Below are 57,671 nucleotides of genomic sequence, written 5' to 3'. Positions count from 1 at the left end.
CCAGGAGGATGCGCGGTCGCGGCGCCCCGAAGAGGAGCCGTCGCAGCAGCCGCAGGCTCTGGCCGGCCAGGCGAAGGAGTCCATCCCACCAGATCCGCCGGCCGCGGCCGGGATCGATGGCGCGCGGCGCCGGCAGGGAATGGACGGTCACGCGAGGGTTTTCTTGCAGCCTTTGCGGCAAGGCGCTCTGCCGGTAGCCGATGAGGTCGACGGCCGCGCCTTCGGCGGCGAGGGAGAGCGCCTGGTACCGCATGCGGGGGCTGCGTCCGAGATCACCCAGGACCACCACGCTGATCCGTACCCCTTCGAGGTTCATCGCGAGGCTTCCGGTGAACCCACCACGGCGCGGAAGGCGGCGCACTGGCGCAGCAGCTCGTCGAAGGTCCCGTCGCCGGCGATGCGGCCACCATCGAGGAAGATCAGGCGTTCACAGCCGCGCATGGTGCGAACCCGATGGGCGACGATCAAGGTGGTCTTTTCCCGCGGCAGTTCTCGCAGCACGGCGTTCAATTCTTGCTCGGCTCGGCCGTCGAGGGCCGAGGTGGCTTCGTCGAAGATCAGCAGTTCCGGGTCCGGGTAGAGGGCCCGGGCGATGGCGACCCGCTGGCGCTGGCCGCCGGACAAGCGCACCCCACCCTCGCCGAGCCGCGTGGCGAGACCTTCCGGCAACTCCTCGACGAGCCGATCGAGGCCGGCGAGGCGGAGGGCCTGGCGGAGTCTCTCCGGGTCGATCGCCTCGTCCTGCACGGCGAAGGCGATGTTGCGCCGCAAGGAGTCGTCGAGCAGGAAGATCTTCTGCGGGACGTAGCCGATCCTGCGGCGCCAGGAGGCGAGGCCGCGTCGGATGTTCACGCCGTCCGCCAGGATGCGACCGCTGGAGGGCTCATGGAGGCCGAGGAGGAGGTCGACCAAGGTGCTCTTGCCGCCGCCCGTCGAACCGACAATTCCCACGGTGCCGCCATGCTCCAAGGTGAGATTCAGCCGGTCGAGGATCGGTCCCCGATCGTAGGCATAGCTGACCTCCTCGAGCACGAGGTGGTGGCGGAAGGGGATCTCCTCGCCTTCGGATTCTGGCGCCGCCGGGAAAGGAGTTGGCAGCAAATCCTGCGCCAGATCGTCCACCGATGAGGTGCCGTACCAGAAGTTGTTGGCGTGCATGATCATCCGGTTGAAAGACGGGATGATGCGGAAGCCGGCATAGGCGTAGAGTCCGAGGAGGGGCACCATCTCGCCAACTCGTTCTCCGCCGCCCGCCACTACCATCACGGCGACGAGGGTGGCGCCGATGAACAGCGACTCGATCGCCAGACGGGGCAGTTGCTCGAGGAACCGGAGGCGCGTGACCGTTTGGGCGATCGAGTGCTGGTCGCGCGAGAAAAGCTCGAAGAAGTGCCCCTCGCGGCCGAAGATGCGGATCTCCTTGAGTCCCTCCAGGGTGTCTTGCACGGTGCCGAGGGCCTCTTTGCGTAGGGCGATCTCACGGCGGCCCAGGGTGGTGAAGCGACGCCGCAGGAGGAGCAACAGGAGCGCCATGACGCTTCCCAGGGCGGCCAGGGTGATGAGCGTAGCCCAAGGCGAGGTAGCGATCAGCACCGCCAGAATACCGAGCACCACCAGCGCCTCGGTGACGCCGGCGACGGTGGCTCCGAGCACCAGATTCACCACCCGATGGCAGCCCTCCGTCACCCGGTGGATCAACTCCGCCGAACTGCGCCTCAGGTGAAAACTGTAGGGGGCCGACAGGTAGCGGGTGAGAAGGGAACGCGCCAGGTCTGCGGCGGTGTGCTGGAAGAGGCGGTTCTGCAGGTAGATCACCAGCCCCAGGAAGGCATTCTTGGCCAGGTAGAAGCCCGCCAGGAGAGCGGCTCCCCAGGCGATGGGAGCCGCCGTACCGCTCGGCAGAAGGGCCGAGAGGGCCGGCCAGCGTTCCTCCCACCGGGCGGCCTGCGCCGGCTCGCTCAGCAAGGCGATCAACAGGAAGACCGCCGCCGCCCCCGCCGCCTCGGCGCCCGCCGCGGCGACCGAAAAAGGCACCAGGCCGGCCCACTGCCAGCGTCTGCGCTCGGGCAAGAGGAGGAGGCTCTTGCGCAGGAGTCTCAGCGCCAGCGGATAGCGGCGGGGTGGTTCCGTTGTCGTGACGGCGGCTGCCCCGGCGGTGGGCTCCTCTCCTTCCCAGGGCTCGTCCGGGAGCGTCACGGGCGCTTCGCCGGGAGCACTTTCGAGCAGGGCCAGGGCGAGAAGGATGACCAGCGTCTGGAAAGTGACGAGAATGGCCTGCCAGGCCTCCAGGCGGATCAGCAGCAGTCCGCCGAGGCCCGTCGCCACGGTGCAGGCACTGATCACCACCAGCACCTTGCCGACCCTCATGCCGCGCCGCTGGAGCCGGTGGGAGAAGTGGCGGGTATCGGCACGGGTGGGGTTGCGGAACGCTCGCAGACGCAGAACGACCACCGTGACCAGGTCGTAGAGCGGAATGGCCAGGATCGCCAACGGGGTGAACACGGCGTACCAGGGCGCCTCTTCGATGTTTCCGGTGGGGCCTGCGGCGGAGTAGGTGATGTCGATCGAGCAGTAGGCCAGCAGGTAGCCGACCACCAGGGAACCGCTGTCCCCCATGTAGATCGAAGCCGGCGGCAGGTTGAACACCAGGAAGCCGAGCAGGGCGCCGGCCAGCAGGCCGAGGAGGACAGCGGTCGAGGTTTGGCCGGCGGCGACAGCGGTGAGACCCAAGAGCAGAGCGCAGATGGTGCCGACGCTGCCGAGGAGTCCGTCCAGTCCGTCCAGAAAATTGAAGGCATTGGTGATCGCCAGAAACCACAGCAAAGAGAAGGCGATGCTGGCCCAGGACGGGAGCCACAGCGGCAGCAGGCGCACCTCGAAGACCCAGACCATCGGCAGGGCGGCCACCGCCTGAGGGAGGAGTTTGTGCCACGGACGCAAACTCACCCGGTCGTCCACCAGCCCGACCAGGTGGAGCAAGAACGCACCGGCGAACAGGGTCGAAAGCTCAGGGCCGAAGGCCGGGCGCAGGAAGTTCGGGACGCTTCCCGGGAGCAGGCGGCTCGCGGCCTCGAGGGCGAGAAGTAGAAGCGCGACGGTCCAGAACACTGCCGAACCGCCGGCGACCGGAATCGGCCGCCGATGGCGCTTATGCCCGCCTGGGTGGTCGAGCTGACCGAACCGCCGGGCGAGGCTGCGGGCGGCGGCGGTGAGCGGTGCTCCGAGCACCGCGCCCAAGCCAATCGCCAACGCCCACAAGGTCATCATCGAGAGCGAAACCTCTCAGTGGGTGCATCCGGCCCGGCGGCGCCTGTCGGCCGCCGAGCTGCGAGACGCGGCTTCCGGGAGGTCGGGCGTTGACCGTTTCGACATCGGCGCCGCCCTGACCGAATAGCAAGACCGAACCAAACCGGAACACCATGAACCGCAAGAAATCTTTCAGAACCGATTTGTCATCTAATCACGCTCGGTGGATGGGGATCAAGGAAGGGTTTCGTTCCTTGCGATGCCGGGCAAAGCTCGACCGTTAGTATCGAGTCGATGGAAGACGCCGCCAAGACCGCCGACACGGTGGTCACCCCGCTGACCCCCGACAGTTCCTCCGAATGTCGAGCGACCGGAGACGTCAACGACGATACCTGGGTGTACTTTCGAGCTGGCAAGACGATCTATTGGACGGTGCTCCTGTCGTCGGCGAATACCCAGGTGGTCAACTCCAAGGACCGGGGCAACGAGGTTGTGACCTTCAAGAAGGGCCTGACGACGGACTTTCTCTCGCAGGCTGGAGGCGCCTATTCGATCACTGCGACGGGCGAGATTGTAGACGACTACACGAGCTACCAAATCACGGGCAAGCAGCTAGGAAGTTTTGGATCGTCGGTTCTCTCGGTGGCCCTGCTCGATCGGTGGCATCCGGCGGAGCGCCCGTCCGACGACTCCGTAGGCCCGACGGAAGGCGTTTCTACACCCTTGACCCCATGCTGTCGGGCGGTCACCCATCGAGTGGAGGGCGAGACCCCTCGCATAGACGTATCGATCGAATGCGACGGCTCGAGTTGTCTGGAGGCTTCGGTCTCGGCCTCGAACCGCTCCGCTCTTCTGGGCGAAGACCTCTCCTGCGGCAGTGAAGCGACGGTCCTTCGCGGCCTCGCCATCGAATGGCGCAGTCTCGGCGAAGGACTTTGCGAGGTCACCCTGTCCGGGCGAATCCTCTCCCAGGGAGACGAGTACACCATCGAGGCGAAGCGCTTGGCGATCTACTCCGAGTGAGGCGCGGCTCGCTTTGGGGTCGACAGTGGACGAGTGTAGGTATTCTCTAACGGCGGTGGTTCTCGGTACATGAAACCTTTTGTTTAGATTTTGACACTTCATGGATTTTGTGCAAATCTGAACTCCTTGCTTTGTAGATGTCATCGCTTGGTGGATTGAAGGTGTATTTCACCTGGTTCAATAGTGTTTCCCCTAGGGAGGGAGGATGCTGCTTGGACTGGTTTCCGAAGTTTCGCTAGTTCCCTTCGCCGAAGAGCAATTCTCGAGTCGCGCTAGGCCTCCGCCTGCGCTGCCTACGACAGGTCTCCCTCGCCTCTGACTTCAGGTGTCTGAGATCTGTTGTTGCGGTCCTTTTTGACTTATTTGCGGCAATGAAAAAACCTTTTCAAACGGGAGAGGGTGCATTTTTCTTGTATGCAGTCAACATCAAAACGTAGGTTTAGGAGGGAGATAGCCTCATGAGGGAAACGATAGAAAACACCGTAAGGGAAGTGATCGCTGGCTTGAGTGATGAGGGGCGAGTCGTAGAGGATTTCAAGGGCGGTCAGACGGTCAGGACGATTCTGACCCCCAACTCCGATTCTGTGGCAACGGCTTCCGGCGATGTCAACGACACGACTCAATTACAGTTCCAATACAACAACTCCATTACCTACTGGGCTCCTTCGGTGACGTCGTCGTCGGGACCGGCGGAACTGGGCGCGGACGTCGGCAACAGCGTTGTGACCTTCATGAAGGGTCTCACCGTGACCTACAACGCACTCTCCGGCGGAATGTACAACGTGCTGTGCAGCGGCAAGATCAAGGACGGCAACACCATCTACAACCTCACCGGAAAGTCTCTGGGAACATTTCCGCAGGGTTCCGCCGGTCAATAGAGGCAGTGCTCGGCAGGAGGTTGAATCCTCCTGCCGAGTGTCGACACTCTGGTTTCCTTGCGCTCGAAGAGGTGCGCTGTCTGGCAGTACCTCGCATCCATCAGCGAAGGAGCCCTCAGTAGGAGCGAAGTATGAGATCTCCGCTTGAATTCAAGCAGGTCGCTGCGGACATACCGCTGTATGAGATCCAAGTTCCCGATTCGTTGGGATGGGCCGGGTACGTCCTGCCGAACTCTAGCGACCTCCCATCGGAGATCGAGGTCGGAGCGTCCCTGGAGAGATTTCCAGGCTCCTACTTTTTCGCCGTGTACCGCCCCTCCATCGTCGAACATGCCCCGGACGAGTTTGCAGAGCTGGCCAACGACTATGTCAGAAGGGTGACCCGGTTCAATCGGCTGGTGGCTTGGCTCGAGAACATTGAACCCGAAGACGGTGAAGGGTACTTCGGAGACATCGACAACTTCGGATTCCAGTTCGGTGAGGACATCAACGGGTACAAGGTGCGATCGAACCTCAATGCCGCCCTTGGAACGAACCTGAATTTCTTCGTGACCTTGGACCTCGACTTTGCGGTGGATGTGGCGGAGGGAGCGTTGGTCGTGACGACCCAGACCGGACCGAATCCGCTGATCGGCTATCAGAAAGGTGGCGACGACCTGGGGATCTCCGTGGGCGATGCCCGGCGGCAGAGCGCTCGCATCCCCCTCAGTGGCGCCAACGCCGCTTCGTTCGTGCTCTCCGCCGAGATCAAGCCGTCCATCACCTTCTCTCCGGAGCAGGGACTCGAGGCGGGCTTCGAGTACGTCGTCAACAACCAGAGCGTGAGCCTGGAAGAGCCGGTTCACTATCCGGCCTTCAATGTGGCCTCGCTGCCCGCCGTAGTGAATTCCTTGGCCACGGTGGATCCGAGCGATCCGGTGAATTCACGGATTTCGACGGCCGACCTCGAGTTGGGATTCCTGCGCACGGGGTTTGCCTTGACCGGGGCGCCCGCGCTGTCGAGTTGGTTCTCCTCGGTAGAGGGCAAGGCCGTTTCTCTGGTGCCTCTCGGCACCAAGGAGGGCGCTGCGGAACCTGCCCGGTCGGCGGGATCTCTATCCGTGGCGTCCTCGTCGCCGACCGCGACGGCGCCCGGCAAGGGGGTGGCCTACTTTGGACTCGCGGGACGTTTTGCGATGAGCGTAGCAGGGGAGAAAGCGGGTGTTGGGCAGGCGCTTCTCTGCGGCATCTTCGGATCCGAGCGGTTGACCTTTGTGACCTACGATCCGGAGGGCGAGGAAGGGGAACAGGTCACGCTGTACTTCCTGCCCTCGCAACCGGCCTACGCACCGGTATTTCCGTTCGATACGGTGTCGATCAACGAACCGGCCAGCGGAGCGGTGGTTCCTCGCTTGACCGGTGAGTACGCGGCCTCCTGGGCGACCGTTCAAGGCGCCGGTTCGGCGGTGGCCTACAGCGCCGAACCGGCCGGTAGCCCGCTCTATGGAATGCCCGAGACCGGCCAGGGTGAGACTGCCGTTCTGAAGTCGACGCCGCCGTCCCTGCCGCTGCCGCAGGGGAACGATCACAGCTTCCCGATGGTGCCCTATGCCGGCGCCACCGACCCAGGGGTGGAGGGCACCACCCTCACCCAGTTCGAGAGCGAGATTCTCGCCGCCACCCGCAAGACGACGATTTCCGAAGCAGCGGTGGAGACTTGGCAGGCGCGCGCCGATGCGCTGCGGTTCCGCGCCCAGATCTCCTCTGTCGACGCCACCACGCCGCAAGGGCTGCTGGCCGAGGTGGACCCTGCCTCCGGGGCGTATTTGGATGTCACCCTCGCTCAATCGACAGATCGGGCGGGGGAAATGGTGCCCTTCGCTTTCCACCAGCCGACGCGGACGGTGCAGGATGCCCTGCAGACCAACCAGCTCTTTCTGGTGGCGGTCAACAACCAGCCCTTCGACGACTCCGCCACCGGCGCGGTGTTCGAGAACGTCGTCAACATCGTGGACTGGACGATGACCGCTCGAGTGGGCCAGGGCGCCACGGCGACCAGCTACCGCAACGTGATGATCCTGAAGTTCTGCGACGGCAGCCTGATGGACCGGGTGACCAACCCAAACCGCTGGACGAGTCCCAAAGACTTCTCGCTGGTCGCCGATGCGGGCGAGATCGAGGCGTTGGCATATACCGGCCTCTCGCAGTGGCTTCAGGCGTACCTTGCCGAAGGTGTAGCGCGTGCCGACGGGCGGTCGGCCATCTTCTACGAGAACTTCGCCGAGATCGCCATGGATCCCGAGTGGAACGGCGTCATTGTCCTGAAGTCGGACCTCGGGGCAGAGGATCTTCCGCCGGAGATTCAAGGGTTGGCGGCGGGAATCGACTTCTCGAACTTCACGGCCCATCACTTCGGCTTCACGGTCAGCCGGGTGCAGGTCGATCCCTCCAGCGGGGCGATTGCCCTGGACGGGGTTTCGAGCCTCTTCGGGCTGGTGGACTACGAAGATCCGGCCTACGGTGCGAATCTCGCTGCGGGAGTGGATCCCAACACCCCCATCCCCGTCGCCACGTCCAATGACTTCGAGTTCACGGTGCTGCGGCTCCAGTCGCTGTTTGAGAATGCCAGGCTGGTGAAGTTCCAGAGCAACGTTCAGCTCACGGTGGATCGGCTGTTCGGATCCACCGTGCCAAAGGCATTCAACAACAGTATGCCGCAGCCGGCGACGGGGGTGGTGCTCGACGGCAGCTACATCGACCAGAACGGCGAGGGTTCCTACGTCTTCCAGCAAACCCAGACGACGGTGTTCTCGTTGGCCGGCAACGTGTTGCCGGCGATGGCTTTCCGCCGGGTCCAGTTCAACACCCTCGGGCCGCGCGATGGTGGCGCCAGCGTCGCCAGCCGATTCTTGATCTGGGGGGCGTTCGATTTCGTCGAACTGACGGAGAGCGATGGCGGAATGTTCGACGTCCTCTCCTTCGGTAGCCCGCCGGATACGCCGCCGGAGCAGCTCGGCAGCGGCCTGGCGGTGTCGAACCTGCTGCTGGAGATGGTTTTCCCCTTGGCCACGCCCAACGCCAAGCGCTTCGCCCTCGACACCGACAACATGGCCTACGACGTCAACTCCAGCAGTGCCCGGGACGAAAGCCTGTTCCGCGGCTTCGGGTTGGAGCTCAAAAGCTTCATCAACGCCTCCGGCGACAAGACCCCCGCCGACTACGGATTCCTGCCGGTGACCTCGAAGCTGAATTTGAAGCAGCTCGAGGGCGAGTGGTTCGGCGTGGTGTACGAGGTCACCCTGGGTGGGCCCGGAGCTCTCGCCTCGGCGGCTGGATTCACTTCCAACCTACTCCTCGCCTGGGCGCCCTCGACCGCTGCTGGGGACTCCCAGCGGGCGGTGTTCCTGGGCCTCAGCCTGCCCGGTGCGGCGCCGGGCGCCAAGCTGTTCAGCATCGAGGGGGTGTTCAAGGTGGCGATCGGGTCGATCTCGCTATTGCGCCAGCCGGTGCCCCAAACGGCCGGCAGTCCGCCGACCGACGACTCCTTCTATTGCCTGCGCCTCGACGACATCGGGATCAAGATCTTCGGCATCGTCAAGCTGCCGCCGGACGCCAACATTCAGTTCTTCCTGTTCGGCGATCCCAGCAATACCGGCAGTCTCGGCTGGTACGCCGCCTACGTGGCGACGGACAACCCGGGGTGCAATCAACAGCTCGCCTTCGCGCGAGTCGACTCACCGGAAGCGGAAAGAGCCGCCCTGAAGAAGCTGCCGCAGGAGGCTGGACGATGACGAGGATCCTGGTCTGGAACGTGTCCACCTTCGGTATTTTGAAGATCGAAGATCCTTCCACCAAGAGAGCTCGCGGCACGAGCATCACCCACCAGGAGGCCTCCGAGGATCGTTTTGAACTGATCCAGAGAGTCTTCGGGGCGGCGATGCCGGACATCATTGTCATCGTGGAGGTGGCGTCCGGAGACAGCTTTCCCAACGCCCTTGCGACCCCCACCGATGGCATCTTGGGAGCGAACCGGCTCTTGACCTTCCTGCGTGGCGATCCAGCATTCCGGGGGGGTGATTGGCGCCTCGTACCGCCCCTCAGGATCGGGCGGAGCAACGGCAGCAAACCCGAAACCGTCGCCGTTCTCTACCGGGGGGTGTCGGATGGCGGCGTAACCCGCTATTTCACCGGCCCCAATGTCTGGACCGGCGGCTACGCCGGTGCCTCCATCGAGCCCCTTGCGCCGGCCACGGCGGCGGCCCAGGCGCAGCCCTATCCCGGCGCGGGAGCCGGCTATCCGGATCTCAACGCCATGCTCGTACCGCCGGGATCTCAGGTTCGAGAGATCCCGCGGGGCGCTCTCTACAACGGTCGGCTGGACGAGAACACGGTCGCCGCGCGCACTGACTTTCGTGAAGACGACCGTGGGGTTCCGAGTGACAACTATCTGAATTTTGGGCCGTATCGCCCGCCCTACATGGTGACCTTCACCGAGGTCGCCGGCGGCAATGTGAGCGACCTGACCCTCTTCGGTGTTCACTCACCGGCAGTGGCGGGGGACCCGGAGGTATTTCTCTCGTACCTGGCGAGTGTCTACGACGTCGTCTCCCCGCTGAACCTGGCCGAGACCCGGGTGGTCTGCGGCGACTTCAACGTTCGGCTCCTCGATGTGAACGGGAACTACACCGGTGCCTACGATGCGTTGACGGCGCACGACTATGAGTACCTCTTGCGTCCACCGGCCGGAGGACCACCGAATCCTCTCGACGGCTACACCACCTACTTCGGGACCCACCTGCGTCAAGGCCAGGTGACCAAAGCGTCGCGCTTTCTTTGGTCCGACGACGCCAATCTCTCCTATTACCCCGGCTACCGGTATTTCGGCAGCCAGCGCGGGGCGAATCTTTCATCTCTCGACAACATCTTGGTACGGCCCTACGACGCCGCCAACCCTGCCGCTTTCCAGATGTCCGTCATCAATCCGGTCGTCGGCTCGCCCCTCAACAGGATCAATCCTCCTACCGGCAACGCCCCGGAGGGCACGATCGGCCTGGCGAGCCAGTTTCGAAATCCGGTGGGCTTTCCTCCTGCCCCTCCCGTCGCGGCTCCCAATTACGTTCACTACAACATTGCCTACAACTTGACCAACTGGGACAACTACGAACACATCTACTCGACGAGCGACCACCTCGCTCTCTTCGCCGTCATTCCGTAGGCCGGAGCCAAGCCATGAGCACGAATGCGATCGAGAATCTTCAGCAAGCGGTAAAAACCGCAGCAGGCGCCGGATCCTTCGCGCTCGATACGGCGTTCTTGCGGGCCGGCCTGGACGATGAATCCGTCGCCGTACCGGAAAACTACGACACCATTCTCGCCGCCGCCTTCCAGGTGCCAAGCGCGGCTGATTTCTTGGTCACGGCGGCAGCGAGCAACGTGGGGCCAGTGGAGGGCGACCGCTTCACCGTACAGAACGCGAGCTTTCCTTTCCTCGGAAGCGCGCTGCAATCGGAGGGCACCCTCGTCTTCGCCCTGCGAACGGTGGATGACCAGCAGCAGTTGGTGGTCCAGATCGAAAGTGCGCCGGAGGGCTGGACCTGGACGGACTCGTTTGCCTTCATGGCCGGCTGGCCATTCACCTATCTCGACGTCCTGAACGCCACCTTTGTGTTCTCCACGGCGACGGGAACCTACCCCTGGGGAGACTCTTCGGGTCATGCGGTCGAAGGGGGAGCCAAGCAGAACTTCTCAGCCGGCATGCCGTTGCCCGATGTCGTCGCGCCCTTGCTCAGCCTGTTCGACGGCCTTCAGCCTCCGGCCGGGAATCTGGCCCTGTTCGGCGCCCTCGACCTTTCTGAATACAACGGCGACACGGTGCTCTTCCCCAGCGGCACCCTCAACGCGGCCATCCAGGGCGGTAGCTTCCAGCTCCTCTATTTGCAGGTCACGGACCCTCGGGTGCAGTTGACTCTTCCGCCTCCGGTCGACGATTCCGAAGAAGATTCTGGACAGACACCGAAGCTCACCGTGGCATCGGGAGTCGGGATCGGCACCGACGACTCGTCGTATCTCCTTCAGGTGGGTGTCTCTGCGCCGGCCGATCCGGCATCTGGCGAGGGCGAGGGGGATCAGAGCAACTTCACCATCGGACTCACCGCCACCGGCGAGGGCACACCGCTTTCGCCCAACACGATCATCGATCTGGTGGGTGGAGAAGGGAGCTACTTCGGCTCCACGCCGCCGGTTCTCCAGCAATTTCTGGCCTTGATCAGTCTGCAAGGGCTTAGTTTGGCCGGACAACTGGGGTCGGTGCCAACCCTCAACTCCGTCACGGTCCAGATCGGAAGTTCCAAGAACACATCCTTCACGCCGATTCCGAATGCGCCGGAGACGTTGAATTTCACCATCACCAGCTTCTCCTTGGACTGGGCCATCCAGAATCCGTTCGACAACACGGCTCGGCAGCAGACCTTCCTCTTCGCCACCGAGTTCACTCTTGCACCGGCGATATTCAAGGGGCCGAACGGCGAGGGCGACGGCATTTTCAGGGTGCAGTTCAGCTCGGGCCTCCAGTTCTTCGCCGCCTTCGACGGCACCGCGTCCCTCAGCGATTTCCTCTCCACCCTCACCAGCGGTGCCGTCTCGCTGCCGTCGAGCATCGAGGCGGAGCTATCGAACATCGAGCTCGGTGTCGACTACAACGCCAAGAGCTTCAACTTCTCGAGCGGGTTTGCGCTGTCGTTGGCTTTCCTCGAGGTGGACGGCAAGCCGATTCTCTCCATCTCCGACGGAAACGTGGGCGTGGGGGCGAAGACCCAGACGCAGGAGAACTCGGCCGGAGCCGTCCTGGTGCCGGCGGTCGAGGCCGCCACCCAAACCGTCTGGCAGAGCGAGATCAGCGGCCTGCTGGCGGTCGGGCCGTTGGGGGCCAACACCAGCATCGCCTATGACGGATTCCAGTCGCCGGCGCGCTGGAATCTGTCGGCCTCGTTGGCTCAGGAGATCGAGGTCCAGCAGTTGATCCGGCAGTTCTTCGATCCCGATGGCACCTACGACTTCCCCGATTTCCTGCCGGGGGACTTGACGATCAAGACCTTCGCCATCGAGGCCGTGATCCCGTCCGGCAAAGGTGGGCTAGCCACCACCTACGGGATCGACACCACCTTCTCGTGGTTGTTCGAGTTCGGGGAGCAGCAGGTCGGAATCGATCCCGCCAAGATCGCCCTGGCCTATGACGGAGCCAAGCCGGCGGGGCAGCAATTCTCTGGATTGGCCGAGGGCACCTGGGTGTACCCGGCGATCAATCTCGAACTGCTGATGGGGTACCAGTTCGAGACCACCGCCCAGGGGACCAGCAACCACATTCTGTTTGTCGAGTGGGAAGGCTTCCGCGCCGAATACGAGAGCGGCAAGGAGCAGGTCACCTTCACCCTCAAGGGCTGGAGCGTCGGCACCATCATCCAGGCTTTGGTGCGAACCCTGGGGAATCCGTACTTCACGCTGCCTTCGCCGTGGGACCTCTTGAACCAGGTCTCCCTGGACGGTTTGAGCGTCATCGTGTCCCTCAAGTCGGGGCAGTCCTTCTCCCAGCGTCTGTCGGCGAGCTACACCCTGTCGAGCCCTCTCGAACTGGGCTTCATCACCATCAACGGTTTGATCTTCCGGCGCGACACCACCGGCAAGGTCACCCTCGCCATCGACGGCACGATTCCCGGACCGCTGCTCGATTCGGCTCCGCCCGAAGACAAGCAAAAGCTCCAGAATCTCACCGACCCGGAGAAGGGCCAGGACAGCCAGAACCTGCCCAACATTCCGGGACGCGGCCAGTCCTACTTCAAGTTGTTCCTGTTGGTTCTCGGGCAACGCATCGGCATCACCGGCCACGCCAGCTTCAACAACACCAAAGAGGTGATCTGCGCCCTTGCGGACGTGCCCAACACCAGCGGCATGACCAACCCGGTGAACCCGAATGCTGATCAAGGCTCGCCGCCCGCTGGAGTGCCCTACTACGATCAGGGCAACAACTGGCTGATCGCCGGCCATCTCGGGTTGCTGAAGATCGCCGACGCCTGGACCATCGATCTGATGGTGGTGTTCAACGATCCGGACCTCTACGGATTGCGCCTGGCGCTGGCGGGTCCCAAAGCGGGGGGGCTCGCAGGCCTGGCGATCGATGTGCTCTACAAGAAGATCACCGACGACGTCGGAGTCTTCCAGATCGAGTTCACCTTCCCGGACTCGATCCGGAACCTCAATTTCGGGACGGTGTCCGTCGTGCTGCCGAACATCGGCGTCGAGATCTACACCAACGGCGACTTCTTCATCGACATCGGTTTTCCCTACAACCTGGATTTCCGCCGGTCGTTCTCGATTTCCGCCATCGTCTACGGCGTGCCGGTCTTGGGGTCCGGCGGCCTGTACTTCGGCAAGCTCTCGAACGCCACCGCGACCCAGGTACCGGTCACGAACAAGGGCACCTTCGACCCGGTGATCGTCTTCGGTCTCGGCCTACAGCTCGGCCTCGGCTACAACTTCATCAAGGGTCCCCTGAGCGCCGGCTTCGCCCTGACGGTCTTCGGCATCGTCGAGGGGGTCTACGCCCCTTGGCATCCGTACGCCCTGACCGACGGCGGTTCAAACGATGAAGCGTTGGAGAGCGACTACTACTTCAAGATCAGCGGCCAGGTGGGGATCATCGGCTTGCTGTACGGCACTGTCGACTTCAAGATCATCCAGGCCACCCTCAACGTCAAGATCACCCTTTCCCTCCAGATCACCTATGAGTCGTTCCGCGCCATCCCGCTGGTGGCGCGGGCCACCGTCGACGTATCCCTCAAGGTCAAGATCGATCTGGGCCTGTTCTCGATCACGGTGTCGCTTTCCTTCTCGGCCAACGTCTCGGCGGAATTCATCCTCGGCAGCGACCAGGTGGCGCCCTGGGACGACCAGCCGTCGTCGTTCATGCTGCGGCGCTCCTCGCTTCTCACCGAAGGGCCGGACGCGATCCTCGCTCGCTCGCGGGCTCTCCGGCCGCGGCCCAAGCGGGTGGTGCATCGAAGCGCGGCCGCGACCCCTACCCTGAAGATGGTGGCCTCGCCGCAGTTCACCGTCACGGCGCCGGAGGGAGCGACGGAGTACAGCCAGCAGCAGGGGGCCTTCGCGTTCCTCTTCTCGATGGACGCGCCGGACGCCACCGACCCCGACGGCAATTCCGGGGATACCTCCTTCGATCGGCTGTCCGAGGCGTTCTTCCCGTGGGTGATCGATGCCCTCGGCAACGGTGAAGGAGATGAGGTCGATCTCGCCGAGGCGGCCGAGACCACGGTGACTCGACCGGAGCTCGAGGCCTACGTCCAGCGCCTGGCGGATCTCGAGAATCCGCCCCTGGACATCGCCGACCTGCTCGAATTCATGGCTTCGGCGTTCGTGCTCGATGTTCTGACCAGTGCGCCGACGGACGTACCGTCGTGGACCCTGTTCCCGACCTTCGACGGCCTGTCCCTCACCGTACCGGATCCGGACGGGGGAGATCCCAAGACGGTGACCTTCGAAACCTACGCCACCGCGACTTCGGCCTACAGCAAGACGGTGAGCGAGATCTTCGCCGAGGTGCAGGCGGTGATCGAAGAGCAAAACGAGGATTCCGCCGGCCGCCTCGCCCTGGAGGACGACCCGCAGTCGATGGCGTCCATCACCTTCGTCGACACCTTCTCGATGATCGGCCGCCAACTATTGCAGGCCGCCCTCGATGCCCTCTCCAGCTATGCCTACGGGCTGTCGCCGACGGACTCCATCGCCAGCATTCTCAGCTGGGTGAACGAAGCCGGCAACGCCCTCGAGCCAGGCGATGTCGCGCTGCCCAATCAAGACCACGGCCTATCCCCTTCCCTCGGGTTGACCATCGCCGGCCTGACCTACACCATCCAGGGGAAGGACACCCTTCAGGCCATCGCCACGAGCTACTCGGACAGCGCCTCGCCGGCCCGCTGGACCACGACTCCGGCGCAGCTCATCGAGGCCAACGGCAAGGCTCGCATCCTGCAGCCGGACGTCCAGTTCACGGTGCAGGGAGACGAGGGTCCGGTCACCATCATCACCGGCCCCGGCGACAGCTTCGGAGCGATCGCCGAGTCCGTCGGGATCACCCTGGCGGAACTCGCCGGCCAAAGCGACCTGTACGACATCGAAGGCCTGTTGACTCCGGCGGCGACCATGGCCCTTCCGTCCATCGCCTACACCACCGCGCCGGCCGCGGCGGCGGAACCGTCGCCGGACACTTTGGCGAGCGTCGCCGGTCAGTTCGCCACCACGGTGCCGTTGCTGGCGGACGCCAACGTCGACGTCCAAGGTCTGTTCTCGACGGACGCCGAGGGCGGCTTGATCACCCTCGCACAGTTGACGGCCCTGCCGGTGGCCGACCTGTGGTCCGCCATCGCGGCCACCGATCAGGTCGCCCAAACGGCGGGCATGGTGGCGCGTTTCCTGATCTTCGGATTGCGCTTGCCGAAGCTTGACGGCCTCGCTCTGTCCAGTGAGTTCCTCTACCCGGCGGACCAGACGGCGTACAGCCTGTTCCAGCTCACCGGCCAGCAGTTCCCGACGCCGGCATCGCTGGGCAATGGCGCGACCTACGATGTGACGGTTTCCCGGGCCGGCAGCGCCCACGGCGTGGACCTGTCCTTCATCGAGTTCGACGGCGCCGCCGGCACCTCGGCCAAGGTCCCGCTGACGGAGGCCTTCGACCGATTGACCGTCGTGCTCGATTGGGCCAAGACCGGAGCCTTCCAGCCCGCTCCGTCCTACCAGGCGCTGCCGCTGTCGTCGCCGACGCCCAAGGCCTTGGCGACCAACACCTTCGCTTTCTGGTCGACCTCGGACATGGCGACCCTGGAGCGGCTGACGGACCGCGGCCAAGGCGCCGCGGCGGAGTCCAACGGACAGCGCCAGCCCATTCTCTGGCCCTTGCCGGCCAGTCTCCGGAGCCTGCTGGAGGCACGGCAGGCGAGCCTCGAACCGCTGTTCCCCAAGCTGGAAAACGTCTTGCCGCTGATGCCCCACTTCCAGCCGCAGGTTGGAAGCACCTCGCCGGCCAGCCAGCAGACCGCATTCCGCGACATCGACGACTGGGCCTGGGCCACCCGGGTGGACTTCCAGGTCAAGCGATTGCCGGCGAACGAGGTGACCGCCTTCGCCGGCACCGGCGCCGGATCCACGCCCTCGGGCCCCGCTTCGGCCCCCTCGCTGCCCAACATCTACGAGCTGGTGTCGCCTTCGAGCGAGGACGCCCTGCGCCTCGAACGGCTGTTGAGCGCGATGGATGAACTCGGCGAGGACATCGCGTCCGGGATCTTCCTGCTCTACGGCCAGGCCGGTCCCTCGGCGCCGGAACTGGTCACCCTCGGCGAGGAAGAGTTTCTGTCGTTCATCACTCAGACCAACCTGTCCACGGAGACCAATCCGCCGCGGTCCCTGCTGCTGGCGCGCGCCCAGGACGACGGCACCCCGCCGCGCGGCATCGCCAATTCGCCGGGCGAGTTCGTCAAGCTCCTATGGGAACTCAGCGTGGTGCGCAGCGGCGGCTATTACCTCTTCTACCAGGTGGTGGACGGTGGCGATGGCCTGCCGGCCTCGGTGTTCGATTCGAGCGGCTCCGCCACCTTGAGCATGGTGGTCACCTTCGCGGCCCAAGGCGCCGGCTCCTTTGGCGAGGCACCCCTTGACTTCGTCAATGCCTTCGTCTCGACGGACCCGATCGACACCGGCCAGGACATCGTCCAGCTCCTGTCGCAATCGGCTACCGCCAGGAGCGCGGAGACCACCGGCGCCGACGACGAAACGCTGCGCTCCCTGTCGGCCGTGTACGGGGCGGGTCCCGGGCGGATCGCCCAGGCCAATCGGGCGGTGCCGCTGCAAGCCGGCAAGGTCATTTCGGTGGCTGACGTGGTGCGTCAGCTCCGGCCTGCGGACGTGCAGGACCCCAGCAAAACCCTGGACGATCTCGCCGCCTACTACTCGGTGGGAGCTCAGCAGCCGATCACCGGGCAGGAGATCGCGGACTACAACCCGGGGGTTGCGGTCGAAGTCGCCGCGGTCTTCTACATTCCCACCATCGACTACGTGGTGGCGCCGGGCGCCGCGCCGGGAGACACTTTCGACTCCCTGGCGAACTACTACGGCCTGTCCATCGAGGCGGTGGCGACGGATGCGCTCACCGTCGGCGGGCTGTTCCCTCGAGGCACCGTTCTCGACATCGACAGCCAGCTCTTCGACCTGCGCTCCACCCTCGGGCCGCGCAACGTCGGAATTCGGCTCGAGCGTGAGAACCTGGGCGACCCTCCGGAGCTACCGCCGGATCCGACGCGAGCCGAGAAGGACGCCTACGCCAAGGCCTACATGTACTCGCTCTACAACACCCTGTCCGCCGGTTTCGACGCCAACCCCTTCTTCGACGCGAGCCCGCTCGGCCTGCCTTTCGGGCCCCAGGACCAAAGCGCTGAGGGCGAGGCGGTGGACGCCGCCTTCGCGAGTCAGGCTTCGGTGTGCGCCCGGCGGAGCGCCCGGCTGCAGTCGGCCGCCGAGGTGGACTTCGACTACCGCCAGTCTCTCGGCTACAGCAGCAAGTTCGCTCTGGTCAATGCGGCGCCGGAGCCGACCAGTCCCTACCTGCCCCCGAAGGAGTACAACCCCTACCTCGGCGTCGGCAGCACCGCCGAGGTCGCCCTGCAGTGGCAGGATCTCTTCGGTAACACCACCCTGACGCCCTTCGAGAAGCCTTCGGCCACCTATGACGGAGCGCTCAACGGTTCGGCGGCGCGGGTGCTGTACGGCGATCGCCTGCTCAGCGTCGCCGCCTGGCCCAATGCCAAGGCCACCTACACCTATGTGGGGGAGGACGGCGCGCCGCGGCTGCAGGCCGACTTCGCCCTCGATCCCTCGACCTATGCGGAGGACAAGGAACAGGCGAAACGGGACCTGGCGCTCTATCAGAAGGTTTATTTCCAGCTCCATCAGGACTACACCGGCCTGGGGGTGCCGGGCGTCTCCGGCAACGCCGTTTCGATGGTCTTGAGCAATTCCCTGCTGGCCGCGCCGGACACCGAGCTGTCGGCCGCCGAGAGCGACGTGATCCGCGGGTTCGTGCGCGATTGCGTCGAGTATCTGGTGAAGATCCTCACCGACGAGGCGGCGACCGAGCCAACGGCGCGACTCACCCTGCCGATCTCGCTGGACGGTGTGGTCGAAGGCAACACCATCGAGCTGGATTTGACCTTGACCTTCGCCCGTCAGCCGTTGCTCACGGAGCCGCCGGTGGCCGCCCTCAACGACGGGTTGTCGGTCACCGGTCCGGTCCTGCCGCAGGCGGACGGCGGTGAGACCGTCGCATACACGGAGTTCGCCACTGCTTTCGAAGGTCGGTTCCAGAACAACGATTGGTACATGAAGGTCGGCGAAGGGCTCAAGGAAACCGACGAAGGAGAAAACGAGAGCAGCCAACAACTTTGGGCCGTTCGCTTCGGCCGCGAGAAGGGAGAGGGAATCTTCTTCGAGATCGGCGATGCGCCGAGCTATTACGCCCCGAAACCGGTAGCCAAGGCGCTCACCAACCAGAGCGCGAACATCGTCAACTACCGGACCGGCGAACCGGAGACCTCGAACTTCACCGGCGTCGACCAGAACCTCTGGTTCCAGACGGTGCTCGATGCGATCGATGCCTTCCTCTCCGCACCGTACTCCTCCCCGGCTTTCATCTTGGACAAGATCCTGGGCACCGATGACCCCCTCGAGGACGGCTATCTGGGCAAGGTGCTGGCCGCCAAGCAGAGTCTCGCCGACAGCATCAGCTCCACCGTTCGGCCGGTGCTGACCACCAGCGCGACGGACGACTCCACCTGGTTTGCGGCGAACGAGAAACTTCGTCAGCAGCTTCTCAACCAGCTCGGACCCGCCTACGCTGCGGGAGCGGTGGTGATTTTCGATCTGAGCGATGTTTCGGGAGCGCCACCGAGCACGCTGAACGGTCCGCCGAGTCTCTACGGCCAGCCGGCCGGCGTGGTCGAGGCCGGAACTCCCAACCAGAACTACTCGCTGACCAACGGCAGAATCCCCTTGGGTCCGATGTCGGAGGGGGAGACCTACGAGCCGCGGCTGGCCTTCGTGCTCACCTCCAAGAACATTCTGGAAACGGCCTACGTGCCGCTCCATCTGTCCCTGCAGGTCAGTCACCTCGAATTCGACCGCACGGCGGTGCCGGGGATCGAGGGCTATGTGCAGAGTCGCTGGCTGCAGTTCGTCAACGGGCCGTTCGACTACAATCTCGGTTCCGAAATCTCGAACGTTCCGATCGTCAACCGGGCGCTGCCGACGCCTCCGACGGTCCAGAGGCAGGCCGCTGAGCGCCACGTCGACAACCCCACCACGCCGGCGGAGCTGGCCCAGTGGGACTACGGCTTCGAGTACCTCTATCAGCAGGCTGCCGGCGATGCCGTTCAGGTGACGGTGGAACTCAACTACCAGCTCGAAGGCGGCAACCTCGCCGCCCGCGCCGCGCAGCCGTCGCTGTTCGAAGCTCTGGCGCAGTTCGTTGCCTCCTATCCGGCGATCCTCGCGGACTTCAACGAGTATCTGCGGAAGATCGACGCCGAAGACCCGGATCAGGCCACCGTTGACAACGCCGAGAAGGCCGTTTCGACCTTCCAGGCCTTTGTCACCGCCGTGGCCTCCGCCTATGCGGCGTCCCTACAGCCGCGCGCCACGGCAGCCGTCGCGGACGCACCGGAACTGGTGCGCATTGCCTTCGAGACCACCCTCGATCAGACCGCCGAGGGCAATGCCCGGACGGACATCTTGAACCTGACCATCGACGATCTGCCGGCCACCTGGAATGCCGACACCAACACCATTTCCAACGGCACCGTCACCTTGCCGGCGCCGGTGATTTGGATCGATCCCGAGAACTACCAGGCGGAGGCCCTGAAACCTCCGCCGGAGCCCGTAGAGATCGCCTACGTCTACCGCAAGTGGGGCACCGCCGATCCCCCGGAGTACCTGTCGTATGCCGATGCCCTGGCGAATCCCTTGCGCATCACGGTGTTCTTGGGTCTCGACGTCTTGGCCTATCAGAACGCCTGGTCGGAGATTCTTGTGCAGCGCAACAAGTTCCTGTTCCCGATCGAGGATGCCGACGACGTCGCCACCACCCAGGACTTCCTGTTCCAGACGCCGGTGGTTCGCTTTGCGGATCCGATCGTTCCGCGGCTCGTCTATCCGTTCTTTCCGCTGCAGCGCGAAGAAGAAGGCCTCGAAGCCTCCCTCAATACCTTCTTTGCCGGTCTGTTCTCCGGCGGCAACGGATCGACCTCCGTCGAGGTGGCGATGGACAGCGCCTATTCCTACCTGCTCTTGCCGGAACTCGCCAAAGTGCCGCGCACGGATTTGCCGATCAGCCTCTTGCCACCCACCGAAGCCTCCGTCGTCGCTTCGCCGCCACCGGCCTTCATCGCACCCTACGCGGACGTGATCGACGCCTGGATCGAGAGCCGAAAACCCACTCGGTCCGGCACGCCTCGAATCGACTCGGGCCTGAAAGTTTTCGGCGTCGCCAGCGCCAAGCAGCCCTTGATCAGCGTTGGGGAGTTGGCCTATTCCGTCGAGGATGACGGGGAGTAGGGAATAGCGGTCGGGCGTAGACGGCCTACCAGACGCCGAACTTCGACTCCGTTGCGACCTGCGCCGCAGGCGCCGGTGGCCGGGGGCACACTTCCCCTCGCTGTCGCAACATCGTCGTGGGACCGCCCGGTGGTGAGGTGCTTCTGGGTTCCACCGGGCGGCAAGAAACTCAGCCGGCCTTCGCACCGAAGATGGTGGGGGCGCCCTTCAGCAAGCGCGCGGCCACGATGCCGGGCTGGTCGACGTCCTCCAGGTCGATCGGCTGCACCAGGCGATAACTCGTCCCGTCGGCGGGCGGGAACGCAGTGACGTTGTCGCTCACCATATGAATCGGCTGGATCGACCGGTAGACGATCCCGGGCCGAGCCTCGAGTTCGACGAGAATGTGGAAACGCATGTGCTGGGAGGCGGGAAACTCCGTGCCGACAGCCCTTTCCTGAATCTGGCTGCCCTTGACCGGGCGGCTGCGATCGAGCGTCACCGTCACCTCACCGATGCCGTCGATGTAGTCGCGGCTCGCCGTTCCGAGAATGTCGATGGGAATCGTTTTCAGCCCGCCGTCGAAGTAGGCTTCGCCGGTGCGTGCAACGACCGAGCCCCCCAGTACGACCTCGAAGGTACCGAGGCCTTCAACCAGGAAGGTCGCCTCGTCGTCGTGCGGGCACTCCTGAACGTTGTCAGGCCCCGGTAGCTCCGGCTTGGAGGTTCCCTTGCCGGCCATGGCGGCGCCGGCGGTCACCAGGGCGATCACTGCCGCGGCGACGATCGAGTAGCCGAGGAGCGTCCGATGCTGGTTGACGAACTTGGACATCACGTCACTCCTTTCTGATCCCCTGTGGGATCGGTCCTGCCCCGGTGTGAGTACCGGGGCCAAGGGTCAAGTTTTTATCTAATCATATAGATCATATTAAATATATTTTAATTCGGATTTGTAGTTGTGTCAACGCTGGAGGGGTTGCACTGGCGAATCTGAGGGCCAGGCTCTAGCTGATACTCTGCGGCCGATTCAGTCGACCGGGACGCTCATGGACAGGGCTCTTCGATCGCTCGAGATCGGTGGGCAGGGGGAGCAGTAATGCGCAAGATCCTGATATTTGGTGGCCTGGGCTGTGCCGGCCTTATCGGTATGGTGGTGGTGGGGTTCTTCGTCTTGGCATCGCTCGGGCCGGATACCTCCATCTACACCGGCCGGCAGGTTCCGAAGCGGTTCGTCAGCACCATCGACTCGCTGGGGTTGCTCGAAGACGACGAGCGGATCCGGTACTTCTATTCCGATGCTCTCTTCGACATCAAGGACGGTTTCTACTTCGTAACCGATTCGAAACTCGTCGTCTACTCCGATGCCTGGGCGGAGCCCGAGACGATCATCCCGTTCGAGGAGATCGAATCCCTCGAAGCGGAGTACAACGATTCCTTCTTGACCGACAGCATGGTGTTCGTCACCACCTTGACGGATCTCGAGGTTTCGTTCCCGGTTTCCAGCGAGGGCGGGCTCGACAAGAAGTTCGTCCAGCTCATCCAAGAAGGGCGGGGTCTGCGGACGCCGGTGGAAGCGCCGGCCGGTTACTGAAGCCGACGTTCAGTCGCTCTTAGTCTTCGTCGGACTATTCCAAACTTGCCGGCGTTGCAGGCGGCGCCGCCGGCGAAGGTGTGGCGGCCGGCGATGAAGGCGATGATGAAGATCCAGCCGTCGCCGGCCAGGTCTTCGACCACCGCCCGGCCAATGCCGCGGCTGCCGCCGGTGACCAGGGCAAACGGTGGCAGACGATCGGCCATGGGATCCACTGCGCCTTCCGATCTCGATAGACTCATGCTTCGAACCCCGCGTTCGGTCTCAAAGCGGTACTTCCGGAATACCGGAGGCCGGGGTGGCGGTTTCTCATCTCAGAAGGAGGAAGGAACTCATGTACTTTTTCGACTCAACCTATTTGCTGCTGACGCTGCCGGCCCTTGCCCTCTCCCTGTGGGCGAGCTGGCGGACCAAGTCGGCGTTCAAGAAATACTCGAAGGTGCGCGCCATGAGCGGAATGACCGGTGCCCAGGCGGCGCAGCGGTTGCTCGATCAGGCCGGTATCAGCGACGTCAAGATCGTTCCCACCCGGGGAGTACTGTCCGACCACTACAACCCCGTGAACAAGACTCTGGCCCTGTCGGAGCCGGTATACGGTTCGCCGTCCGTCGCCGCCGTCGGAGTGGCCTGCCACGAGGCCGGTCACGCCATCCAGCACGCCAAGAAGTATGCCCCCATGTGGCTTCGTTCGGCCCTGGTGCCGACGGCCAACATTGGCTCGAAGCTGGGCTATTTCGTGATGCTCGGCGGTTTGATCCTGTTGTCCATGGGTGTCGTCCTCGGCAAGAACATCATCTTGGTCGGTGCCGTTCTCTTCGCGATGGTCCTGCTGTTCCAGATCGTCACCCTGCCGGTGGAATTCGATGCCACCGCCCGCGCCAAACGCTTGGCGGTGTCCAACGGGATCATCCTAGAGCAGGAGCGTACCGGCATGAACAAGGTTCTCAATGCCGCGGCCCTCACCTACGTGGCGGCGGCCGTCAGCACTCTGATGACGTTGCTCTACTTCCTGATCCGAGCGGGTTTCCTAGGCGGTCGCGACTGAGTCGACCGACTGACTTGGAGTACCACCCGACGAGGCGGCCATCAGGCCGCCTCGTTTTGCTTTGATCCCAATCGGAGTCACCCGACGCGTATCGGGACATTGAAGCGATTGTCGTTGGACAGCCACCGTGCGCTGCCTGGCCGCGGCGTCCATGGTGAGCTTGTCGGCGGCAGTCTGGCCAGTGACCTCTCTGAAAGGAGATTCAATGTCTCGATGGAGCAAGCTTTTGACTTTGGTCGCGGTAGCCTTCGCCGCCGCGACGTTCTCGTCGGTGGCGCTAGGCGCCACCTGCGATGCCACCTGCAATGATGGCTTCGAGTTCGAAATCACCGTCCAGTCGAACATGGAGTGCATGCAGGCGCTCTCCACCTACTGCTACTACCGCGGGGGAGGCTGGGCCGTGTACACGGAGGACGGGCCTTCGCCGGAACTGCCGGGCAACGTAGGGGACCTCAATCTCGAAGACCTGCTCGACGGGACTCAACCGGTACCGGGGTTCTGTGACGACTTGAGGGTGGCGAGTCAGTACGGTGGTCCCGTTCCACCGCTCCAGGACGACGCGGCCCACATGGAAGCGACCCCGACCCGACAAGGCTGAGCCGATTCTCCGGCGGGCTCCTATTGGGCTCGCCGTTCGGCGATCTGTTGGGCGTTGGCCTGGGCGCGCGGGTTGTCGGGGGCCAGTTCGAGCGCCCGCCGGGTGAGCTGGTCGGCCTGGTCGACTTCTCCTTGCTGAAGCAGGAGGGAGGCCAGGCCGTTCATCGCCGGCAGGTGATTCGGGGCGACCTCCAGCACCTGCCGCAGATCGGCTTCCCCTTGGGTCGGATTTCCGGCGGCGAGGCGGCTCATGCCGCGCAGATAGATCGCCCAAGGGTGTTCACCGACCACCTGGACCATCGCCTCGGCCCGCGGTAGCGCCTGAGCGGGTCGGTTCAGACTCAGTAGAAGCTGCACCTGGAGCATCCGCGGGCGAGGGTCGCGCGGCTCCAGCCGAACGCCCTCGGTCACCGCCTCGAGCGCTCCTTCCAGGTCGCCAGCGGTGCGGCGTTCGGCGGCGAGGCGCATCAAGCCGTCGAGATCGAGGCCCGCATAGGGCGAGTTCTCGCGCTCGGCGAGCTGTTCCTTTCGCTGCTGCTCTTGCAACCGCTGAGCCTCGGCCAGCGCCTCGCGGGCTTCGTCGAAGCGTTCCGCCTCGAGCAGCGATTCGCCGAGCAGTCTCCAGCCCTCTTGGTCCTCGGGCCGCAACCGGGTTCGGCGCTGGAGGGAGGGAATCGCCTCGCCGAAGGCGCCGGTCGCGAGGGAAGCCTTGGCGAATCCGAGGGCCACCTTGGCGGCCAGGTCCGGATCGAGCCGCTCGATCTCCGAAGCGGCGGGTTCGGTGACCAGCGGCGCCAAGACCTCGGCCGCCTCGCGGTGCCGCTCCTGCCGGGTCCGCAGATCCCACAACATCAGCGCTGCCCGTGAGATCGGGGCGCGGGCGATGGCCTTTCTCAAGAAGGCCTCGGCCTGGTCATCTTCGCCGAGGGCGAGGGCGGCCCCGGCGGCGTTGGCGAGCACCACCGGATCCGGATCGGCGATGGCCGTTCGCGGCTTCAAGACTTCCAGGGCGTCCGCCGGCCGGCCCGCTTTCAGATACAGCGAGCCGAGGGCATCGAGTACCGCCGCGGGAGCGTCCGGGGACCGGCGCGCCGCCTCCAGTTCTTCGATGGCGCCGGTCAGGTCTCCTGCTTCGCCGCGGGCGAGGGCCTGTCGCGCAAGATCGGCGCCGGCAGGCGTTTGGGCCAAGACCGAGGTCGCGCCCGAGATCAACGCGAGAAGCACTAGAATGAGGCGAATCGGGGTCATGCTCGAATCGTATCGCTTCCAACGGAGACCCAAGGGATGATCAACACCAAAAGCTTCAGGAAACCCGCGTCCGTTAGAAGAGGGTCCGGGGCGCTTGCCGCCGTTCTCCTGGCGGCCGCGATGAGTCCCTCTTCTCTTGCCCAAGCGGCAGAGGGCGTGACCGAGGTGCGGGTGCCGGCGGACATGAAGCTCGAGTCCCTCGCCCCCCGAGCCGCCGAACAGCGGGCCGCGGCGCGAAGCTGGCAGGTGGAGCACGGCTTCGGTTTCGAAGACCGGCTCGCGCAGAGCGGTATTACCTTTCGCCATCAGATCGTCGACGACGCCGGCCTCCACTACCTGGCCGTTCACTACGATCACGGCAACGGTATCTCCGCCGCCGACATCGACGGCGACGATCGCATCGACATCTACTTCACGACGCAGATCGGCAGCAACGAACTGTGGCGCAATCTCGGTGACGGCCGCTTCGAGAACATCACGGCGCGCGCCGGGGTGGCGTTGGCCGACCGCATCAGCGTCACCTCCTCGTTCGCCGATGTGGACAACGACGGCGACCCAGACCTCTTCGTGACGACCGTGCGGGGTGGCAACGCGCTTTTCCTGAACGATGGCCGAGGGGTATTCCGGGACGCCACGGCGGAAGCCGGACTGGCCTACTCCGGGCATTCCTCCGGAGCGACTTTCTTCGACTACGACAACGACGGCTGGCTGGACCTTTTCTTGAGTAACGTCGGTGTCTACACCATCGAGGAGAAAGGCCGCGGAGGGGCGTACCGGGGCATCGACGATGCCTTCAAGGGCAACATCTACCCGGAACGGTCCGAGGACAGCTTTCTGTACCGCAATCTAGGTAACGGTCGCTTCGAGAACGTCTCCAAAGCGGCGCTGTTGGTCGATCGCTCGTGGACCGGCGATGCGACTCCCGCCGACTTCGACGGCGATGGTTTCCAGGATCTCTACGTGGCCGACATGCAGGGTCCGGATCGCTTCTACCAGAACGTCGGCGGCCGGTTCTTCGCGGACCGCACGGCAAAGTTCTTTCCCCGGACGCCGGGCGGCACCATGGGGATCAAGGTGTTCGACTGGAATCGCGACGGTCACCTCGACCTCCTCCTCACGGACATGCATTCGGACATGATGTACGAGCTGAATCCCGAGGAGGAAAAGCAGAAGATGACGCCCCTGCCGGGCTCTCCGGCCGCCGAGGAAGACGGGCCGATTCTCGGCAACGCGCTCTTCCAGGGGACCGCCGACGGTACCTTTCGTGAGGTTTCGGACGAGGTGGGGGCCGAGAACTACTGGCCCTGGGGACTGAGCGTGGCGGATCTCAACGCCGATGGCTGGCAGGACGTGTTCATCACCTCCAGCATGAACTATCCGTTCCGCTACGGCATCAACTCGGTGTTGCTCAACGCGGGCGGTCAGCGCTTCGTCGATGCCGAGTTCGTGCTCGGCGTGGAGCCTCGTGCGGAACTTCTGCAGCCCTGGTTCGAGATCGAATGCCCAGATCCGCCGGTGGCTGAGGACTCCGCCACCGGGGGGGAGCCGGCGGCGGAAGACGAGCAGGCGGAGGCGGAAGGATCAGCGGTGCACCGGGATTGTGCCGGCGTCGCCGGTCCGGTGAGGGTCATCGCCGCCCGCGGCTCACGTTCGTCGGTGGTGTTCGATCTGGAAGGCGACGGCGATCTCGACATCGTCACCAACGAGTTCAACACCGAGCCCCAGGTGCTGGTCAGCGACCTGGCCCAGCGCAGGCCCGCGGCGAAGCTCCGCTTCGCAGTGAAGCTCCAGGGCACCGTTTCGAATCGCGACGGCCTCGGCGCCCGGGTCAGGCTGGTCACCGACAAGGGTGACCAGCTCCGGGTGCACGACGGCAAGTCCGGCTATTTGTCCCAGAGCTTGCTGCCGCTTTACTTCGGCGTCGGGGCGAACGAAAAGCCGCTGCGCCTCGAGGTCACCTGGCCCTCCGGTGCCCGGCAGACGATCGAACCGCTCGAGCAGGGGCGCCTGCGGGTCGTCGAACCCGCCGCCGGAGAGTCCGAGCCGAGCGGGGAAAAAGGCCGCTAGCGAGCAGGGCTATTCGGCGAGGGTGCCGAGCATCCCTTCGAGGACCGCCCGGTGGGCCGCCAGGGATTCCGCCGTTTCGGCTTCCAAGACCAACCGCAGGTAGGGCTCGGTGTTCGACGGCCGCACGTTGAACCACCAGTCCGGATACTGCACCGTGATGCCGTCCAGGTAGTCGATCTCGCCGTCGGAGTAGCGCTCGGCGAGAGCCTGCATGCGGCCTTCCTTGTCGTCCACCTCGAAGTTGATCTCGGGGCTCTTGTGGTAGCGCCGCAGGGGCTCGACCAAGGCCGAAAGGGTCTGGCCGCTCTGCCGCAGCAGGTTCAGGATCTCCACCACCGCCAGCACGGCGCAGTCCGCGAAGTTGGTGTCGCGGAAGTAGTAGTGGCCGGCCAGCTCGCCGCCGAAGACGCCGTCGCGCAGGCGCAGGGTGGCCTTCATGAAGGAGTGGCCGACCCGCTCGCGCACCGGCACGCCGCCCGATTCTTCGATGTACTCGGCCACTGCCCGGGAGGAGCGCAGGTCGTAGAGCACCGCCTTGCCGGGATGGTTCGACAGCAGTTCGCCGCCGATCAGGGCGGTGATCAGGTCGCTGCCGATGGAGCGGCCATTCTCATCGATGAACGCCGAGCGGTCCGCGTCGCCATCGAAGGACACGCCGAGGTCCGCCCCTTCGCGCACCACTGCCTGCTTGAGGACTTCCAGGTTCTCTTCCTTCAGGGGGTTCGCTTCATGATTCGGGAAGGAACCGTCGAGTTCGAAGTAGAGGGGGATCAGCTCGATGTTCATCGCTTCGAGGAGCGGCCGGTAGATGGCGCCCATGCCGTTGGCCGCATCGACTACCACCTTGAGGCGCCGGCCCTCTTCGAGAAAGGAGAGAACGTGCTGCCGATAGGCGTCGGTGACCTCGCCGGTGCTCAAACGGCCAGGCTGCTTGGCGGTGGGTAGGTCCCCGCTGGTGACCTTCTCCTCCAGCAGTGGAATACCGTGGTCGCCGGAGACCGGCCGCGCGCCACGCTTCGAAAACTTCAGGCCGTTGTAGCGCGCCGGGTTGTGGCTGGCGGTCACCTGGATGCCGCCGGCGGCCTGCAAACTGCCGACGGCGAAATAGTTCATCGGCGTGGTCGCCAGGCCGATGTCCACCACGTCGAAACCGCCGGCGCGCAAGCCTTCGATCAGCGCCTCGGCGATCCCCTCGCTGTGGGAGCGCATGTCGCGGCTCACCACCACCGTGCGGCCGTTCGCCAGGTCGTCGTCGTCCAAGACGAACTGGAAGGCGAGACCGATCTTTCGGGCGATCTCCTCATTGATTTCGCCGGGGTAGAGCCCCCGGACGTCGTAGGCTTTGAAGATTCCACCCATGGTCAGTCTCCTGAATTGTCTTGGCGCTTGGCGGGGGGCGAGAGTGTGATGGTGAAAGCGAAAGCGTGGGAGTCCACCGTCGCCTCGGTGAGCTGTACGTCGTCTCCCTCGGAGGCGGCCTCGATCTCGACCGCCAGGGTCTCACCGGCGATCCATTTACGATGGGTCTCGATGGCGGCCCGCAGGGCGTCGTCGGCGCGGAAGGTCACCCGAATGCGGTCCGCATAGTCGAGCCGGGCCTCCTTGCGGGCGGTCTGAATGCGGCTGACCACCTCACGGGCCAGGCCCTCGGCGATCAGGTCGTCCGTCAGCGCGGTTTCCAGGGCCACCAGCAGATCCCGGTCGCCCTGGGTGGCGGTACCCTCGCGTTCGATGAGCTGGACTTCGACTTCCTCGGAGGAGAGCGTCGCAGGGCCGGTGGAGAGGTTCACCTCGATCCGTCCGTCCGCCTCCAGGCGGGCCGCCAGATCGTCGCCGTCCGCCGCCGCCAGGGCCTGCTGTACCTCGCGCATCTGCTTGCCGAATCGCGGACCGGTCTTTGGGAAGAACGGTCGCACTGCGTGGTGGACGTAGGTCGAGCGATCCTCGGCCCATTCCACCCGCTTCACATTCAGTTCCTCCTTGAGCAGCTCTTCGTGCGGCGCGATGCGCTTCGGCAGCGCGGCATCGGCACTCACCAAAGTGACCGAGGCGAGGGGCTGGCGGGTCTTGAAGCCGTGCGAGTTGCGGGCGGCATGGCCCAGCCGCACGATCCGCTGAATGCCCGCCATGGCGCCTTCGAGATCGTCGTCGCGGCGATTCTCAGCGGCCCGCGGCCAGCGCTCCAGGTGAACGCTCTCGGCGCCCGCCCCCTGGCTGCGCCGCAGCACGCCGTGCAGGTAGTCGGCGACAAAGGGGGTGAACGGCGCGATCAGGAGCGACAGCGTGTCGAGCACTTCGTAGAGGGTGCGGTACGCGCTGTCCTTGTCGTCCCGGGTAGGGTCGTCGGTCTCCCCGGAACCGTCGGCCGAGGCGGCCCAGAAGCGGTCGCGGCTGCGGCGGATGTACCAGTTGGTCAGCTCATCGAGAAAGGTCTCGATGCCGCGCGCCGATTCGCCCAGGCGATAGCCCTCCAGGTGCTCGGTGGTTTCCCGCACCAGCCTCCCGAGGCGCAGCAGAATCCAGCGGTCGAGGGCCGGCCGGGCGGCGAAGGCTTCCGCCGATTCGTCCCCGGAGTCCGTCGGCGACCAGCCATCGAGTTCGGCGTAGATCGAGAAGAACGACACGGCGTTCCACAGCGGCAGCAGGAACTTCTGTGCCGCCTCGCGCACCAGCCGGGCGGAGAAGCGCGAGTTGACCTCCGGATTGCTGATGTAGAAGTACCAGCGCAGGGCGTCGGCGCCGGTTTCTTCCAGCACCTCCATCGGATCGACCACGTTGCCCAGCCGCTTGGACATCTTGCGGCCAGTCTCGTCGGTGATGTGGCCGAGAACGATGCAGTTCTTGTAGGCCGGTGAGTCGAACAGCAGAGTGCCTAGCGCGTGGAGGGTGTAGAACCAGCCGCGGGTCTGGTCCACCGCCTCGGAAATGAAGTCCGCCGGAAAGCGCCGCTGATCGAACAGTTCCTTGTTCTCGAACGGGTAGTGGAGCTGGGCGAAGGGCATGGCGCCGGAGTCGAACCAGGCGTCGATCACCTCCTCCACCCGCCGCACCGTACCGCCGCACTCGCCGCAGGGCCAGGTGTAGTCGTCGATAAAGGGGCGGTGCGGATCGAACTGCTCGCGGTCGTAGAAATCCGCCGGGGCCTTGCGGCCGACGGCCTCGAAGAGTTCTCGGTAGGAGCCGATCACCCGCGGGCTGCCCTCGCACTCCTCGCAGCGCCACACCGGCAACGGCGTTCCCCAGTAGCGCCGCCGCGACAGCGCCCAATCCACCACGTTCTCCAGCCAGTTGCCGAAGCGGCCCTCACCGACGTGGGCCGGGTGCCAGGCGACCTCCTGGTTGAGGGCAACCAATTCCTTTTTGCGCGAGCGGGTGCGGATGAACCAACTGGTGGTGGCGTAGTAGAGGAGCGGCCGGTCGCAGCGCCAGCAGAAGGGGTAGTTGTGGCGGTAGCGGTCGCTGTGGAGGAGCAGGCCGCGGCCCTTCAAGTCCTTCTGAATCTCCGGGTCCGCCTCCTTGAAGGGCAGGCCGGCGAAGGGTTCGATCCCCGGTCGGTCGACGATCCTGCCCTCGCCGTCGACGGTCAGGAAAAAGGGTAGGCCGAAGCGCTCGCCGGTCGCGTAGTCGTCCTCGCCGAAGGCCGGTGCCGTGTGGACGATGCCGGTGCCTTCGTCCGGCGTCACGTAGTCGCCGGTCAGCACCCGCCAGCCGGCCTCGTCGGACGGCGCGGGATCGAAGGGCTCGACCTCGGTGGCCTCGAAGACCTTGTCCGGCTGCTCCGTCTCGAAGGGGCGCGAGTAGCGCAGGCCGAGGAGCGCCGCGCCGTGGAAGCGGGCGAGCGGCTCCTGGTCTCGCAGGTCGATCTGGCGCTTCTTGCTCTCTCCGTCGAGGGTCGTGGTGACCATCGCCGGCACCGGGTTGGCGAGGTCCTCGGCGAAGATCACCACCCGGGTCTCGCCGAAGGCCCTTTCCTCGCCGGGTAGGGCTTCTCCGGGGAGAGCCACGGCGCGGTAGGTCATCTGCGGAGAAACCGCCAGTGCGGTGTGGGCGAGAAGGGTCCAGGGAGTTGTCGTCCAGGCCACCAGCGATGTGCCGTCGGGCACCGCCCAGGTGCCGCCGTCGGCGGTCTCGATGGACTGCCCCGGGCGCGCCGCGAACAGCACCCATACGGAAGGGTCGTCGGTGTCCTTGTAGTTCTGGGCCACCTCGTGGGACGACAAGGTGGTGCCGCAGCGCACGCAGTAGGGCTGGATCTTGTAGCCCTCGTTGAGCAGGCCCTGCCGCGACAGCTCCGCCAGGGCCCACCAGGCGGACTCGATGTACTGGTTGGTGAAGGTGTAGTACGCGTCGTCCAGATCCACCCAGTAGCCAACCCGCTCGGTCATCGCCCGCCACTGGCGCTCGTAGGTGTACACGCTCTCCAGGCACTCGCGGTTGAACCGCTCGATGCCGTATTCCTCGATCTGCTGCTTGCCGGAGAATCCCAGCCTTTTCTCGACCTCGATCTCCACCGGTAGGCCGTGGGTGTCCCAGCCGGCCTTGCGGGGTACGCGGTAGCCCTGCATGGTGCGGAATCGCGGGAAGAGATCCTTGACGGCGCGGGTCACGACGTGGCCGACATGGGGTACGTTGTTCGCCGTCGGCGGCCCCTCGAAGAAGACGAAGTCGCCGCGCGGCGCTTCCTGTTCGAGGCTCTTGTTGAAAATGTTTTTCTCGCGCCAGTTCTCGAGGGTTTCTTGCTCGAGGGCGGGAAAGGGATAGCCGGCCGGGATCTTCGGGAAGGGCTTGCGGGTCATGGGGTTTTCACCTGAAAGAGAGTCGCCGTTGAAGCTCGTGAGGCTACCACGGTCCGGGCTGAGGCGAAGGGGTCGCGGAAGGGGGCGGATATACTGTGGATTGAACTACGCAACTCACGAAATACGTCGCCGGGCCATGCGGAGCCCGGCCCGAGGCGAGGAGGACGAACGATGAGAACCGGAGGTCGCTGATGGCGTTGCTCGAGCTTCTGCGCCTGGGCCATCCGGTCCTCCGCAGCCAGGCGGATCGCATCGCCGATACGGACATTCGATCCGAGGAACTGCAGCAACTCATCGACGATATGGTCGAAACGATGACCCAGGCCGAGGGCGTAGGCCTGGCGGCGCCGCAGGTCGGCCAAGTGCGGCAGGTGTTCGTGTTCCGGGCGCCGAACGACGAGGTACGCGTTGCCATCAATCCGCTGATGACCGCCGAGGGTGGCGAACTGGTGGACGACTGGGAGGGCTGCCTCTCGATTCCCGGTTTGCGCGGACTGGTGCCTCGCTATCCAGCCGTGCGTCTACAGGCCCTGGACCGTGACGGAGAGGCCTTCGACGAGGTGTTCGAAGGATTCTCGGCCCGCATTGTCCAGCACGAGAACGATCACCTGAACGGTGTCCTCTTTCTGGACCGCATGCGCAACCTCCGCTCCCTCTGCTTCACCGAAGAGTGGGAGCAGTTGTTGAGCGACATGGGCCTGCCGCACCCGGCCGCCGTCGGGTGACAGGGCTGCTGAAAGGCGCGGCTTCGCCGCCGCCTCGTCCGGGGGCGCCCAGCCCGATGGGCTCGGGGCGAGCATTCGGCGGATTCGCAACGCACACAATCGAAGGGTTTTTCCCCTGAGTCGGGAAATCCACATTCTGTGGGCCGCTCGCCACAAGCGGCCGGCCTGGGAAGGACTCTGCTCCGACTACCGGCAGCGCATCGCACGCTCAGTGCCGGTGCGCGATCTGCCGGTCAAGGTGCGGCGTGACGGGCCGCGGCGCAAGGCCGAGGAAGGGCAGGCCCTGCTGGCCGCGCTGCCGGATCCGGTGTGGCTCTTCGCTCTGGACGAGGGTGGAAAGTCGTCGTCCTCCCGCCGCTTCGCCACGACGCTCCAGCGCCTGTTCGACGAGTGGCCCCACCCGATCGCCTTCGTCATCGGTTCGGATCTGGGACTGGACCCAACGGTGCGCCGGCAGGCCCGGCAGGTGCTCTCCTTCGGTCCGATGACCCTGCGCCACGAGCTGGCCCGGCTGGTGCTGTACGAGCAGGTCTACCGCGCCCTGGAGATCCTCCGGGGCAGCGGCTATCACCACTGAGGGCTTCTCGCGCCTTAGATCCGCTGCACAATCTTTCCCGGCCGGGAAGAGATTGCGCTCCTTGCCGGTTAGAACTATGATCGCCGGCCATCGAGTCGGTAGCACCAAGCCGGTTGGGCCGACTGCGGTCAGAAAGGAGACTGACGTGCCCCAGACGAAGCGAGCCGAGGCCAGCACCGCCGACCTTGAGCCTTTGCGACAGCGCCTCGAACAGCGCCGCGAGGAGATCATGAATCTCTACCAAAGTGACCTCGCGGCCGGTCAGGCTTCGGGAGACGAAGGTAGCGACGACATCGTCGACCGCGCGAATAACTCATACAACCGGGAGTTCTTGTTCTCCCTGTCGAACAACGAGCGGGCCATGCTGGTGGAGATGGACGATGCCCTGGCTCGCATCGATGCCGGTTCCTACGGATCCTGCCAGCACTGCGGCCGAGTCATCGGCGAGGCGCGTCTCGAGGCGGTGCCTTGGGCGCGCTACTGCATCGACTGCCAGGAGCTTAAAGAGCAAGGTTTACTCGAAGACGATTAGCAGTGCTGCCGGAAAATGGCGTTGCTCAATCATTTCAGCAGCACTGCGAATATTCATTTCAGGGGGCTGGGCGCCCCCTTCGCCCGAAAATTACTGATCTTTCGGGCTCAACCCCATCCTCGGCGCCTTTGGCGCCGCCGAGCCCTCCAGGCTCGGGGTTTGACGGCTGCGCAAGTGCCCAGTCCATTGCCGGCATCGTGTTTCCTCGCGAGCGTCGTGGGTTCTCCTCGGAGAATTGCGCCGCTCGTTGCGCATGAGCACCGGCGGCATCCTTCATGAGTCCCAAGGCTGCTTCCAAGTCTCGAACGATCGACGAGATCTTGGCCGATCTGAAGGGCGGCGCGCCCGGCGCGGCGGTGTATCTGGTCGCCGGCAATCTGGTGATGGCGCAGCCGGCGGCGGAACGCTTGGCGGAGGCCCTCGCCGAAGCGGCTGGCTGCGCTGTAGAGGTACATCGCAGGCCGGAAAAACTCGCCGTGCTGCTCGACGACCTGCGGACCTTCTCGCTGTTCGCTCCGGCCAAGGTGGTCCTGGCAGTGGACACGGCGGTGCTGGCGGACCGTCACGCCGTCGCCGACCTGCTCGACGACGCCGAAGGGGTGCTGCCGGTCGAAGGCGACACCCTGAACAGCCGCGAGCGTCAAGCCGCTTCCCGCTTGCTACAGGCTCTGCGGCTCCAGCGCATCGATCCCCAGGCCGGCTCGCCGGAAGATGTCCTCGGAGGCCTGCCCGACGAGGCCCTGGCTGGCGGCACCGCCTTCCGCAAAAAGCGCAACGGCCGCGGCCGCGGCAAAAAACAGATCGCCACCTTGCGGGAAGGTCTCGCCGGCTTGTTGGCGGCTGCCCGGGCGGCGGAACTGACCGGCTGGTCCGACGCCGAGGTCGCGGTTCTGCAGGACGCCGTCGAGGGCGGCCTGCCGGAGAATCACTCTCTGGTGCTTGCCGAGCGCTCGGTGGCCGACGGTCATCCGGTGGTTCGCCGGCTGGCCGAGGCCGGTTGTCTCATCCGGGTGGGAGAGCTCGAAGCCGAAAGGCGCGGCGGTGGATTCGAGGGGACCGATCTCTTGGCGCGGGAACTCGAACGCGAGACCGGTCGCCGCATCGAGCCTCCGGCCCTCCAGGAACTCGCCCGGCGCACTCTGCGCCAGTCGAGCGGGCCGCGCGGCCGAGGTTCCGACGGCGGCGTGGCGCCGGAGTCCACGGCGCGTTTCGCCGCCGAATTCCGTAAGCTCGCCGGCCTGGTAGACGAAGGGGAAGTGATTCGCCTACCGCTCGTCCAGGAGGTGATCGAAGACCGCGGCGAGCAGGACGTGTGGCAGCTCTTGGACGCCATCGGAGCTGGCCAAGGGGCGGCGGCCCTCGGAAAGCTCCAGCGGTACTTCGCGACCGCTTCGGATCCGGTAGCGGCGCGCCTTTCGTTCTTCGCTTTGTTGGCCGGCTTTTGCCGGCAGCTCGTCGCCGTGCGCGGCCTGATGAAAATCCATCGGGTACCGCCGGGAGAGCGTTCCTACCCGCGCTTCAAATCGCGCTTCGCCACCAAACTCCAGTCCGAGCTACCCGGCGGCCACAGGAATCCGGTAGCCAAGTTCCATCCTTTCCGCCTGCATCGCGCCTATCTGGCCGCCGGCCGCTTCGACGACGCGTCCATTGCGCGCCTGTCCTCCGAAGTGCTGGAAACGGAGCTGCGCCTCAAGGGCGAAAGCGACGATCCGGATTCCGCCTTGGGCGGCCTGGTGGCCGCCCTCGCCTCCGCCCGCCGCAGCGAGCGGGCACCGCACTCCGCAAGTTAGCTCTCGGCTCTCACGAACTACGTGGACTCCAGGACCGGAGCCCGAAGGGCGACGCGGCGGCTTGCCGCCGAGGACGGGCGGCCCGCGCACGGGTGAGCCGCTTGCGGCGAGGGGGCGCCTAGCCCCCTGAAAAAGACAGCTGGCAGGTCTGCTGAAACCATCCGCGAAGCGGACCTTCAGCAGCCTGTCAGCCGCGGCTGATGGTGGGGCGCGGGAAACCCATCTCGAGATAGAGCCGACGGAAGGTCGCCAGGGCGCGGTTCTTGTCCGGTCGGCGTAGAGCCGAGCGGCGACCCCACAGTTTGCGGTAGTGCTGCGCGACCTTCGGGCGCTCCGCCTCCAGCCAGGGCAGAAACCGGCTGCGGGTGGCGGGCGGCAACACCAGGCAGTGGGCCACCACATCGAAGGCGCCGGCCTCCAGCGCCGCCGTGAACAGGGGCCGCAGGCTCTCCTCGTCGCTGTTGATCTCCGGCATCAGCGGAATCACCCGGATATCCGTCGCGATCCCGGCGTGGACCAGCCGGCGCACCGCGTCGAATCGCCCTCGCGGGGTGGCTCCGCCCGGTTCCAGCGAGGCGCTCAAGGCCTCGTCCACCGTCGGCACGCCCAGGTGAACGGTCACCGTGTGGTGGCGATCGAGGTCCGCCAGGAGGTCGAGATCTTCGAGGATGCGGGTCGAGCGGGTCGAAATGGAGAGATCCAAACCTCGGAACCGGCCGAGCACCTCCAGCACCTCGCGGGTGATCCCGAAGCGTTCTTCCGCCTCCTGGTAGGGGTCCGTGAAGTGTCCGAGCGAGAGGGTCTGCCCTCGTAGGTTGTGCCAGGCCAGGTGACGCTCCAGGGCCGCGGCGGCGCCGCGCTCCACGAATACGCGCTGCTCGTAGTCCTGCGATCGAAGGAGCTGGAAGGCCTTGTGGCCGGAGCGGTTCGGGCAATGGACGCAGGCGTTTTCGCAGCCACGATAGGGGTCCAGCGCCCACACGGCGCCAGTCCGCGGGTCGTCGACCCGCCGCAGGATCTGCCGCCGGTCGAGATCGATGAACTCCGTGCCGCCGGCCGGCGGTGCGATCGGCCGTGGAGTGGGCGCGAAGGCGGGAAACAGGGGTAGGGTCGCCGTGTTCATACGCTTTATTTACGCCTTCCGAGGCGTAATGTCAAGGGTGGGCCGCTCGATTACCGCTATTGCTGAGGTTTTCGGATGCCGATGGAGCCGAATTGAGCCCTCGGCGGGCGGCAAGGGAGCGGAAGCGGTAGGATCGTCGACATGCCCGAACTACCGGAAGTGGAAGTATTGCGTCGCAGCCTCGAACCGCACCTCGTCGGAGATCGCATCGAGAGTCTTTGGGTGGGTCCCGCCCGCCTGCGGGAAGCGGTCGATGAGACGCGGTTGCGGCGTAGGGTTCGAGGGCGGCGGGTGGTCGGCCTGCGGCGCCGCGCCAAGTATTTGTGGATCGACCTGGAGGCCGATGAGTCCGTCCGCGGCCAGCACGCCACCCTGGTCGTTCACCTGGGAATGAGCGGCCGCCTACTGCTGGTTCCGGTGGACACGCCGCGGGAGAAACACGAGCACGTCTCCTTCGCCCTGGCTTCGGGGCGCCGGCTGCGCTTCGTGGATCCCCGGCGCTTCGGGCTGGTGTTCGCGCTGCGGGCGGACGAGCTGGCCGGTGATCGCCACTTTGCCCATCTCGGCGCCGAACCACTCTCCCAAGACTGGACCGGCGAGGTTTTGCAAGCGGCGGCGCGCGGTCGCCGCGGGCCGGTCAAGGCGTTCTTGATGGATGCCCGAGTGGTGGTGGGGGTGGGAAACATCTACGCCTCCGAGGCCCTGTTCCGGGCTGGAATCCACCCCAAGCGATCCGTCGCTCGGCTGGCCCTGGCCCGCTGGCGGCGGTTGGCCGAAGCGGTGCAGGAAGTCCTCGCGCGGGCTATCGATCAAGGGGGCACCACCCTCAACGACTTCGCCGACGGAGAGGGCAACAGCGGCTATTTTCAGGTGGCCCTCGCGGTGTACGGGCGGGAAGGCGGCCGCTGCCCGCGCTGCGACGGTACGGTTCGGCGAATCGTCCAGACCGGCCGCAGCACCTTCTACTGCCCCGGGTGCCAGCGATGATCCGTTCCCCTTGCGGCCGGCCGGCGCGTACAATCGCGCCATGACGTCATCATGTTTTCTGGTTGGAGTGGCCGGCGGTAGCGGTTCCGGCAAGACCACCGTTGCCCGCTCGATCCTCGATGCGGTGGGCGAGGGGCGCATCGGCCTGCTGGAGCAGGACTCCTACTATCGGGATGTCGACTGGCAGGCCGAAGAAGACCTTGAACGCTACAACTTCGATCATCCATCGGCGCTCGACAACAAACTTCTGGTGGAGCACCTGGCCGCTCTGCGCGAGGGCCGTGGGGTGGACGTGCCGATCTACGACTTCGTCCACCACCGGCGCACCGAGGCGGTTCGCCACGTCGATCCGCAGCCGGTGGTGGTGCTCGAAGGGATCTTGATCTTCAACGAGCCGGAGATTCGCGACCTGCTGGACCTCAAGATCTTCGTCGACACGGATTCCGACCTCCGCCTCGTCCGCCGCCTCCGCCGCGACCTAATCGAACGCGGCCGCGGGGTGGCGGACATCCTGCGCCAGTACGAAGAATTCGTCCGCCCAATGCACCTGGAATTCGTCGAGCCGTCCAAACGCTGGGCCGACGTGATCATCCCCGAGGGCGGCGAAAACCGCGTCGCCCTGGAGATGGTGGTGGCGCGGCTGGAGAAATTCCTGCCGGGATCCTGAACCGAGCACGCTGCACAAAACTAGACCGAGAGTTTAGTTTCGTGCGGTGCTGGACCCGAACACGACTCCGGTTGCCCCTCAGCGACTCGAATTCGGCGAGCGCCGACGCCGGCGGCGGGGTGGGCGGTTGCCGGTGGCGGTGCGGTCGCCGCCGCGGGCGGCGCCGCCGCCTTGCGCCTGGCGGCGCTGCTTCTTGGCCTGGGAGCGCTGGCGGTCGGCGGCCTTCTTGGCGCGGATAGCGGCGATGCGCTCGTTCAGCGGGATCTCCAGCTTGCCGTCGGCCTTGGCGCTGTAGTCGAAGCCTTCGAGGCGGCGCCGTTCGAGCTGCCGGCCGATGGCCCGCTCGATGGCGCGCACCTGGCCGCTGTCCGCCGGGGAGATGAAGGTCCAGGCGTCGCCGGTGGCTTCCGCCCGGGCGGTACGGCCCACTCGGTGGATGTAATCCTCGGCCTGGCCCGGGATGTCGAAGTTCACCACGTGGGGCAGTTCCTCCACATCGATGCCGCGGGCGGCGATATCCGTTGCCACCAACACTTGGATCTGTCCCGCCTTGAAGTTGGCGAGGGCTTTCTGGCGCTGCGGCTGGCTGCGGTTGCCGTGAATGCGGTCGCAGGAGACGCCGTTCTTCTCCAGAAACTCCGCCAGGCGATTGGCGCGGTGCTTGGTGCGGGTGAAGACCAACGCCGTCGAGAGTTCCCGCCGGCGCAGCAGCTCCAACAGCAAGGCCCGCTTGAGCGGCTCCGACACCGGGAACAGCGCCTGGGTGATGCCGGTGGCCGGCGCCGCCTGGCGCTCGACGTCGAGGCGCACCGGCTCGTGCAGGAAGCGGCGGGAAAGCTCGACGATCGGACGCGGCAGAGTGGCCGAAAACAGCATCGTCTGGCGATCCTCCGGCAGGGCCTTGAGGATGCGCTTGACGTCCGGCAGAAAGCCCATGTCGAGCATGCGGTCCGCTTCGTCGAGCACCAGCACGTCCAGTTCGTCGAAGCTCATCCAGGACTGGGTCATGTGGTCGAGGAGGCGGCCCGGCGTGGCGACGACGATGTCGACACCCCGGCGCAGGGCCTTCTCTTGAGGACCGGGCTTCACCCCGCCGAAGACGGTGGTCGAGGTCACCCGGGTGTGGCGTCCGAGATCCCGGATCTGCTCCTGGATCTGGGCCGCCAGCTCCCGGGTCGGGGTCAAGATCAAGGCGCGGATGCCGGGGCCGGGGGTCTCGTGCAGGTACTGGAGGATGGGCAAAACGAAGGCGGCGGTCTTGCCGCTGCCGGTCATCGCCGCGGCGAGGAGATCGCGCCCTTCGAGGGCCGGCGGCAAGGCCTTGCCCTGGATGGCCGTGGGCTCCGAAAAGCCAAGATCCTGAATGCCGCGCAGCAGCGCGGGGTCAAGCGAGAAGTCAGTGAATTTCATAGGTGCAGTCCACTTCCTTTGTAGGCATACCGATCCTCGGTTCCTACAAACAGTTCGGCATTCAATCGGGGGTAAGAAACGGAGGCCTGCCGGAGTGCTGCCGTTTGGGCCTCGCCCGTGGAAATCGGGCGGGCTTTGGCGAGGGGCAGCCGGGTAGGACCGATGTCGAACTGGCTGCGAATCCAGACAGTTTCACGAAACCCGCGGCAACGCAAGGAAATTCCTGGCGCACCGTCTTGCTCCTGGCGATCCGGATCAGAACGGCCAGATTTTCGGGATGAGCAGGGTGCCCGTCACCCAACAGAAGATCGAGAGTGGCGCTCCCGCGCGGGTGAAGTCCGTGAAGCGATAGCCGCCGGGGCCGTAGACCATGGTGTTGGTCTGGTAGCCGATCGGGGTCATGAAGCTCATCGACGCCGCGAAGGTGATGCCCATCAGGAAGGGCTTGGGGTCGACGTTAAGCGCCACGGCGACGGACATGGCGATCGGCACCATCAGCACCGCCGCCGAGTTGTTGGAGATGATCTCCGACAGCAGCGAGGTCGACACCAGCATCACGCCCAAGACGACCACCGGTCCGTAGGGCGCGCCGAGGGCGGCGATCGATTCGCCGATCACCCGGTCGAGGCCGGTGTTGACCATCGCCTTGCCGATCGGGAGCACCGCCGCCAGCAGGAAGATCACCGTCCAGTTGATCGACTTGTAGGCCTGCTGGATCTTGACCGTACGGGTCAGCAGCATGGCGACCACCCCGAGGATCGAGGCCTTGAGGATCGGCATCACTCCGCTCGCCGCCAGCAGCACCACGATCGGGATGATCGCCGCGCTGATCCACCAGCGGCGGCTCAAGGAAAGGCGCATGTCCACTTCCTGAAGCGGCGTGAAGTCCTCCAGCCGGTTCAAAGCCTCGATGCGGGCCCGGGGCCCGAACACCAGCAGCGTGTCCCAGTGGGCAAGGGGGATGAAGGCCAGCTTGCGGTGGATCATCTCGCCGGTGCGGTTCAGGGCCAGCACGAAGCAGCCGTAGCGCTTGCGGAAGTCGATGTCCTTCAGGGTCTGGTCGACCAGTTGAGAGGTGGGCGAGAGCTGGATCTCCACCAGGATGTTCGACTCGTCCGACAAGTCCTGGTCGCCCAGCTTGATGTCCGACAGCAGAAGCAGGCCGTAGTGCTCTTTGATGGCGAGAATCTCGGTCATCGCGCCGCGCACGATCAAAATGTCGCCCGGCTGGATGCGGGTGTTGCGCAAATCCATCGCGATCTTGGTTTTACCGCGCAGGATCTCCAGTACGTTCAATTCGAAGCGGTCACTGATCGCCTCTTCCGCCACCGTCTTGCCGATCAGCGGTGACTCCTTCGGCACCCGCACCTCCGTCAGGTAGGCGCTCATGTGGTACTTGCGGGTCAGGCTCGACAGGATGCTGCGGGAGGGCAGCAGGCGCAGCGGCCCGAGCAGTAGGTAGACGGTGCCGATGCTGAAGAAGATCAGCCCCACCCAGGCAAACTCGAACACCCCGAAGGGCTCCAGGCCGGCGTCGGCGGCCATGGCGCTGACCAGCAGGTTGGTCGAAGTGCCGATCAGGGTGCAGGTGCCGCCGAGGATCGAGACATAGGACAGCGGGATCAGGATCTTCGACGGGCTGAACTTGAAGTGCTTGGCGAGGAGGATCCCCACCGGCATCAGAATCGCCACCGCCGCGGTGTTGTTGATGAAGGCCGACAGGGAGCCGGACACCAGCAGCAGCAACAGCGAGGCGCGCCACGGCGAATTGGCGGAGAGGTGGGTGATGCGGTGGCCGATGCGGTTGACCAGTCCGCTTCGCACCAAGCTGTCGCTCAGCACGAACATCATCATCACGGTGATCACCGCCGGGTTGCTGAAGCCGGCGATCGCCTCGCTCGGCGTCACCAGGTTGAAGAGCAGCAGCAGCCCGAGGGTGGTTAGCGCCGTGACGTCGATCGGCAGCTTCTGCAGCGCGAAGGACGTTGTCGCGAAGACAACGATCCCGACCAAGAGAAGAATGTCCAAGGGCGTTCCCGTCACCCTTCGGCGCCGTCGGTGGAATCTCCCTCGTTCTCGGGTTCCTGTTCCAGGCGCTTCAAGCGGGTGGAGAAGGCCGCCTTGTCGGCGGCGGCCTGGTAGGCCTCGCGCGGATCCACCAGCCCCATATGCACCAGCCGGAAGAGCGACTCGTCTCGCCGCACCATGCCGAGTTTCTGGCCCTGCTCGATGGCGGCGGGGATCTCCGAGGTGCGCTGGTTGCGAATCAAGTCCGCGATCGGGCGGGTGATGAGCAGGATCTCGTAGGCCGCCACCCGACCGCCGCCGCGCCGGCGCAGCAGGGTCTGGTGGAGCACCGCCCGCAGGCTGGAGGCGAGCATCCGCCGCATGCGCGACTGCTCCGCCGGCGGCGCCTGATCGATCAGCCGATCCACCGCGCTGGTAGCTGAGCTGGCGTGCACGGTGGAGAGCATCAGGTGTCCCGTGTCGGCCGTTTCGACCACCAGCGAGGCGGTCTCCGGGGTACGCAGTTCGCCCACCACGATCACGTCCGGGTCCTTGCGCAGGGCCGCCCGCAGGGCGTCCTCGTAGGTCTCCGTATCGAGGCCGATCTGGCGCTGGCTGATCAGGCTGCGGCCGGACCGGAAGATGAACTCCACCGGCTCTTCCAGGGTGACAATGTGCGCTGTGCGGTGGCGGTTGATCTCCTCGATCAACGACACCAGGGTGGTGGTGCGGCCGGAAGAGGCGGTGCCGGCGATCAAGATCAGGCCATCGTCGAGGGCGGTGAGGCCCTTCGTCACCTCCGGCAGCCCCAGCTCTTCGAGCGAGAAGATTTCCGGCGGCACCAGCCGGAAGGCGGCACCGATGCCCCGGCGGTCGCGGAACAGATGCACCCGAAAGCGCCCCCGGCCCTCCAGTTCGAAGGCGAACTCCGTATCGCCATGCTCTTCGAGCTGCTGCCAGGAAGCGTCCGGAGTGACGTCCCGCAGCATGCCTTCCAGGCGCTCCGTTCCCGGCGGCTGATAGCCGTCGAGCATCACGAGCTGGCCATCGATGCGAATGCGCGGCGCCTGACCCGCGGACAAATGGAGATCCGAGGCGCCCCGGCCCACCACCTCGACCAGCAGGGAGCGCACATCGCCCACCACATAGTCACTCCGCCGGGCGGCCGCCGGTGTGGGTTCGGGGGCTTTTTCTGCGGGAGCGTTCTTTTCCGGCTCGCGAGTCGGCGCCGGCTTCGGCACAGCCGGCTCCGCGGCGACGCTCGGCTTTGGGGGTGGGGCCGGCTTCGCCGGCGGATCCGGCTTCGCCGGCGGATCCGGCACCGGCCGCGGGCCGAGGGGCTTTTCTTCGGGGGCCTGCGCGGTCGGCGCTGAAGCCGTCGCGGCGGCAGCATCGCCCGCGGCCTCCGCGCGCGCCGCTTCCGGCGGCGTGCCCTTTTCCACCAGCGAAGGCGGCGAACCGCTCGGGGTCGGCCACAGGTCCCGCGGCGGCGGGGCGCTCGAAAGGGGGCCGTTGACCAGGCGCGGTCCCGTGGCGGCCGGCTCCGCAGTCGCCTCCGGTGCCTCCGTCGAAGGTTCTTTCGGCTCCGGCGCTTCGTTGGCGGCCGACGGGGCGAAGAGATCGGGATTTGGCGGCGCCGGCGGGTCGGCTTTGGCCTTCGGGTCGTGGGTGACCGAGGCGAGCCAACCGCTCGGTCCCCGCAGGCCGAAGAAGCGAAACACCTTGCCGTCCACCGCGTAGTCGAACTCCCAGCGATCCTTCTCCTGGGTGTCCGGATCCTCACCGGGCGGCGAAACCTCGCGCAGCAGTCGATCGATCACCGGTCCGTCGAGGGGCGCTTTGGTGACCTCGTGGTCGGTGCCGGCCTGTCGCAGGCATGGGCGACGACCGGGTTCGAGGACCAGACAGTCCATCTTCTTCGAGGCCAAAGCGAGAAGAAGCTTGTCGATCGTGGCCATCCGGCCTCCCTCCGATGGTGGTGAGTGACACTGTGAGAACGCGGACCGGGAGTGTATCAAGGAGCCGGGCGTTTCTTGACACGGCAAAATGGGGCGGCTAGCTTTGCCTCCTTTGAAACGATGCGAGTTGTGAATCGCAGAGAGAATCCAGTCCCGGAGGTCGGAATGTCGAAGGCGCGAGGATGGAGGATGTGGGCACTGCTTCCGGTGCTTTTGGGAGGCTGTGCAGGAGAGGTGCCGCCGGTCGCGCGGCTGGCGGTGGCAGCGCCGGTGGATTTCGAACTCGGCTACCCGCAGGAGAAAGAAGTCCGGCTGTCCTGGCAACCGTTGACGGACCTGGACGCGGACGTCAACGCCCAGCCGCACGCCTTCGTGCACCTGCTGGATGCGGACGGGCGGTTGGTGCGCACCTTCGATCATCCGCTGCCGGCGCCGTGGGTGGTCGGCGAAACCATCGAATACGACCTGGTGCTCTCCCAGTCGGCCATGGCGCCACCCCTGGCAGCCGGGACCTACGACCTGGTCGGCGGCCTCTACGACCCGGCCGCCGGCGAGCGCTGGGCGCTCGAGCTCGACGGCGAAGAGAGCCGCCGGCAGGCCTACCGCTGGATGCAGGTCCAGGTGCCCCAAGCGGATCTCGGACCGACCCTCGACTACCGCGGCGCCTGGGCCCCGGTCACGGCGGGCACCGACCAGCAAGTCCTCGCCTCCCGCGGGCTGCGCGGCGCGGGGGACGTACACCTCAGCGGGATCGGGGACCGAGGCGGGCGGCTTTCGCTCCGCCTCTGGTTGCCGGCCGCCGCGGACGCCTCGCAGCAGATCCGGTTTCTGGGCGAAGAGACGACCCAGCGGTTGAGCGCCGTCTCCTCCTGCGGCGGCGCCGAGGTGGCGGTCACCGGTTCCGGCTTCCACGAGCTGTCGATCGCAGTCGACCCGACGGCTCAGGAGCCGCCGGCCGAGGGCGCTAGCGCCGCGCCTCAGCCGGCCGCGCCGCAGCCGGCCGCGCCAGAGCCGGCCGGGGAAGGCTGCGCAGTCACCCTCACTCCAAACTTCATCCTGGTCACCCAGGGGGACCCGCAGCCCCTGGCGGCGCGCCTCCACGGCCTCTACTGGCAGGCCGGTCGCGAGGCCTCCCCGCCACCCTCCGACGGGGACGTGCCGCGGGTGTACTGATGAACGTCTTCTTCACCAACCTGGGCTGCAAGCTCAATCAGGCCGAGCTGGAGCACATGGCCCGCCGCTTCCACGGCGCCGGCCACCGGGTGGTGGGGAGCCTGGAAGAGGCGGATCTGCACGTCGTCAATAGCTGCACCGTCACCCACGCGGCGGCCCGCGACTCCCGCAAGGTGGCGCGCCGCGGCGGCCGTCGGTATGCGGGCTTGAAGACGGTGGTCACCGGCTGCTGGGCGAGCGAGCCGGAAGTGGCGGAGGTCGACCAGAACGTCGCCGGCATCGATCTCCTGGTGCCCAACGATCAAAAGGACGACCTGCTGGAGCGGGTGGAGGCGCGCTTCCCGGAATTGACCGCGCAGGGCGCGCCGTCGGCCGCGGATTCCAACGCCGCCCTCGACGCCCTCGGCCGGCCCGAAGCGGCCCTCGCCTTCGGCAACAGCCGCGGCCTGGTCAAGGCGGAGGACGGCTGCAACATGCGCTGCTCCTTCTGCATCATCCCCTTCACCCGCGGTCGGCAAACCAGCCGCCCGCGGGCCGAGGTGTTGGAAGAGATCCGCGACCTGGTGGCGACCGGATCGCGGGAAATCGTCGTCACCGGCGTGCAGATCTCGTCCTACCGCCACGGCGACGACCGCCTCTACCACCTGACCCGCGCCATCCTCGAAGAGACCGGCCTGCCGCGCCTGCGGCTCACCTCCATCGCCCCCTGGCAGTTCGATGAGCGGCTGCTGGACCTCTTCCGAGACTACTCACCGCTCACGAGCGATTCCGGCGGGCCGGAACTTTGCCGCCACGTCCACATGTCGCTCCAGAGCGGCTGCGACGAGACCCTCCGCCGCATGCGCCGGCCCTACACCGGCGAGCGCTACCGCGAGGTGGTGGAGTCCATCCGCGCCGCCGTGCCGGGGGTGGCGATCACCACCGACGTCATCGTCGGCTTCCCGGGCGAAACGGACAAAGAGTTCGAGGCGTCCCTGGCATTCACCCGCACCATGGCCTTCGCCAAAATCCACGCCTTCCCGTACTCCTCGCGCGCCGGCACCCGCGCCGCCGAGATGGAGGGGGAAGTCCCCCACCCGGTCAAGCGCGAGCGCATGGCCCGCATGCTCGCCGCCGCCCAGGAAAGCGAACAGCGCTTCGCCGAAAGCCAGGTGGGCCAGACCTTGCCGGTGCTGTGGGAAAGCCACCGCGGCGGCCGCTGGATGGGGGTGAGCGACAACTACCTCAAGGTGTTCGCGGAAGGCGACGAGTCGGCCCTGGCGCCGAACACCGTCGTCCCGACGGTGCTTACCGAGCTGGTGGAGGGAGGCGTCGGCGGCAGAATCGACACGCCCATCGCCGCGGAGCCGATCTTTCGAATCCTTCCTCAGGAATCGTCGGGCGTCTCGGCCAACCCCAGATCCCAATAGATTGCCTCCAGCACCCGCCGCATGCGCCGGTCGTGGCCGGCGTCGTCCGGAGTGCCGTTGAACACCAGGGCCACCACCAGGCCGTGGGCGGCGTCGGCGAAGCCGGTGGAGGAGCGGTAGCCGCTGTGGCCCCAGGTGCGGCGCGAGCACAGGCGGCCGTAGGCGTACGGCACGGTGTCCTCGCCGTACTGCTTGGAATCGGGGATGAACCCCAGCCCCCAGTCGAGGATGTGCTTGAAGGTGTGGTCGTAGAGGCCCACCCGGTGGCGGGCGGTGAGCGCTTCGACGGTCTGCGGGCGGAGGATGCGCCGGCCATCGAGGGCGCCGCCGGCGGCGAGCGCCTCGTAAAAGCGGCCGAGCTCCCGGATCGGCCCGCGGCCATTGCCGCCGGGCGACGGGCGGGTCACCCGCTCCAGGCCGTGCCAGGAGTGCTCGCGCGGCCGGCGGAAGGGGGCTCCCTCGTCGTCTGCAGTGTTGTAGGTCTTGGCGATGCGGTCGCCGTAGCCCTCGAAGGTCTCCTCGGGCATGCCGATCCACGAGTCGTCCAGGTCCAGCGGCTCGAAGATCTCCTGCCGCACGTAGGTGGAGAAGGGGCGGCCGTCGAGGCGGCGGATCACCTCGCCCAGCACAAACCAGCTCGAGGTCAGGTGATAGCCGGCCTTCTCACCCGCCGTCCAGCGGGGTTCCGGCCGCCGCTGGCAGATCTTGTCGAGGATCTCCTCCCAGGAAGCGTGCGGCCAGCCCACTTCCAGCATGCGAATGCCGCCGGTGTGGGTGAGCAGGTGGCGGAGCGTGATGTCGCCCTTGCCGTGCTCCCCGAACTCCGGCAGGTGGCGCGCCACCGGATCGTCCAGGGCGAGCAGGCCGCGCTCCCATAGTTGCCCCACCGCCACCGCCGTCACCGGTTTGGTGGCCGACAGCCACAGGGCCAGGTCCGTCGGCTCGAGGGGACGCCCCTCGCGGTCGCCGCCGAGGGCGAAGTCCGCTACCGGGCGCCCGCCGATCGATACGTAGAGCTGGGCTCCCAGGTGCAGGCCTTCGTCGATGCCTTGGGCGATCTCGCCAACGGCGGCCGGCAGGCGGTCCGCTCCGGCTCCGGTAATCTGTGGTTTCGCGCGGGTGTCCGTTTCCATAGGCCGATGTTGCCATGGCGGCAACCCAGAAGGAAAAGCGGCGGCGAGAAAAAACACCCAGGCAGGCGAAAGGGGCCGGTTGCCCGGCCCCTCTCGATTTTGAACCGCGCGACCCGTGGGGGCCGCGGGGGTGGAAGGAAGTGAGAAAGGGCGACGTTACCGCCGCTGGGGCCCCGGGCTCCGAGTCGCGGATGCGATCCGGTGGGTCCCCGGTAGGAGATCGGCCTCCTTTCGAGAGGACGACCCTTACTACTCGATATACGCAACAAGACCGAGGAACGTTTTATGCCCGATTGCCAAAAGAATTCAAGCCTTTTTGCCGTCGTGCGGCATGGCGGAATGCAGGCTATCGATAAATGCTGATGAATCTCTTTGACGCGCCGCGGCGTAAGGCTTTGATTCTCATGGACCTACGCCCTTCGCGACAGCGGCCGGAGCCGGATTCGGTGCCATGAAGGACGCCTCCGGCAAGCGCCGCGGACAGCTCGATTCCACCGCCCTCGATCGCCTTCCGCTGCATCCTGGGATGTGCGCCGAGTGCCGATTTCTGGAAATCCAGGCCTCCAAGCGCAGCGCCTTCGCCCGCTGCGGCCGGTCGGATTTCGATGATCGCTTCCGGCGCTACCCGCCGCTGCCGGTGTACCGCTGTGCCGGCTTCGAGCAAGCCGCTGCGCCTCCGCCGCAAGGGGATCCCCAAAGGTCCGAATGAACCGGCCCGTCGCCCAGCAGAAAACCAGGCTAGACTCCTGCCGACATGCCGCGCCGACAAGACCTACAGACCGTCCTCGTCCTCGGCTCCGGCCCGATCGTGATCGGCCAGGCCTGCGAATTCGACTACTCCGGAACCCAGGCCTGCCGGGTGCTCCGCCAGCAGGGCTACCGGGTGGTGCTGGTGAACTCCAACCCGGCCACCATCATGACCGACCCGGAGTTCGCTGACGCCACCTACATCGAGCCGCTGGTGCCGGAAGTGATCGAGCGGGTGATCGAAAAAGAGCGCCCGGACGCCCTGCTGCCCACCGTGGGCGGCCAGACGGGCATCAACCTGGCCTTGGCCGTTTCCGACAGCGGCGTGCTCGAACGCTACGGGGTGGAGGTGCTGGGCGCTCCAACGGACGCCCTGCGCCTGGGGGAGGATCGCCAGCTCTTCAAGGCGGCGATGGAGGAGATCGGCCTCAAGGTGCCGAAGAGCGGGGTGGCCGGCAGTCTCAAAGAGGCCCGCGCCCTGGTAGAGGAGGTGGGCTACCCGGTGATCGTGCGGCCGAGCTTCACTCTGGGCGGCGAGGGCGGCGGCGTGGCCTACAACCGCGACGAATTCGAGGACGTGATCCACGGCGCCCTCGGCGCCAGCCCGGTGCACGAGGCGCTGGTGGAGCAGTCGGTCCTGGGCTGGAAGGAATACGAACTCGAAGTGATGCGCGACCTGGCGGACAACGCCATCGTCGTGTGCTCGGTGGAAAACTTCGACGCCATGGGCGTACACACCGGCGACTCGGTGACCGTGGCGCCGCAGCAGACCCTGTCGGACCGCGAATACCAGGCCATGCGCGACGAGGCCTTCCAGGTGATCCGCCGGGTGGGAGTGGCCACCGGCGGCTCCAACATCCAGTTCGCCGTCGACCCGAAGACCGGCGACCGGGTGGTGATTGAAATGAATCCCCGGGTTTCGCGCAGTTCCGCCCTGGCCTCCAAGGCCACCGGCTTCCCGATCGCCAAAATCGCCGCGCTCTTGGCCGTCGGCTTCACCCTGGACGAGATCGAAAACGACATCACCGGCAAAACCTACGCGGCCTTCGAACCCACCCTCGACTACACGGTGGTCAAGATCCCCCGCTGGGCCTTCGAGAAATTCCCCGGCGCGCCGCCGCTCTTGGGCACCTCCATGAAGTCCGTCGGCGAGGTGATGGCCCTGGGCTCGACTTTCCAGGAAGCCCTGATGAAGGCCCTCGCCTCCCTCGAGCTGGACGGCCGCCCGGCGGTGCGCGACCAGCGCATGGCCGATCCGGTGCGCCTGCGCCGCCGCCTGGCGGAGCCCAATTGGGAGCGCCTGTTCGCCGTCTTCGCGGCGCTCCGCCAGGGCTGGACGGTGGAGGAGGTGGCCTCCGTCTCCCACATCGATCCCTGGTTCCTGCGGGAAATCGCCGACATCATCGCCATCGAAACGGAACTCGGCTGCTGGGACCTCGCCTCGGTGCCCCGCCCGCTGCTGCGCGAGGCGCGCGCCGCGGGCCTGTCCGATGCCCGGGTGGCGGGTCTCTTGACGGCCGATGCCGCCCGCCTGAGGCAGGCCTATGACGAAGCCGGCATCCGGCGGGTGTTCAAGCGGGTAGACACCTGCGCCGCCGAATTCCCGGCCACCACGCCGTACCTCTACTCGACCCTTGGCGACGAGTGCGAATCCGAGCCCACGGACCGCCGCAAAGTGCTGATCCTCGGCTCCGGCCCGAACCGCATCGGCCAGGGCATCGAGTTCGACTACTGCTGCGTGCACGCGGCCTTCTCGCTGTCGCGCATCGGTTTCGAGACGATCATGCTCAACTGCAACCCGGAAACCGTCTCGACGGACTACGACACCGCCGACCGCCTCTACTTCGAGCCCCTCACCCTCGAGCACGTGCTGGCGGTGGTAGAGCGCGAAAAGCCCGAGGGGGTGGTGGTGCAGCTCGGCGGCCAAACCCCCCTGAAGCTCGCCCGCGGCCTGGAGGCCGCCGGCGTGCCCATCTGGGGTACCTCGCCGGACGCCATCGACCTGGCCGAAGACCGCGAGCGATTCGGCGCCCTGCTAGCCGAGGAGGGCATTCTCCAGCCGCCCCACGGCAGCGCCACCTCCGAGAAGGAAGCCCTGGCGGTGGCCGAGCGCATCGGCTTTCCGGTGATGGTGCGGCCGAGCTACGTCTTAGGCGGCCGGGCCATGGCGGTGTGCTGGGACGAAGCCAACTTGAAGGCCTACATGGCCCGGGCGGCGGACGTCTCCGAAGGCCAGCCGGTGCTCCTCGACCGCTTCCTGGAGGACGCGGCGGAACTCGATCTCGATCTCATCTGCGACGGCGAGCAAGCGGTGGTCGCCGGGCTCCTCGGCCACATCGAAGAAGCCGGCGTCCACTCCGGCGATTCGGCGGCGGTGCTGCCGCCGCACTCCCTCTTCCATCCGCACCTCGCGGAAATGCGCGACATCGCCCGCCGCCTCGCCCTGCGCCTCGGGGTGGTCGGGCTGATGAACGTGCAATTCGCCGTTTACGAGGGCAAGGTCTACGTGCTCGAGGTCAACCCCCGGGCGTCGCGCACCGTGCCCTTCATCGCCAAGGCCGTGGGCCTGCCGCTGGTGGACTTCGCCGTTCAGGCGATGGCCGGCCGCCGCCTCGAAGAGATCGGCTTCACCGAAGAGCCGGAAGTGCCGGCGGTGTTCGTCAAAGCGCCGGTCTTCCCCTTCCGCCGCTTCCCGGGTTTCGATCCGCTCCTCGGGCCGGAAATGAAATCCACCGGCGAGGTGATGGGCATGGGGAGAAACTTCGGCAACGCCTTCGCCAAGGCCTGGCTCGGCGCCGGCCACCCGCTGCCCCTCGCAGGCACCGTCTTCCTCACCGTCCACGACCGCGACAAAGAAACCCTCGTGCCGATCGCCCGTGCCTTCGCCGAAGTCGGCTTCCACTTGGTCGCCACCGAAGGCACCGCGGCCTTCCTTTCCGAGCGCGGCCTCGAAGTGGAAACGGTACTCAAGGTGCACGAAGGGCGCCCCCACGTGGTGGACCGCTTGATCAACGGCGACATCGCCCTGGTGGTCAACACCCCCTTGGGCTCCGAATCCCACATCGACGACGGTGTGATCCGCCAGACCGCCCTCAAACACGGCGTACCCACCGTCACCACCCTGGCCGGCGCCCGGGCGGCGGCGCAGGCCATCCGCGCCCTCAAAGCGGACGGCATCGGGGTGCGGGCGCTCCAGGAACTGCGCTCCGAACCGGAGGTTGAAAAGGAGATGACGACATGAGCGAAAACCCCCTCGGCAAGAGCCTCTTCACCTTCCTGCGGGATCTTCAAGAAAACAACGACCGCGACTGGTTCAACGCCAACAAAAAGCGCTACGAGCGCGAGGTCAAAGAACCGGCCCTCCAGCTCATCAGCGACTTCGGCCCGCGGTTGCGCAAAGTCAGCCGCCACATCGACGCCATTCCCAAAGCCGTTGGCGGGTCCCTCTTCCGCATCTACCGCGACACCCGCTTCTCCAAAGACAAAACTCCGTACAAAACCCACGCCGGCATCCAGTTCCGTCACCAGCAGGGAAAAGACGTCCATGCCCCCGGCTACTACCTCCACCTGGAGCCCGGCCAGGTCTTCTTCGGCGGCGGCATCTACCACCCGGATTCCGCCACCCTCAAGGCCATCCGCGAAGCCCTCGACGACCGCACCGCCGCCTGGAAAAAACTGAGAAAAGACCTGGGCGACGACGAATCGTCCGGCAAGACCTTCCACCTCGCCGGCGACTCCCTCAAGCGCCCACCCCGCGGCTACGACGCCGACCACCCACTGATCGACGATTTGAAACGCAAAGACTTCATCGCCATCACCCACCTCACCGAAAAAGACGCCCTCGCGCCGGGTCTCCTCGACCGGCTCGAAGCCCTCTGCCGCCAAACCGCCCCGCTGATGCGCTTCCTCTGCAAGGCCGTGGACGTACCCTTCTAGGAGCCCAAGAAATGACGACCACCCCAGCCCACGACGAGCGAGTCGCCAAACTGAAATTCGCCTCCGTCTACCCGCACTACATCACCAAGGTCGAGAGCAAGGGGCGAACCCTCGAAGAACTCCACCAGGTCATCGAATGGCTAACGGGCTACACCGAAAAAGACCTCCAGCGCCTGATCGAAAGCGAAGCCACCTTCGAACAGTTCTTCGCCGAAGCCACCCTCCACCCCAACGCCAGCCTCATCACCGGCGTCATCTGCGGCTACCGCATTGAAGACATCGAGACCCCATTGACCAAGCAGGCCCGCTACCTGGACAAAGTGGTGGACGAGCTGGCGAAGGGGCGCAAGATGGAGAAGATCTTGCGGAAGGCGTAGGTCTTTAGTTTTACGGTGAGTTCTGAGCGTCTGCCTCGGGAGCCTCTGGCAAGCGAGTGCCGATTGCGGCGGCGACTCTGTTTTTCAGATCGTCGGCTAGAAAAGGTCTTGTTGACGGGTGTTTGGGCCTAGTCGGACAAGGTTTGTAAAGATAATCTTTGGTCGCAGTGCCCATAGCTCCCCTTCGCTGGTTTCTCTGGAGATAACTCCGGCTATTCGTGCCTTGGAGAACATGACGGATTTGAATCGCGTGATTCTCCCAGTCTTCGGGGCGCAGGTAAGAATGTGCCCCTTGTACTTGAATCCAATCTTGTTGGTTTCTCCGTTTCCTCTTGTTACTTCCCCGTCGAGTTCGACCCTATCGCCATGCTTTAGTTCGGGAAAGAGCTCTTCCTCTTCATCCTTTACGAATATTGCACGATCTGCGTGTCCGGCGCGCACTTCTGCGACTGAGCCCTGGTCGATGGTTCCAACTACCAGTTCCCTGTCTTCTTCTACCACGGAGACTAGATCTGAAAGAAGACTCGGAGGCGATGCTCGAAGTAGGTCGTAGTGGAACTTGGGAATCCAAAAGATCTCCCCATCTTCGTTGGGAATGCCGACCATCTGATTCTCTAGATCAACTTTCACTCCATCTGCAGCACCTCTGGGAATCTCGCCCAGATGTTTGCCGAAGCGAATGAACCACTGCACACTTTGAAGAGAGATGCGGACTAGGTCGACTAGGCCCTTTTCACCGATATCATTTGCGCCTGCCTTTCTGGCAGCGCCAACTAGGTAGGCTGAAGCGACCAAGCCCAGCCCCGCCTTTATCCACAGTCCGGGTGAGTCCGGAAGGAGGGCCTCCCACGAACTCCGGCGAACCCGCACCGGGAATTCGAATTCTGCACCTCCTAGCTTGGGCTCGTGGCCGACAAGAAAATGACGCAGAGCGCGGTCCAAGCCGACCAGAGCTTGAGCTGCCTTCGAGGCTGCAAGATAGCCATCCTCGACGAGGCCACCTTCGTACTTGATGTAACCCAGGTAGGTAGCCGTCGAAGTTCGTGAAAAGCGCTCGATATAGAGATCAGATTCCACAAGTAACTGCCTGACGTCGTTTCCTAATTTGCATTTGCAAGTGCCTGGATGAGTCTATGCATTTGAGGCGCTTGACTTAATTTACTACGAGCTTAGTATCTGTCTCGCGAGCTTGCAATCGTTGAGGGTCCTTCTTTTGTCCGGAAAGGTCTGCCCGAACGGAAGGTGCCGCCCGAATCTCAAACCTCATCAAATCAGTGGCTCATACTCCGATTTGCGAACTCTCCTGCTGCTGATCGACATCTGCCTCAGAGCCCGCAATCCGCCGCCGCAGCGCCTCCCGCACGGCAGCGAAGCCGTCGTCGAAGTGGACATCCAGCTTGCGAGGCATCAGCACGTCCTGGCAGAAAGCGAGGATGTCGTCAATGTGGTGGGCGAACTCTTTCGTTCGGCGCGTCTCTCCCCAGGAGCGGTCGCCGACGCTCAGGCCTAGTTCTGCGATCACCGGCTCTAGGGCCGTGGCCTTGTCACGCCAGAATCGGATGTACGGTGCCCTCTCCTCAAGGCTCCCGATGCTCACCTCCGGCAGGACGATGGGGACGAAGTACCGGAGCATCTGTTCTGCCTCGCCCTGGCTACGCTGCCACAGCTTGTAGACCTCGTACATGCAGTAGGGCGAGCGGACGTACCTGTCGCTGAGCACGGCGACGACCAGCTCGGCTCGGGTCAGGTGGTCGACGAAGTGCGAGATCAACTCGCCGGGCACGATGACGTCGCGATCCCGAACGGGACGGAAGCCGTCCGAGGCGAGGGCGGTGCAGAGTTCGTCAACGACCTTCTCTCGTGTCCTGCTTGCTTCTGTTTCGTCCCCCCATGCGTAGGAGATGAAGACCTCGGGCACCTTCCTTTCCGGGCGGAGGGCCGGCAGATGTTGCTCGATACGAGGGACGTCAGGAACTGCGTTCCGCTCCTTCTCCGTGGCAGCGAAGAAGGCCGCGAAGGGGGCGGCGGGGACCGCCTCTCCCCGAACGTCGAGGACCTTTCCGCCGATCTCTCCCGTTAGCGCACTCCGCGCCACCGTGAGGCCTTCGAGGGTCAACCGCTCGTCGGGTTCTTCCCCCACTCGCCGCCGCAGGACCCGCTCGCGGATCTCGCGCAGCAGCCCGATGGCGTCTCCTCCCTGGGTTTCAATCACGAGGTCGCCGGCTCCGGGCGCCGCTTCCGATGCGGTGTCCTCAAAACGGACCAGGAGCTGACTATCCCGGCGACCGTCCCGGAACCAAAGACCATACTTCCAGTACTCGGCGAGATCTCCGACCTCCTCGCCGACCTGGCTCATCAGGCTTCGAACCAATGCTGGGTGAAAGAACCGGTATTTGAGCCGGAGCAACGGCGTACCCGGGTCGTCCTTTTGCCAGAATTGGAGGCGCCGCTCGACGGCGGCGAAGCCGGGCAGGAGGTCGGGTGCCAGATAGCGTGGCTCTCCTCCAGGGGTGGTGCCGCAGCGGAAGCAAACGTCGCAGCTCTCCATCAACCCGAGGAAGAGCTCCTGCTCCTCGACGGAGTGCTCTTGCCAGACCGTGCGCGCCAAGTCCTCCCTGGAGTACCGCCCCGAGTCGAGCAACAAGGGCACCGCCCGCTGGCGGTCGAAAACGGCGTACACCGCATCGAGCGCCCATGTCTGGTCGAGGATCACGGCCCTGGCGAAGAGATTCTTCCGGTAGAAAACCACGCCTGTCTGGTGGAAGTACTCGAGGGCGTGCTCCCAGGACGTGATGCCTCCGATCTCGTCGCACAGCTCACGGAAGCGATCCAGGGTCACGGTCCGGTGTTGGCGCTCCTCAGGCCGCCGCTCCTGGTCTTCGTCTCGCCAGCGGTACAGCCGCCGCCGGACCTCGGCCCGACCGTGACCGATCTGGAGAGGGCCACTGCCTTCGGCCAGATATCGGATGGCGTCGCGGAGCTGGGACTCCAGGGTGTCGCGCCCCAACTCCTCGCCGGCGGCTCCGTAGGCGCAGCACTCGAAGAACCCGAATCCCTCCGGCCGTGGTGGTGCAGATTCGCGGTCTCCGAAACTTTCGCACTGGCTTTGGACGACGATCACGGGGCTATCCGCACCGGCGAGGGAGCGGATGTAATCGAGCCAGTACGCCAGCGGTTGGTTGCGGTAGAGGACACCGTGCTCCTCCCGCTCCTCTCGTTCCTCGGATCCGGGTGTCCAGAGGAGCAAGAACACCGCCCGGCTGCGCAGGAAGAGGGCATGGGTACCGTGATAGATGTCCTGCCCACCGAAGTCCCACCAGTTCACTTGAAGTGTCTGGTTTTCTCCCCCGGCTTGCAGCCTCAACTCCTCCCTCCAGATCTCGACCCCATGGGTCGAGGGGATGGACGGGTCAAAGGGCAATCCACGAAAACGCCGACACAGTTGGGTCTTCCCGACCCCGCCGTTGCCGAGGAGGATCACCTTGACCTCGTTCTCCCGCTCCGCAGCGAGATCGAGGTCGGCGAAGTGGGCTCGGAGTCGCGGAAGGCAGTTGTCGAGCAAGTATTGGGACAGAACTTCCCTCGGCACGCCTCGGGCGCCGTCGGCGTATAGCTCTTTCATCAACGGGAGGTCGGCGATGGCGCGTAGGAGCGGAACCGACAGGGCGGCTTCGCAGCCGAGGAGGCCGACGTTCTCGAGGGAATCCAGATCACTAACTACGCTCAGGTCCGTAATGGCGGTGCACCTTCTCAGGTTGAGGTATTGGAGGGCGGTCAGATTGGAAATGGGTGCCAGGTCCGAGACCCCCTCGCACCCGCTCAGGTCAAGGTCTTGGAGGGCTTTCAGGTTTGAGATTGGCGCGAGATCCGAGACCCCGTGGCACCAGGTCAGGGTGAGGTTTTGGAGGGCGATCAGGTTTGAGATTGGCGCGAGATCCGAGACCCCCTGGCACACGGTCAGGTTGAGGTCTTGGAGGGCGGTCAGGTTTGAGATTGGCGCGAGATCCGAGACCCCCTGGCACCAGCTCAGGTTGAGTCTTTGGAGGGCGGTCAGACTTGAGATTGGCGCGAGATCCGAGACCCCCTCGCACCGGCTCAGGTTGAGGACTTGGAGGGCGGTCAGGTTTGAAAAAGGCGCGAGATCCGAGACCCCGCACCCACCCAGGTCGAGGCTTTGGAGGGCGGGCAAACCTGAAGTGGGCGCGAGATCCGAGATCCCCTTGCACCCGCTCAGGTCGAGGTTTTGGAGGGCGGTCAGGTTTGAGATTGGCGCGAGATCCGAGACCCCCTTGCACCAGCTCAGGTTGAGATCTTGAAGGGCGGTCAGATTGGAAATGGGCGCCAGATCCGAGACCCCCATACACCACCTCAGGTTGAGATCTTGAAGGGCGGTCAGATTGGAAATGGGCGCCAGATCCGAGACCCCCATACACCCGCTCAGGTTGAGGACTTGGAGGGCGGTCAGGTTTGAAAAAGGCGCGAGATCCGAGACCCCGCACCCATTCAGGTCGAGGCTTTGGAGGGCGGTCAGACCCGACAATGGCCGGAGGTCTTTGAAGCTACTTGCCGTGCGGGAGGGATCAAACTCAAACTCTCCCGTATCGGTGACGCGAGCCATACCCAACGAAAGCGTCTCGAGGTACCTCAAGCCTTCGAGGCTCGGCGGCAGCTCCTCCAGCGTCAAGTCGCCGAGATCGAGGGTTTTGGCTCTGGTTTTCCTCGCCTCCTCGATGCGCCGATGCGCCTTTTGCAGATTCGATGGCACCATCGGCCAAGCTTAGCAATGCCGAGGCTGCGTGACGACTAATGCAAGATCAACCCATCCACGCTGTAGAAAAGTCCACTCCGTAGAGGTGCCACTCCGTAGAGGTGCCAGATGAGATGAGTCGGTCGGTCTCCCGTGGCAAAGTGCCATGGGCATATAGACCAAATCGGCATCATTTGCCGAGAAAGGAGACCGACCGTGTTCTATTTTGGCATCGACGTGCATTCCAAGACCAGTCAAGTG

At 65.3% G+C, this 57,671-nt stretch carries 34 protein-coding genes and 1 pseudogene (1 of these 35 running past the window's edge); 21 read left to right on the top strand and 14 right to left on the bottom strand.

The window, feature by feature from the left end; all coding sequences use genetic code 11:
• Positions 1–316, bottom strand: the beginning of a protein-coding gene (locus AAF481_12130) for a glycosyltransferase (protein MEM7481913.1). The gene continues 950 nt to the left of window position 1, outside the view; only the first 316 of its 1,266 coding nucleotides appear in the window; the start codon lies at positions 314–316; the stop codon falls past the left edge of the window.
• Entirely contained in the window at positions 313–3,267 is a 2,955-nt protein-coding gene (locus tag AAF481_12125) for an ATP-binding cassette domain-containing protein (GenBank protein MEM7481912.1), read from the bottom strand. Before AAF481_12125 ends, AAF481_12130 begins: the two co-directional genes overlap by 4 nt.
• A gap of 273 nt (positions 3,268–3,540) precedes the next feature.
• Here AAF481_12125 and AAF481_12120 point away from each other — a divergent pair, with 273 nt between their 5' ends.
• From AAF481_12120 to AAF481_12100, 5 genes are all read left to right on the top strand, one after another.
• Positions 3,541–4,269, top strand: a complete 729-nt coding sequence (locus AAF481_12120) for a hypothetical protein (protein MEM7481911.1) — start codon at positions 3,541–3,543, stop codon at positions 4,267–4,269.
• Between the two features lie 458 nt (positions 4,270–4,727).
• The gene (locus AAF481_12115) at positions 4,728–5,147 is read left to right on the top strand and encodes a hypothetical protein (GenBank protein MEM7481910.1); all 420 of its coding nucleotides are present in this window, start codon (positions 4,728–4,730) and stop codon (positions 5,145–5,147) included.
• 131 nt (positions 5,148–5,278) lie between these two features.
• Positions 5,279–8,917 carry a hypothetical protein gene (locus AAF481_12110; GenBank protein ID MEM7481909.1) on the top strand — a complete coding sequence of 1,213 codons (3,639 nt, stop codon included), beginning with the start codon at positions 5,279–5,281 and terminating at the stop codon, positions 8,915–8,917.
• A complete protein-coding gene (locus AAF481_12105) occupies positions 8,914–10,341 on the top strand; it encodes a hypothetical protein (protein MEM7481908.1) in 1,428 nt (475 codons plus the stop codon). The genes AAF481_12110 and AAF481_12105 overlap by 4 nt, the downstream gene beginning before the upstream one ends.
• A gap of 14 nt (positions 10,342–10,355) precedes the next feature.
• Complete coding sequence (locus AAF481_12100; protein MEM7481907.1) at positions 10,356–20,789, top strand: peptidoglycan-binding protein; 10,434 nt, start codon at positions 10,356–10,358, stop codon at positions 20,787–20,789.
• 169 nt (positions 20,790–20,958) lie between these two features.
• On the opposite strand, the gene AAF481_12095 is transcribed toward AAF481_12100, so the two are convergent.
• On the bottom strand, positions 20,959–21,600 hold the full coding sequence (locus AAF481_12095; protein ID MEM7481906.1) for a hypothetical protein: 642 nt from the start codon (positions 21,598–21,600) through the stop codon (positions 20,959–20,961).
• A gap of 264 nt (positions 21,601–21,864) precedes the next feature.
• Here AAF481_12095 and AAF481_12090 point away from each other — a divergent pair, with 264 nt between their 5' ends.
• A complete protein-coding gene (locus AAF481_12090) occupies positions 21,865–22,359 on the top strand; it encodes a hypothetical protein (protein MEM7481905.1) in 495 nt (164 codons plus the stop codon).
• Positions 22,360–22,475: 116 nt separating this feature from the next.
• Here the strand turns inward: AAF481_12090 and AAF481_12085 are convergent.
• A pseudogene (locus AAF481_12085) lies at positions 22,476–22,565 on the bottom strand (beta-ketoacyl-ACP reductase).
• Between the two features lie 128 nt (positions 22,566–22,693).
• Between AAF481_12085 and AAF481_12080 the strand changes: the two are divergent.
• Together AAF481_12080 and AAF481_12075 are read left to right on the top strand one after the other, a co-directional pair.
• A complete protein-coding gene (locus AAF481_12080) occupies positions 22,694–23,404 on the top strand; it encodes a zinc metallopeptidase (protein MEM7481904.1) in 711 nt (236 codons plus the stop codon).
• A 205-nt stretch (positions 23,405–23,609) separates the two neighbouring features.
• Positions 23,610–24,002, top strand: a complete 393-nt coding sequence (locus AAF481_12075) for a hypothetical protein (protein MEM7481903.1) — start codon at positions 23,610–23,612, stop codon at positions 24,000–24,002.
• A 20-nt stretch (positions 24,003–24,022) separates the two neighbouring features.
• On the opposite strand, the gene AAF481_12070 is transcribed toward AAF481_12075, so the two are convergent.
• Entirely contained in the window at positions 24,023–25,249 is a 1,227-nt protein-coding gene (locus AAF481_12070) for a tetratricopeptide repeat protein (GenBank protein ID MEM7481902.1), read from the bottom strand.
• Between the two features lie 120 nt (positions 25,250–25,369).
• On the opposite strand from AAF481_12070, the gene AAF481_12065 reads away from it, so the two are divergent.
• Complete coding sequence (locus AAF481_12065; protein ID MEM7481901.1) at positions 25,370–27,316, top strand: CRTAC1 family protein; 1,947 nt, start codon at positions 25,370–25,372, stop codon at positions 27,314–27,316.
• A gap of 9 nt (positions 27,317–27,325) precedes the next feature.
• Here the strand turns inward: AAF481_12065 and AAF481_12060 are convergent, their stop codons facing one another.
• Both AAF481_12060 and ileS read right to left on the bottom strand, forming a co-directional pair.
• Positions 27,326–28,675: a phosphomannomutase/phosphoglucomutase gene (locus AAF481_12060; GenBank protein ID MEM7481900.1), complete on the bottom strand. Its 1,350-nt coding sequence runs from the start codon at positions 28,673–28,675 to the stop codon at positions 27,326–27,328.
• 2 nt (positions 28,676–28,677) lie between these two features.
• Positions 28,678–32,112 (bottom strand): isoleucine--tRNA ligase, encoded by a 3,435-nt coding sequence (gene ileS / locus AAF481_12055; protein ID MEM7481899.1) that lies wholly within the window; start codon positions 32,110–32,112, stop codon positions 28,678–28,680.
• Positions 32,113–32,303: 191 nt separating this feature from the next.
• Between ileS and def the strand changes: the two genes are divergently transcribed.
• From def to AAF481_12035, 4 genes are all read left to right on the top strand, one after another.
• A complete protein-coding gene (gene def / locus AAF481_12050) occupies positions 32,304–32,837 on the top strand; it encodes a peptide deformylase (GenBank protein ID MEM7481898.1) in 534 nt (177 codons plus the stop codon).
• A 73-nt stretch (positions 32,838–32,910) separates the two neighbouring features.
• Positions 32,911–33,414 carry a 23S rRNA (pseudouridine(1915)-N(3))-methyltransferase RlmH gene (locus tag AAF481_12045; protein ID MEM7481897.1) on the top strand — a complete coding sequence of 168 codons (504 nt, stop codon included), beginning with the start codon at positions 32,911–32,913 and terminating at the stop codon, positions 33,412–33,414.
• A gap of 145 nt (positions 33,415–33,559) precedes the next feature.
• Positions 33,560–33,946, top strand: coding sequence for a TraR/DksA family transcriptional regulator (locus AAF481_12040; protein ID MEM7481896.1), 387 nt, complete (start codon positions 33,560–33,562; stop codon positions 33,944–33,946).
• A gap of 275 nt (positions 33,947–34,221) precedes the next feature.
• Positions 34,222–35,736 carry a hypothetical protein gene (locus AAF481_12035; GenBank protein ID MEM7481895.1) on the top strand — a complete coding sequence of 505 codons (1,515 nt, stop codon included), beginning with the start codon at positions 34,222–34,224 and terminating at the stop codon, positions 35,734–35,736.
• Positions 35,737–35,923: 187 nt separating this feature from the next.
• Here the strand turns inward: AAF481_12035 and AAF481_12030 are convergent, their stop codons facing one another.
• Positions 35,924–36,859: a radical SAM protein gene (locus AAF481_12030; GenBank protein ID MEM7481894.1), complete on the bottom strand. Its 936-nt coding sequence runs from the start codon at positions 36,857–36,859 to the stop codon at positions 35,924–35,926.
• A gap of 141 nt (positions 36,860–37,000) precedes the next feature.
• Between AAF481_12030 and mutM the strand changes: the two genes are divergently transcribed.
• Positions 37,001–37,846: a bifunctional DNA-formamidopyrimidine glycosylase/DNA-(apurinic or apyrimidinic site) lyase gene (mutM, locus tag AAF481_12025; GenBank protein ID MEM7481893.1), complete on the top strand. Its 846-nt coding sequence runs from the start codon at positions 37,001–37,003 to the stop codon at positions 37,844–37,846.
• A gap of 40 nt (positions 37,847–37,886) precedes the next feature.
• A complete protein-coding gene (gene udk / locus AAF481_12020) occupies positions 37,887–38,513 on the top strand; it encodes a uridine kinase (GenBank protein ID MEM7481892.1) in 627 nt (208 codons plus the stop codon).
• Positions 38,514–38,591: 78 nt separating this feature from the next.
• Here the strand turns inward: udk and AAF481_12015 are convergent, their stop codons facing one another.
• From AAF481_12015 to AAF481_12005, 3 genes are all read right to left on the bottom strand, one after another.
• Entirely contained in the window at positions 38,592–39,923 is a 1,332-nt protein-coding gene (locus AAF481_12015) for a DEAD/DEAH box helicase (GenBank protein ID MEM7481891.1), read from the bottom strand.
• 255 nt (positions 39,924–40,178) lie between these two features.
• Positions 40,179–41,951, bottom strand: a complete 1,773-nt coding sequence (locus AAF481_12010) for an SLC13 family permease (GenBank protein ID MEM7481890.1) — start codon at positions 41,949–41,951, stop codon at positions 40,179–40,181.
• Positions 41,952–41,962: 11 nt separating this feature from the next.
• A complete protein-coding gene (locus AAF481_12005; protein MEM7481889.1) occupies positions 41,963–43,888 on the bottom strand; it encodes a PilT/PilU family type 4a pilus ATPase in 1,926 nt (641 codons plus the stop codon).
• Positions 43,889–44,077: 189 nt separating this feature from the next.
• On the opposite strand from AAF481_12005, the gene AAF481_12000 reads away from it, so the two are divergent.
• Positions 44,078–45,061, top strand: a complete 984-nt coding sequence (locus tag AAF481_12000; GenBank protein MEM7481888.1) for a hypothetical protein — start codon at positions 44,078–44,080, stop codon at positions 45,059–45,061.
• Entirely contained in the window at positions 45,061–46,470 is a 1,410-nt protein-coding gene (locus AAF481_11995; protein MEM7481887.1) for a MiaB/RimO family radical SAM methylthiotransferase, read from the top strand. The genes AAF481_12000 and AAF481_11995 overlap by 1 nt, the downstream gene beginning before the upstream one ends.
• On the opposite strand, the gene AAF481_11990 is transcribed toward AAF481_11995, so the two are convergent.
• On the bottom strand, positions 46,428–47,603 hold the full coding sequence (locus tag AAF481_11990) for a serine hydrolase domain-containing protein (protein MEM7481886.1): 1,176 nt from the start codon (positions 47,601–47,603) through the stop codon (positions 46,428–46,430). The two genes, AAF481_11995 and AAF481_11990, sit on opposite strands and share 43 nt — an antisense overlap.
• A 451-nt stretch (positions 47,604–48,054) precedes the next feature.
• Here AAF481_11990 and AAF481_11985 point away from each other — a divergent pair, with 451 nt between their 5' ends.
• The 4 genes from AAF481_11985 to AAF481_11970 are packed head-to-tail and all read left to right on the top strand — an operon-like array spanning position 48,055 to position 52,663.
• The gene (locus AAF481_11985; protein ID MEM7481885.1) at positions 48,055–48,312 is read left to right on the top strand and encodes a hypothetical protein; all 258 of its coding nucleotides are present in this window, start codon (positions 48,055–48,057) and stop codon (positions 48,310–48,312) included.
• Between the two features lie 45 nt (positions 48,313–48,357).
• Entirely contained in the window at positions 48,358–51,591 is a 3,234-nt protein-coding gene (gene carB, locus AAF481_11980; protein MEM7481884.1) for a carbamoyl-phosphate synthase large subunit, read from the top strand.
• Positions 51,588–52,286 (top strand): DUF2461 domain-containing protein, encoded by a 699-nt coding sequence (locus AAF481_11975; GenBank protein ID MEM7481883.1) that lies wholly within the window; start codon positions 51,588–51,590, stop codon positions 52,284–52,286. Before carB ends, AAF481_11975 begins: the two co-directional genes overlap by 4 nt.
• 11 nt (positions 52,287–52,297) lie before the next feature.
• Positions 52,298–52,663, top strand: a complete 366-nt coding sequence (locus AAF481_11970; protein ID MEM7481882.1) for a DUF2200 domain-containing protein — start codon at positions 52,298–52,300, stop codon at positions 52,661–52,663.
• A gap of 96 nt (positions 52,664–52,759) precedes the next feature.
• On the opposite strand, the gene AAF481_11965 is transcribed toward AAF481_11970, so the two are convergent.
• Together AAF481_11965 and AAF481_11960 are read right to left on the bottom strand one after the other, a co-directional pair.
• Entirely contained in the window at positions 52,760–53,740 is a 981-nt protein-coding gene (locus tag AAF481_11965; protein MEM7481881.1) for a hypothetical protein, read from the bottom strand.
• A 202-nt stretch (positions 53,741–53,942) separates the two neighbouring features.
• Positions 53,943–57,431: a leucine-rich repeat domain-containing protein gene (locus tag AAF481_11960; GenBank protein MEM7481880.1), complete on the bottom strand. Its 3,489-nt coding sequence runs from the start codon at positions 57,429–57,431 to the stop codon at positions 53,943–53,945.
• Positions 57,432–57,671: the final 240 nt, after the last annotated feature.

Source organism: Acidobacteriota bacterium (genome assembly GCA_039030395.1).
In the GTDB taxonomy this organism is placed as follows: Bacteria; Acidobacteriota; Thermoanaerobaculia; order Multivoradales; family JBCCEF01; genus JBCCEF01.
This window is presented reverse-complemented; position numbering and strand designations above follow the sequence as displayed.

Coding starts and splice junctions, on each gene's coding strand:
- AAF481_11995 (MEM7481887.1), top strand. CDS start 45,061: ATGAACGTCTTCTTCACCAACCTGGGCTGCAAGCTCAATCAGGCCGAG.
- AAF481_12110 (MEM7481909.1), top strand. CDS start 5,279: ATGAGATCTCCGCTTGAATTCAAGCAGGTCGCTGCGGACATACCGCTG.
- AAF481_12080 (MEM7481904.1), top strand. CDS start 22,694: ATGTACTTTTTCGACTCAACCTATTTGCTGCTGACGCTGCCGGCCCTT.
- AAF481_12125 (MEM7481912.1), bottom strand. CDS start 3,267: ATGATGACCTTGTGGGCGTTGGCGATTGGCTTGGGCGCGGTGCTCGGA.
- AAF481_11985 (MEM7481885.1), top strand. CDS start 48,055: ATGAAGGACGCCTCCGGCAAGCGCCGCGGACAGCTCGATTCCACCGCC.
- AAF481_12060 (MEM7481900.1), bottom strand. CDS start 28,675: ATGGGTGGAATCTTCAAAGCCTACGACGTCCGGGGGCTCTACCCCGGC.
- AAF481_12115 (MEM7481910.1), top strand. CDS start 4,728: ATGAGGGAAACGATAGAAAACACCGTAAGGGAAGTGATCGCTGGCTTG.
- AAF481_12090 (MEM7481905.1), top strand. CDS start 21,865: ATGCGCAAGATCCTGATATTTGGTGGCCTGGGCTGTGCCGGCCTTATC.
- AAF481_12105 (MEM7481908.1), top strand. CDS start 8,914: ATGACGAGGATCCTGGTCTGGAACGTGTCCACCTTCGGTATTTTGAAG.
- AAF481_12015 (MEM7481891.1), bottom strand. CDS start 39,923: ATGAAATTCACTGACTTCTCGCTTGACCCCGCGCTGCTGCGCGGCATT.
- carB (MEM7481884.1), top strand. CDS start 48,358: ATGCCGCGCCGACAAGACCTACAGACCGTCCTCGTCCTCGGCTCCGGC.
- AAF481_11960 (MEM7481880.1), bottom strand. CDS start 57,431: ATGGTGCCATCGAATCTGCAAAAGGCGCATCGGCGCATCGAGGAGGCG.
- AAF481_11970 (MEM7481882.1), top strand. CDS start 52,298: ATGACGACCACCCCAGCCCACGACGAGCGAGTCGCCAAACTGAAATTC.
- mutM (MEM7481893.1), top strand. CDS start 37,001: ATGCCCGAACTACCGGAAGTGGAAGTATTGCGTCGCAGCCTCGAACCG.
- AAF481_12100 (MEM7481907.1), top strand. CDS start 10,356: ATGAGCACGAATGCGATCGAGAATCTTCAGCAAGCGGTAAAAACCGCA.
- AAF481_11975 (MEM7481883.1), top strand. CDS start 51,588: ATGAGCGAAAACCCCCTCGGCAAGAGCCTCTTCACCTTCCTGCGGGAT.
- udk (MEM7481892.1), top strand. CDS start 37,887: ATGACGTCATCATGTTTTCTGGTTGGAGTGGCCGGCGGTAGCGGTTCC.
- def (MEM7481898.1), top strand. CDS start 32,304: ATGGCGTTGCTCGAGCTTCTGCGCCTGGGCCATCCGGTCCTCCGCAGC.
- AAF481_12000 (MEM7481888.1), top strand. CDS start 44,078: ATGTGGGCACTGCTTCCGGTGCTTTTGGGAGGCTGTGCAGGAGAGGTG.
- AAF481_12005 (MEM7481889.1), bottom strand. CDS start 43,888: ATGGCCACGATCGACAAGCTTCTTCTCGCTTTGGCCTCGAAGAAGATG.
- AAF481_12065 (MEM7481901.1), top strand. CDS start 25,370: ATGAGTCCCTCTTCTCTTGCCCAAGCGGCAGAGGGCGTGACCGAGGTG.
- ileS (MEM7481899.1), bottom strand. CDS start 32,112: ATGACCCGCAAGCCCTTCCCGAAGATCCCGGCCGGCTATCCCTTTCCC.
- AAF481_12095 (MEM7481906.1), bottom strand. CDS start 21,600: ATGTCCAAGTTCGTCAACCAGCATCGGACGCTCCTCGGCTACTCGATC.
- AAF481_11990 (MEM7481886.1), bottom strand. CDS start 47,603: ATGGAAACGGACACCCGCGCGAAACCACAGATTACCGGAGCCGGAGCG.
- AAF481_12120 (MEM7481911.1), top strand. CDS start 3,541: ATGGAAGACGCCGCCAAGACCGCCGACACGGTGGTCACCCCGCTGACC.
- AAF481_12075 (MEM7481903.1), top strand. CDS start 23,610: ATGTCTCGATGGAGCAAGCTTTTGACTTTGGTCGCGGTAGCCTTCGCC.
- AAF481_12030 (MEM7481894.1), bottom strand. CDS start 36,859: ATGAACACGGCGACCCTACCCCTGTTTCCCGCCTTCGCGCCCACTCCA.
- AAF481_12070 (MEM7481902.1), bottom strand. CDS start 25,249: ATGACCCCGATTCGCCTCATTCTAGTGCTTCTCGCGTTGATCTCGGGC.
- AAF481_12035 (MEM7481895.1), top strand. CDS start 34,222: ATGAGTCCCAAGGCTGCTTCCAAGTCTCGAACGATCGACGAGATCTTG.